Genomic DNA, 55396 nt, shown 5'->3' on the forward strand with positions numbered 1-55396 from the left:
ACCGGCTGCTCGCCCGCGTCCGGCAGGGGCGGGGGGAGAGCCCGGGGCGGGCCGGGCCCCGGGGCGCGGGCGCGCGCGGCCCGCGCGGCCGGCTCGCCGCGGAGCTGACGGCCGCCGCCGCCCGGGCCCGGGCGGCGGGCGACCCGGCGTTCGCCTGCGCCCTCGCCGAACGCGCCGCCGCGCTGTCCACCGACCCGCGCGAACGGTCCCGGCTGCTCGGCCACGCGGCGGCCGACGCCTGGCTCGCCGGGGAGGGCGACCGGTCCCGCGCCCTGGCCGCCCGCACGGACGCCGACGCCGTCACCGGCGTCCTCGCCCTGCGCACGGGCCACGCGGGGGAGGCGTTCGACGCGCTCCTGGCCGGCGCCGCCCGAGCGGCGACCCCCCGCACCACGCCCGCCCGAGCGGCGACCCCCCGCACCGCCCGGGCCACCCTCGCCCCCGCCGCTGGGCCCCGGCCCACGAGCGAGGTCGTGTCCTCGGCCGGCGACGGGGCCGGCGCGCCGTCCGAGTGCGCCGGCCCGGCGGCGGACGGGTTCGGGCCTCGCGTCGGTCGTGGCGCCGGAGTCGGCAGCGGCGAGCCCGCAGGCCCCGGAAGCGCGTCGCGGGTCCCGGGCGGGACCGCTGCGGACGCCGGGACGCAGGCCCGCGTCGGTGCTTCCGCCGCAGTGGCGGCCTCCGCCTCGACCGAGGCCGCCGGCCACCTTCTCGCGCGAGCCGCCGAAGCCGCCGTCTACACCGGTGATCTGCGACGATGCCATGAAGCGGTGCTGGCGGCACGGGAGGCGGGGATCGATCCGCCCGGTGTGCTCGGCGGGCTCGCCGCAGCCGTCGACGGGAGGTACGAGGACGCCCGCGACCTGCTGGAGGCGACCGCCGGACGGTGCGGGCCGGGCGGCGACCCCACCCTGCTGATCCACTCGGGCATCGCCGCCCTGATGCTCGGGGACCACACGCGGGCCGCCACCGCCGCCGTCCGGGCGGCCGCCGCCGCCCGCGCCCGGGGCGTCACCGTCCTCGTGTCCCAGGCCATGGAGTTCCGCGCCTACGCCGACTTCTGGACCGGCCGCCCGCACGCCGCCGAGGCCGCCGCCCTGGACGCCCTGCGGCAGGCGTACGCCACCGGACAGGACAACGGCGCGTGTCATCTGCAGGCGGCCCTCGCGATGTTCGCCGCCCTCACCGGCGACGGCGAGCTGTGCCGGGAACGGGCCGCGACCGCCCGCTCGTACGCCCTCGCCCACGGGCTGGGCCTGCCCGCCGCCCTGGCGCAGTGGGCGCTCGCCTTCCTCGACCTCGGCAACGGCCGCTACGACGCCGCCGCGACGAAACTGCGCGCCCTCGCCGCTTCCGGCCCCGGCCACGGCCACCGGGCCGTCCGCCACCTCGCCACCCCGCACTACGTGGAGGCGGCCGTGCGCACCGGCTACACCCGCGTCGCCCACACCGCGCACGCCGACTACGACCGCTGGGCCCGTGCCGTGGGCAGCCCCGACGACCTCGCCCTCAGCGCCCGGTGCCGGGCCCTGCTGACCCCGGGCGCCGAGGCCCTCCAGCACTACGGCGCCGCCCTCGACCTCCACGCGGACGGCGACCGCGCCTTCGAACGGGCCCGCACGGAACTGCTGTTCGGCAGCGCTCTGCGCAGACTGCGCCGCCGCGCGGAGGCCCGCGACCGGCTGCACAGCGCCCTGCAGGCCTTCGAGTCCTTCGGCGCCCCGCACTGCGCGCAGGGGGCCCGCGCCGAACTGCGCGCGCTCGGCGCCCCGGGCGCGTCGACGCGCGGAGGCGAACGCCCGACGACCCACCTGACCGCGCAGCAACTGCTCATCGCCAGGATGGCCGCCGACGGCGCCACCAACCGCGAGATCGCCGCCCGCCTGGCCCTGAGCCCGCGCACCATCGACCATCACCTGCGAGGCGTGTTCACCCGGCTGGGCATCCGCTCCCGCATCGACCTGGTGCGCCTGCTGGCGGACGGGGAGCAGCCGTGACGGCCCGCTCCCGCCCGCCGACGCCCCCCGCCGACGCCGCCCGCCGCTCCCGCCCGCCGACGCCCCCCGCCGATGCCGCCCGCGGCGCGGATCCTAGCCGCCCGAGCCCGTCCGCTCGCGGAACGCCTCCGCCTCCCACGTCCCGTCCAGCCGCGGCGCGAGCCAGGTCCTGGCCGCGACGCGGAAGTCGGCCGGGGACAGCGCGCCGGACCCGGCGGGCAGCGCCCCCAGCAGCGGGGCCCCGGCCACCTCGGGCAGATCCGTGACGTTGCAACGGGACGCCAGGTCGGGGGAGTCGGGCCAGCTGCCGATGACCACGCCCAGCAACTCCAGCCCCCGGGACCGCAGTTCACGGGCCGTCAGTTCGGTCGTGTTCAGCGTGCCCAGTCCGGCCGAGGCCACGACCAGCACCGGCGCCCGCAGCGACTGCGCCGCGTCGGCCAGCGTGCCGCCCGCCTCGTCGAACCGCACGAGCAGGCCGCCCGCCCCCTCGACCAGCACCAGGTCGTGCTCGGCGGCCAGCTTCTGCGCCGCCTCCGCCACGTCCTGCGGCCGCACCGGCGGCAGGCCCGCCCGCCGCGCCGCGGTCCCCGGAGCCAACGGCTCGGGGTAGCGCGCGAGTTCGGCCGTGGTGAGCGGTCCGGCGAGCCGTGCGACCTCGTCGGCGTCCCCGCGCTCGTCCGGCCGTACGCCCGTCTGGGCGGCCTTCAGCACGGCCACGGACCGGCCCGCGACCAGCGCGGAGGCGGCCACCGCGGCGGTCGTGACGGTCTTGCCGACCTCCGTGCCCGTCCCCGTGATCACCAGGATCGGCATGCTCATCCCTCCCGCGCCGCGGCGCACACCGCGCGCGCGATCCGTGCCACGTCCACGTCACCGGTGACGTAGGGGGGCATCGTGTAGACCAGGTCGCGGAACGGCCGCAGCCAGACGCCCTCGCGCACGGCGGCGTCCGTGGCGGCCTTCATGTCCACGGCGTGGTCGAGCTGGACGACGCCGATGGCGCCGAGGACGCGTACGTCCCGCACCCCCGGCAGCTCCCGCGCCGGGGCCAGCCCGTCGCGCAGTCCGGTCTCGATCCGCTTGACCTCCGCGAGCCAGTCCTGGCCGAGCAACAGCTCGATCGAGGCGCAGGCGACGGCCGCGGCGAGCGGGTTGCCCATGAACGTCGGCCCGTGCGCCAGCACCGGCACCTCGCCCCGGGAGATCCCCTCGGCCACCCCGGACGTGCACAGGGCCGCCGCCATGGTCAGATAGCCCCCGGTCAGCGCCTTGCCGACGCACATCACGTCCGGCGTGACGGAGGCGTGCTCCGCGGCGAACAGCGCGCCCGTGCGGCCGAAGCCGGTCGCGATCTCGTCGAACACCAGCAGCACGCCGTACGCGTCGCACGCCTCGCGCAGGACCCGCAGATATCCCGGGGAGTGGAACCGCATCCCGCCCGCGCCCTGCACGACCGGCTCCACGATCACCGCCGCGAGTTCGTCGGCGTGCCGCTCGATCGCCGTGCGCAGCGTCTGGGCGTAGGCCTCGTCGAACTCGGCCGGCGGCGCGTCGACGAACACCTGGCGGGGGAGGACGCCGGTCCACAGGTCGTGCATCCCGCCGTCGGGATCGCACACGGACATCGGCTGCCAGGTGTCGCCGTGATAGCCGCCGCGCCAGGTCAGCAGCCGCTGCTTGCCCGGACGGCCCAGCGAACGCCAGTACTGCAGGCACATCTTCACCGCGACTTCGACCGACACCGATCCGGAGTCGGCGAGGAAGACGTGCTCGAGCCCGTCGGGCGACATGTCGACGAGGAGCTTCGCCAGCCGCACGGCGGGCTCATGGGTGAGCCCGCCGAACATCACATGGCTCATCCGCCCCAGCTGCTCGCGCACGGCCTCGTTGAGCACCGGGTGGTTGTAGCCGTGGATCGCCGACCACCAGGACGCCATGCCGTCGACCAGCTCGCCGGAACCGTCCGCCGTCCGCAGCCGGACCCCGCTCGCCGACTCCACGACGATCGGATCCACCCGACCGGGCATCGGACCGTACGGATGCCACACGTGTCGGCGGTCGAGGTCCAGCAGCTCGGGCACGCCGAGCGGCGCCGGCTCAGGCATTGGGCGCGAGATCGGTACCGGCGCCACGGCGGCGCACGGCGACCAGATCGGTGCGTACCTCGCCCGCGGCCGCCGACGCGGCGACCGCCTGCGCGGGAGCGGGCCCGGCCGCCGGGGCCGATCCACAGACGCCGCCGCCCTCGTGCGCGTCGCAGCCCGAGCCCTCGTGCGAGCCGCACCCGGCGGACTCCGGCGAGCCGCAGCCGGCGCCCTGGTGGGATCCGCAGCCCGCGCCCGCCGTCGCCGCCCGGTGCTCGGGGAGCGTGACCTGCTCCGCGCCCTCCACCTCGAACCCGGCGTCCGCGATCATCTCGAGGTCGGCCTTGCCGGCCTGGCCCTCGGTGGTGAGGTAGTCGCCGAGGAAGATCGAGTTGGCCAGGTGCAGGGCGAGCGGCTGCAGGGTGCGCAGATGCACCTCGCGGCCGCCCGCGACGCGCACCTCGACGTCCGGGCACACGAACCGGACCATGGCCAGGATCCGCAGGCAGCGCTGCGGGGTCAGGTTCCACTCCTTGGCCAGCGGGGTGCCCTCGACCGGGATGAGGAAGTTGACCGGGACCGAGTCCGGGTCCAGCTCGCGCAGCGAGTAGACGACGTCCACCAGGTCCTCGTCGGACTCGCCCATGCCGGCGATCAGGCCCGAGCAGGCCGACAGGCCCGCCGCGTGCGCCTTGGCGACCGTGTCCACCCGGTCGGCGTAGGTGTGGGTGGTCGTGATGTCCCCGTACGTCGACTCGGACGTGTTGAGGTTGTGGTTGTAGGCGTCGGCGCCCGCCTCGCGCAGCCGCTCGGCCTGTCCGTCGGAGAGCAGGCCCAGACAGGCGCACACCTCGACGCCCTCGTTCTGCTCCTTGATGGCCTTGATGGTGCCGGCCACCCGGTCGACGTCCCGGTCCGTGGGGCCGCGTCCGGACGCCACCAGGCAGACGCGCTTGGCGCCACCCGCGAGGCCGGCCGCCGCGGCCCGGGAGGCCTCGTCGGGCTTGAGCCACGTGTACTTCAGGATCCCGGCCGTGGAGCCGAGCCGCTGGGAGCAGTAGGAGCAGTCCTCGGGGCACAGCCCCGACTTCAGGTTCACCAGGTAGTTGAGCTTCACCCGGCGCCCGAACCAGTGCCGGCGCACCTTCCCGGCCGCGGCCACCACGTCCAGCATGTCGTCGTCGGAGGTGGCCAGGACGGCCAGAGCTTCCTCGCGGGTCGGCAGCTCGCGCCGAAGCCCCTTGTCCACCAGCGTGTTCAGCAGGTCCATGAGAGCCGATCCTGTCCTACGGACCCGCTCCGGGCCAAGGTAGGGATCGCACAACACACCCGCTTCGACGTGTGGGTATCGCCACACCGAAGGCAGCGATCGCTGCCGCTAGTGTCTGTCCGCTACCTACAAAAGCCCCGGAGGACCCATGGCGTTCGGCTGGATCGACGAACAGGCGGAACTGCGCCGCCGGGCCGGACTCGTGCGGACGCTGCGGCCCCGTCCGGCCGATTCGCCGCTGCTGGATCTCGCGAGCAACGACTACCTGGGTCTGGCCCGTCATCCCGAGGTGGTGGAGGGGGCCGCGGCGGCCGCCCGGACCTGGGGCGGCGGCGCGACCGGCTCCCGGCTCGTCACCGGCACCACCGAGCTGCACGCCGAGCTGGAGCGGGAACTCGCCGAGCACTGCGGGTTCGAGGCGGCCCTCGTCTTCTCCTCCGGGTACGCGGCCAACCTCGCCGCGGTGACCGCGCTGGCCCCGCACGGCTCGCTGATCGTCTCCGACGCGGGCAACCACGCCTCGCTCATCGACGGGTGCCGGCTGGCCCGGGGCGCCGTCCAGGTCGTCGCGCACGCCGACCCGGACGCCGTCCGCAAGGCGCTGGGCACCCACGGCGGACCGGCTGTGGCCGTCTCCGACACGGTCTTCTCGGTCGACGGCGACGCCGCGCCGCTGGCCCCCCTCGCGGCCGCCTGCCGGGAGCACGGCGCGGGCCTGGTGGTGGACGACGCCCACGGGCTCGGCGTGCTCGGGGAGGGCGGGCAGGGCGCGCCGTACGCGGCGGGCCTGGCGGGCGCGGACGACGTGGTCGTCACGGTCACGCTGTCCAAGTCCCTCGGCAGCCAGGGCGGCGCGGTGCTGGGTTCCGCGCGCGTGATCGACCACCTGGTGAACGCGGCGCGCACGTTCATCTTCGACACCGGCCTGGCGCCGGCCGCGGCCGGCGCGGCGCTGGCCGCCCTGCGCCTGCTGCGGCGCGAGCCGGAGCGCGCGGCGGCCGCGCGCGCGGTGGCCGGCGAGCTGTACGCCCGTCTGACGGCCGCGGGTCTGGAGGCGGTACGCCCCGACGCCGCGGTCGTCTCCGTGCGGGCGCCGTCCCCGGAGGAGGCCGTGCGATGGGCGGCGGACTGCCGGTCGGCAGGTCTGGCCGTGGGGTGCTTCCGTCCTCCCTCCGTGCCCGACGGCATCTCACGGCTCAGACTGACCGCCCGGGCCGACCTCACGGGGACGGAGCTGGAACGCGCTGTTCGGGTGATCGGCGGGACACGCCCATGAGTCGGCGTGACACGGCCGTGGACGGCTGCTGACGGGAAGGGGACGGCTGCGTCGCCGCGCTCAGCGCAACGCGGCCGTGAAGCCCGTCCAGCTCTCGGCGGAGAAGAGCAGGGCGGGACCGGAGGGGTTCTTGGAGTCGCGCACGGCGAGCAGGCCGGCCCAGGGGCCGGAGGCCGGGCGGGCGGTCTCGACGCAGTTGTTCGCTCCCGTGCTGTAGCTGCTGCGCAGCCACCGCACCTGTGGGAGACGGGCGGAATCGGTACTGGAAGGTACGTTCCGCGATACTGCGGACATGGTGCCTCCTTACGCGCCGTCGGCTATCGCGGCGATGTATTCCGATGAGTCCCCGGGGGAAAGGGCGTGCGCCCGGAGGGCGTTGAAGGCCTCGGTATAGGCCCGGAGGTCTTCTTTCCGTTCGAGATAGAGGCTACTCGTCAAGTGGTCGATAACAACCACGTCCAGATCAGAAGTGCGCGCAAATGAGAAGATAACGAAAGGGCCGGTTACCCCGATATGCGCCCCGGCCGCGAAGGGCAGAACCTGCAGTCGCACCTGGGGCAGCCGGGCGGCCTCCACCAGCCGGCCGAGCTGGCGCGTCATCACCTCCGGCCCGCCGACCTCCCGCCGCAGCACGGCCTCGTCCAGCACCGCGTTCAGCTCCAGAGGCGGCTGTGCGCGCAGCACGTCCTGCCGGGCCAGCCGCACCTCGACCAGCGTGTCGAGCTGCTCGTCCTCGACTCCCCCCACGGCCGCGCTGGTCACCGCACGCGCGTACTCGGGCGTCTGCAACAGGCCCGGCACCACGCTCGTCTCCAACGTGCGCATCGCGCTCGCCTGCGCCTCGAGGCTGATGAAGTCCCGGTACGCGGGCGGCAGCACCCCGCGATAGGCGTGCCACCAGTGGTCCCGGCCGCCGCCGTCGGCGCCCGCCAGTGCCAGCATCAGCTCCCGCAGCCGCTCATCGGTCACCCCGTAGGCGTCGAGCAGTAACCGCACATCGGCCGGTTTCGATCCACTGGTGCCGGTCTCGATGCGGCTCACCTTGGACTGGTGCCAGCCCACGCGCCGGGCCACCTCACCACTGGTGAGACCCGCCCGAGCGCGTAAACCGCGCAGTTCCGCGCCCAGTTTCCGGCGGCGCACCACGGGTCCGTGCTGCACGGGCTCCTCCACTCCTGACGTGTCGGCCACCTACGCTCCGCCAGGGCAGAGTTCACCGCATCGAGCGACAGATATATGCAGAACTCGGTGGATCGCCACCCGTGACCGACGCGGTAATGGCAGTCTGGCGAAGAAGCACCAGTCCGGGACCGTACTCGAACCACACGCACCGTGTCGGACCCCGGTCCCGTGGGAAAGGGACGACCTCGCCATGGCGGATCACCTGGAAGCATCCATCACTCTGCCGAGCGAGCCCGCCTCGGTCTCCACGGCCCGCGGATTCGTCGTCGACACCCTCGGCGAATGGGGCCTGCCGGCGGAGACGGAGGCGGCCGAAACCGTCCGGCTGATCGTCTCGGAACTCGCCACCAACGCCGTACAGCACACCTTCGGGCAGTCACCCGCCTTCACGGTGGACCTCGTCCTCGACCGTGACGAACACCTGCGCGTCGGTGTCACCGACAGTCACCCGCGCTTCCCCAGACGGCTGCCGGCCGCCGTCCAGCAGGACAACGGCCGAGGCATGGTGATCATTCGCTGGCTGACCGCGGAGCGCGGCGGCAGGCTCCGGGTGCGGCCCACCCGGGAGGGCGGCAAGACGGTCACCGTCGAGCTGCCGTGGGCCGTACCGGCGGTGGAGCCGGTGGCCGGAGCGCTGACGGCTCCGGCGGACGGCGAGACCCCGGGGCGATGACGGCGCGTCAGGACGCCGTGCGCCGCCCCGGGAGGCTCAGGGGGCCGATGGCTCAGCGCACCCGGCCGTACCAGACGCTCTTGGTCCAGATCTTCTGCAGCTTCACCACGTCGCCGGTCTTCGGCGAGTGCCAGATCTTGCCCTTGCCCGCGTAGATCCCCACGTGGTAGACGCTCGATCCCGAGTGGAAGAAGACCAGGTCGCCCGCCTTGCGGCTGGACGCCGAGACGTGCTTGGTCTTGTTGTACTGCTGGGCCGCCGTCCTCGGCAGGCTCTTGCCGGCCTTCTTGTACGAGTACAGCGTGAGCCCCGAGCAGTCGAACCTCTTCGGTCCGGTGGCCCCGTACCGGTACGGGGCTCCCTTCTTGGAGGCCGCGATCTGCAGTGCCTTCGTCGCCGGTGTGGCGGCCGCGGCGTCCGAGGCGAGCCCCGGGACCACGACCGAGCCGCCCACGGCGGCGATGGCGAAGGCCGAGGCCGTACCGGCCCGGACCATGAGCGACGGGACACGATTGAGCGCAGTCATGCGCAACCCTTCGTCAGCCGCCTGTGAAGGATGACCTGTCGGATTCGGGCTGGCGAAGTTGCCCGGCCGCGGTTGCGGCTTCACCCCAAGGGCTGCTCGACCCGGCGACTCCTCGCGGAGCCGATCGTGCCGGCGACCCGTCGTGCTTGGGTCCTCCACTCCTGCCGATGCACTTCTGTCGACCGGTCATCCGGGCGGCGGCAGGACTCGGCGTCCGCCCGGACCGCCCCGCCTCTGTGGCGGGGGCTTGTCGTCAGTCAGGGATCTTGGCTCACCGATGTCCGAAAATCCCAACGGAACCGGGGATTTGTGGGGTTACTCACCACTCACCTGTTCGGGTGAACACTCTGATGGATGATCAGATGCGGGGGTGCCGCAGGGGCTCTCACCAGCGGTGACGCCGGCCGATTCGCTCGATGGACACTCTTTTGCGCAACTTGTGGGTGTCTGTGGGAACAGTAGACGTTCTGCCGAACGGGGGTACGCCTTCTGGGTCGTTTCGACTCCGGTCCGGTCGTCGCGTCCCAGCCGCGCATCGTCCGGACCGGAGGTGGATCGGATCGGATCGGGTCGGATCCTGTCGGGTCGGGTCAACTGTCGGAGAGCGGGGGCAGTGTGACGCGCGCCGTGCGGCGCTCTCCGTCCAGAACGCGCAGCGCCCGCGCGAGCGTCGGCGCGTGCAGCTCGTTTTCACCCCGTTGGTGCATCAGCGTCAGCGCGTCTCGCAGGGCCGTCGCCTTGGCCACCAGCGCCTGCGCGGCGCGCAGGCCCCGGTAGGTGTCCCCGTGGTGGGCGGGGTTGATGCGGCCGAGCAGGTCGACCACGTCCAGGTAGCCGTCGATCAACTCGGCCTCGGCGCGCGTCAGGGCGGGCAGCGGCGGCAGCTCGGGCACCATCGGCGGCTCACCCCCGGCCCGGGGAGCCGGCCGAGGCCTTGCGGCTGGGGATGATCCCGTCCACCAGGCCGTACGCGACGGCGTCCTGGGCGGACAGGAACAGATCCCGCTCGATGTCCGCGGTGACCTGCTCCGGCGTCCGACCGGTGTGCCGGACCAGCATGTCCTCCAAGGCGGCCCGGGTGCGCGCCAGCTCGTCGGCCTGGATCGCGAGGTCGCTCGCCCGGCCCTCGACGGGCTCGGGCAGCGCCGGCTGGCGGGTCGTCATCCGTGCGCCCGGCAGTGCGAACCGCTTGCCCGGCGCGCCCGCCGCCAGCAGGACCGCGGCGGACGAGTCCGCCCGTCCCAGGCAGGTCGTCGACACGTCGCAGGTGACGAACCGGATCGTGTCGTAGAGCGCCGTCATCGCGCTGAACGAGCCGCCGGGGGAATTGATGTACAGCGCGATGTCCCGGTCCGGGTCCTTGTGCTCCAGGTACATGAACTGGGCCGTCACGTCGTGCGCCGAGATGTCGTCCACCGGCGCGCCCAGGAAGACGATCCGCTCCTCCAGCAGCTTCGCGTACGGATCCATCGTCCGGCGCCCGGAGCTGGTGCGTTCGGTGAACTCGGGGAGGACGTGACGGGCGGACGGTCGCGGTCGGTGCATGGTGCCCCTCCTTGTGCGTCTGGCGCGGCTGGCGCATCTGTAAAAAATGTACAGGACGTACGTGACGTTAGAATGGTGCCATGGCCTACGAGATTCCGGTGACGCAAGCCAGGGCTGAACTCGCCGACCTGATCAACCGCGTCGTGTACGGCGGTGAGCGCGTCGTCGTGACCCGGCACGGCAAACCCCTCGTCGCCCTCGTCTCCGCCGCCGACCTGGAGCGACTCGACGAACTCGACCGGCCCGCGGAGCAGCCGGTGATCAGCTCGGTCGCCGCCGTGCGCGAGGTCGCCTCCGCTCCCCGCGAACAGCACCGGTTCGGCGTCGCGGCGGAGTACCGGGGCCCGAACCCCTCGTGACCGCGCCGCCCGGCTGAGCATGGCGGCCACCGGCCGCGCGCCGGCTCGCCGCCGCCGCCGGCGAGGGCGGCCGAGGCGGCGCCCGCCGCTCCTGCGGGCGCGCCGTATACGGGGCACGGTCTCGACGGCGGCGGCGGGCCGGTCTCGTAGCGGAGGCGGGCCCCGGCGGGGAGTCTCGGGCCGGGCTCGGTGGCGGGGTCGAGGAGCGGGGTGAGCGGGGTGGCGGCGGGCGGACCCCGGCGCGGGCCGGGGAGCGTGTCGGCGTCGGCGGCGGGCCGCCGAACGATCACAGCTGGGTTAACTTGCTCGAAATGCGGTCCAACTAGCCTGCCGATCCATGCCACCAGGGGCTTTCCCCGTTGGCCGCGACAACCGGGCCCCGCACGGCCCGGAGCGAGGATGTGAGGTGGGACGTGCAACTGACCCCGCACGAGCAGGAGAGGCTGCTGATCCACGTGGCGGCCGACGTCGCCGAGAAGCGCCGCGCCCGCGGTCTGCGGCTCAACCACCCCGAGGCGGTGGCCCTGATCACGTCGCACATCCTGGAGGGCGCGCGGGACGGCCGCACCGTCGCCGAGCTCATGTCCTCCGGTCGCAAGCTGCTGACCCGCGACGACGTCATGGAGGGCATCCCCGAGATGATCCACGACGTCCAGGTCGAGGCCACGTTCCCCGACGGCACCAAGCTCGTCACCGTCCACGACCCGATCGTCTGACGGGGGAGGCCGCCGTGATTCCCGGAGAGATCCTCTTCGCCGAGGACGCGATCGTCTACAACGAGGGCCGCGAGGTCACCCGGCTCACCGTGCTCAACGCCGCCGACCGGCCGGTCCAGGTCGGCTCCCACTACCACTTCGCCGAGGCCAACCCCGGCCTGCGGTTCGACCGCGCGGCCGCCCGCGGCAAGCGGCTGAACGTCGCCGCGGGCACCGCGGTCCGCTTCGAGCCCGGCATCCCCGTCGACGTCGAACTCGTCCCCCTCGCCGGGGCCCGTGTCGTGCCCGGGCTGCGCGGCGAGACCGGAGGTGCCCTCGATGCCTGAGATCTCGCGTCCCGCGTACGCCGACCTGTTCGGCCCCACGACCGGCGACCGCATCCGGCTCGCCGACACCGACCTGCTGATCGAGATCGAGGAGGATCGCTGCGGCGGCCCCGGGCTCGCCGGCGAGGAGGCGGTGTTCGGCGGCGGCAAGGTCGTCCGCGAGTCGATGGGCCAGTCGCGGGCCACCCGGGCCGACGGCACGCCCGACACGGTCGTCACCGGCGCCGTGGTCGTCGACCACTGGGGCGTGGTGAAGGCCGACGTCGGCATCCGCGACGGTCGGATCACCGGCATCGGCAAGGCCGGCAACCCCGACACCATGGACGGCGTCCACCCGGACCTGGTGATCGGCCCCGAGACCGAGATCATCGCCGGCAACGGGCGGATCCTGACGGCCGGCGCGGTCGACGCGCACGTCCACTTCATCTGTCCCCAGATCGCCGACGAGGCTCTGGCCTCGGGCGTCACCACCCTGGTCGGCGGGGGCACCGGTCCCGCCGAGGGCTCGAAGGCGACCACCGTGACGCCCGGCCCCTGGCACCTCGCCCGGATGCTGGAGGCGATGGAGCAGTACCCGCTGAACATCGGCTTCCTCGGCAAGGGCAACACCGTCTCGCAGGACGCGATGCTGTCGCAGATCCGGGGCGGGGCGCTGGGCCTGAAGCTGCACGAGGACTGGGGGTCGACCCCGGCCGTCATCGACGCCTCGCTGACCGTCGCCGACCGGACCGGCATCCAGGTCGCCATTCACACGGACACCCTCAACGAGGCGGGGTTCGTCGGCGACACGCTCGCCGCGATCGCCGGACGGGGTATCCACGCCTACCACACCGAGGGCGCGGGGGGCGGGCACGCGCCCGACATCATGACCGTCGTCTCCGAGTCCCATGTGCTGCCCAGCTCGACGAACCCGACCCGCCCCTACACGGTGAACACCGCCGAGGAACACCTCGACATGCTGATGGTGTGCCACCACCTCAACGCGGCGGTCCCGGAGGACCTGGCGTTCGCCGAGTCCCGGATCCGGCCGTCGACGATCGGGGCCGAGGACGTCCTGCACGACCTCGGGGCCATCTCGATCATCTCCTCCGACGCGCAGGCCATGGGGCGGGTCGGGGAGGTGATCCTGCGGACCTGGCAGACGGCGCACGTGATGAAGCGGCGCCGGGGCTCCCTGCCGGGCGACGGCCGGGCGGACAACCAGCGGGTACGCCGCTACATCGCCAAGTACACGATCAACCCGGCGCTCGCCCAGGGCCTGGCCCGCGAGATCGGCTCGGTGGAGAGCGGCAAGCTCGCCGACCTGGTGCTGTGGGAGCCGGCGTTCTTCGGCGTGAAGCCGCACCTCGTGATCAAGGGCGGGCAGATCGCGTACGCGCAGATGGGCGACGCCAACGCCTCCATCCCGACCCCGCAGCCGATCCTGCCGCGCCCGATGTACGGCGCGATCGGCCGGGCTCCGGCGTCGAACTCGTTCAACTTCGTGGCGCCGTTGGCGATCGAGGACGGGCTGCCGGAACGTCTGCAGCTCGGCAAGAGGTTCGTCGCCATCGACTCCACGCGCGGGGTGACCAAGGCGGACATGCGCGAGAACGACGCCCGGCCGCGCGTCCAGGTCGACCCGGACAGTTTCGCCGTGCACATCGACGGCGAGCTCGTCGAGGCGACGCCGGCGGCCGAACTGCCCATGGCCCAGCGCTACTTCCTGTTCTGACTCCGGATGCCGAGGACATCGACGTGACAAGGGCAGCACTTCTCGTCCTGGCGGACGGCCGCTTCCCCGCCGGAGGGCACGCGCACTCCGGCGGGGCGGAGGCGGCGGTGAAGGCGGGCCGGATCACCGGCGCGGCGAGCCTGGAGGCCTTCTGCCGGGGGCGGTTGCACACGGCGGGACTGGTGGCCGCGGCGCTGGCCGCGGCGGCCGCCGCCGGGGCCGACCCGGCCGGGCTCGACGCGGCGGCGGACGCCCGGACGCCGTCCCCCGCGCTGCGGGCCACCGCCCGCAAACTGGGCCGGCAGCTGATGCGGGCCGCCCGCGCCACCTGGCCGAGCGAGGAACTGGACGCCGTGGCACGGCAGTTCCCCAAGGGCGCCCATCAGCCGGTGGTGCTGGGACTGGCGGCGCGGGCGGCCGGTCTGGGGCCGACGGACGCGGCCTGCTGCGCGGCCTACGAGAGCGTGAGCGGACCGGCCACCGCCGTGGTGCGGTTGCTCAGCCTCGACCCGTTCGAGGCGACAGCGGCGCTGGCCCGGCTGGCGCCCGAGCTGGACCGAGTGGTCGACCGGGCCGTGGCGTCCGGGACGGCGGCGCCGACGGAGGGCGTCGACGTGCTGCCCGCGGCGTCCGCGCCGCTGCTGGAGATCGGGGCGGAGGTGCATGCCGCCTGGCCGGTGCGCCTGTTCGCCTCCTGAGCGTCCCCGCCCTCGTCCCCATCCCCGCCCCCGCCCTCGCCCCCGCCGCCCCTCCCTTCCCTCCCTCCCGGTCTCCCGGAAGGAGACCCCCGACGGGCTGAGTCCAACCGGTCCGGCCGAACAGGAGCCGTTGTGCATCTCGACACCTCTTCCCACGGTCCCGCCGCCGTCGGCGCCGACGCCCGTCGGCCCGACGGCTCGCGCCGCGCCCTGCGCATCGGGCTCGGCGGTCCCGTCGGCTCCGGCAAGACGGCCACCGTCGCCGCACTGTGCCGGGCCCTGCGCGACGAACTGTCCCTCGCCGTCGTCACCAACGACATCTACACCCGCGAGGACGCCGAGTTCCTGCTCCGCGAAGCCGTGCTGCCGCCCGAGCGGATCACGGCCGTCGAGACGGGCGCCTGCCCGCACACCGCCATCCGCGACGACATCTCCGCCAACCTCGAGGCCGTGGAGGATCTGGAGGACGAGGTGGGGCCGCTGGACCTGATCCTCGTCGAGTCCGGCGGGGACAACCTGACCGCCACGTTCTCCAAGGGGCTCGTGGACGCCCAGGTCTTCGTCATCGACGTCGCCGGCGGGGACGACATCCCGCGCAAGGGGGGCCCCGGCGTCACCACCGCGGACCTGCTGGTCGTCAACAAGACCGACCTCGCGCCGTACGTGGGCTCCGACCTCGCCCGGATGGCGGCCGACGCGAAGGCTCAGCGGGGCGAACTGCCCGTCGTCTTCCAGTCGTTGAGGAGCGAGAGCGGGGTAGCGGACGTCGCCGCCTGGGTGCGGGCACGGCTCGCCGCCTGGACGGCGTGACATGGGCGGTGTGCACGCCACCGCCCGGATCGAGGCGCGCGCCGACGGGCGCGGGGGAACCTCCCTGCCGGTCCTCCAGAGCGACGGACCGCTCGCCCTGCGGCGCACCCGGGGGGCCGGCGCCGAGGCGCGCGTCATGATCGTGGGGGCGATGAGCGGCCCCCTGGGCGGAGACCGGTTCGCCGTCGAGGCGGACGTGGGCGGCGGCGCCCGGCTGCGGGTGGGCTCGGCCGCAGCCACCATCGCGCTCCCCGGCCAGGCGAAGGGGGACGCCCGCTACGAGGTGCACCTCACCGTCGCCGGCGAGGGCGAACTGCACTGGCTGCCCGAGCCGTTGATCTCGGCGAAGGGCAGCGATCTGTCCGTCGTCACCAGGGTCGGCCTCGACGCCGGGGCGCGGCTGGTGCTGCGCGAGGAACAGGTGCTCGGACGGGCGGGGGAGGAGCCCGGCCGGCTCGGCAGCCGGTTGGTCGTGCGGGTCGCCGGCCGGGTCGTCCTGGACCAGGAACTGGCCTGCGGACCGGGCGCGCCCGGCGGCTGGGACGGCCCGGCCGTGCTCGCGGGACACCGGGCGGTCGGACAACTGCTGCTCGTGCGACCGGAGTTCGCGGAGCGTCCGGTGGAGGCCAGGATCCTCGCCGAACACGCCTGTGTCATGCCGCTGGCCGGGCCCGCCGCCCTGGTCACCGCCGTCGCGCCCGACGGTCTGCGCCTGCGGCGCGTGCTGGACCGGGCGCTTGCCGAACTGGACATCCGGTGAGCGGTACTTCTCTTCCCGGTTATCGGATTGGCAAAGAAGGTCAACGACACCTTTTCTCAGGCGCCTCACAGCCGCAAGGATCCCTGTGCCGCCATAAACAGGGGAGTTTGCACTTGAAGGACATACGACCGAACAAGCGCATCGCAGCGCTGAGCTCGGCGGGCGTGCTCGTCACCGCGACTCTCGTCGCCGGTGCCGTCGCGGCGCCCACGGCCGGCGCGGCCAGCGGCCGTCCGGGCCAGGACCGCGAGGCCCGGGGCGCCGCGATCGCCGCCGAGCGGGCCGCCAAGGCCGGCATCGACTGGCAGGCGTGCCCGGCCGACTGGGGCCTGGAGAAGCCGATCCAGTGCGGCTGGGTCACCGTTCCGCTCGACTACGCCAAGCCGAACGGCAAGAAGATCAAGCTCGCCGTGGACCGCATCGGCAACACGGGCACCGCGAAGGAGCGCCAGGGCGCGCTCGTGTACAACCCCGGCGGGCCCGGCGGCTCCGGTCTGCGCTTCCCGCGCCGCGTCACCACCAAGGCGCCCGTGTGGACCAACGTGGCCAAGGCCTACGACTTCGTGGGCTTCGACCCGCGCGGCGTCGGCCACTCCGCCCCCATCTCCTGCATCGACCCGCAGGAGTTCGTCAAGGCGCCCAAGGCCGACCCGGTGCCGGGCAGCGAGGCCGACAAGCTCGCCCAGATCAAGCTGGCTCGCGAGTACGCCGACGGCTGCTACGAGCGCAGCGGCGAGATGCTGCCGCACATGACCACGCCGAACACCGTGCGCGACCTGGACGTCATCCGGGCCGCCCTCGGCGAGAAGAAGCTCAACTACCTGGGCGTCTCCTACGGCACCTACATCGGCGCCGTCTACGGCACCCTCTTCCCGGGGCACGTGCGCCGGATGGTCGTCGACAGCGTCGTCAACCCGTCCCGCGAGAAGATCTGGTACGAGGCCAACCTCGACCAGGACGTCGCCTTCGAGGGCCGCTGGAAGGACTGGGAGGACTGGGTCGCCCAGAACGACGCCACCTTCCACCTCGGCGCCACCCGCGCCGCCGTCCAGACCAAGTGGCTCGAACTGCGCGCCGCCGCGAAGAAGAACCCCATCGGCGGCGTCGTCGGTCCGGCGGAGCTGATCTCCTTCTTCCAGAGCGCCCCGTACTACGACTCCTCGTGGGTCCCGGTCGCCACCGTCTTCAGCAAGTACTTCGCGGGGGACACCCAGGCGCTCGTCGACGCGGCCGCACCGGACCTGACCGACACGGCCGGCAACATCGCCTCGGAGAACAGCAACGCCGTCTACACGGCCGTGGAGTGCACCGACGCCAAGTGGCCCACCAGCTGGCGGAAGTGGAACAGCGACAACACGCGGCTCAACAAGGACTACCCGTTCATGACCTGGGCCAACGCGTGGATGAACCTGCCGTGCGCCTACTGGCCGGTCAAGCAGCAGTCCCCGGTGAACGTCACCACCCACAAGGGGCTGCCGCCGGTGATGATCGTGCAGTCCACCGATGACGCCGCCACCCCGTACGACGGCGCCGTCAGCCTGCACCAGCGTTTCAAGGGCTCGCGCCTGATCACCGAGAAGGACGCCGGCTCCCACGGCGTGACCGGGCTGGTCAACTCCTGCATCAACCCCCGGGTGGACGCCTACCTCCTCACCGGGAAGCTGGACCGCGCGGACGTGACCTGCGCACCGCACGCCACGCCCAAGCCGTAAGCACCGCCGGCAGGCAGTGAGGGGCGGCCGGATCGATCCGGCCGCCCCTCTGGCGTTCCCGTGACGGCCGGTGACCCGTCGTCAGTCCCGCGCGGAGCGCCGGAACGTGCGGCCCTTCTCCGGCTTCTCCGACTTGCGCGTCCTCGCCTCGGCCTCCTCCGCCTTGGCGACGGCCGCGTACTGGTCCACGTACTCCTGCTGCGACAGCGTCAGGATCGCGTACATGATCTCGTCGGTGATCGCCCGCAGCACCGCCTTCTCGTTCTCCATCCCGAGGTAGCGGGAGAACTCCAGCGGCTCGCCGAAGCGGATCACCACGGGGTGCAGGGTCGGGATCTTCTTGCCGGGCGGCTGCGCCTCGAAGGTGCCGATCATCGCGCAGGGGACGACGGGCGCGCGGGACTTCAGCGCCATCACCGCGACGCCGACCTTGCCCTTGTAGAGCCGGCCGTCGTGCGAGCGGGTGCCCTCGGGGTAGATGCCGAGCAGCTCGTCCTTGCCGAGCACCCCCAGGCCCTCGCGGATCGCCGCCTGGCCGGCCTCCTTGCCGGAGCGGTCGACCGGGATCTGGCCGGCGCTGCGGAAGAAGGCGGCGGTCAGCCGTCCCTTGAGGCCGGGACCCGTGAAGTACTCGGCCTTGGCGAGGAAGGTGATGCGGCGCTTGAGGATCGCGGGCATCAGGAAATGGTCCGAGAACGACAGGTGGTTGCCCGCGATGATGGCGGCTCCCGAGTCCGGCACATGCTCCAGGCCCTCTATTCGGGGCCGGAAGAGCAGTCTCAGCAGCGGCCCCAACACCACGTATTTCAGCAGGTAGTAGAACAAAGGGAGTCGCTCCTCGTGTCCGGCGGATCGGCTCGCCGCCGTGTTCCAGCAGGTCAACCGGCATGGCGTGGGGTGTCAGTGTAGGGGCAGGCGGCGACGGCCGGAACCGGGCCGATCCGGACCGGGCCGGACTCCCGCCGTCACGGCCGGACGACGACCAGGGCCGTGTCGTCGGTCGCGCCTCCGGCCGGCAGGAGTTCCCACAGGACCGCGTCGGCAAGGGCTTCGGGGTCCGCGGGCGCGGTCCCGGGGTCAGCCGCCGGGGTCCGTGAGCGACTGCTCCGCCCAGATGACCTTGCCCTCCGGAAGGAAGCGGGTGCCCCACCGCCGGCTCACCTGGGAGACCAGCAGCAGGCCGCGGCCGCCCTCGTCGGTGGCTCGCGGGTGGCGCAGATGGGGGGCGGTGGCGCCGCCGTCGAAGACCTCGCAGACCAGGGTGCGCTCGCGGATCAGCCGCAGCCGGATCGGTCCGGTGGCGTACCGGATCGCGTTGGTGACCAGCTCGCTGACGACCAGCTCCATGGTGAACGACAGCTCCTCGAGCCCCCACTCCGCCAGCCGGCGGCTCGCCGTCCTGCGGGCCTCGGCGACCGCCGCCGGGTCGGCGGGCAGCTCCCAGTCCGCGACCCGGTCCGCGCTCAGCCGGCGGGTGCGGGCCATGAGCAGGGCGACGTCGTCGTAGGGACGGGCCGGCACGAGGGCGTCGATCACCGCCCGGCAGCGCAGGTCGAGGGCGCCCGCGGACTGCTCCAGCGCCTGCCGCAGCCGTTCCCGGTCGGTGTCCAGCGCCCACCGCTCGCCGCGGGCCAGCAACCCGTCCGTGTGCAGGGCCAGGGTGCTGCCCTCCGGCAGGATCAGCTCGGTCGACTCGAACGGCGGCCCGCCCGCGCCGAGCGGCGGCCCCTGGGGCAGCTCGACGAACGTGACGGCGCCGTCGGGCCCGACGACGGCCGGGGCGGGATGTCCCGCCGCGGCCATCACGCACCGCCCGTCGACGGGGTCGTACACGACGTACACGCACGCCGACCCCACCGCCTGGCTGCCCTCGGCTCCCGGCCGGGCCCCTGCCGTCCCGTCCTGCTCGTGGTCCATGCGGGCCACCTGGTCGTCGAGGTGGGCGAGGATCTCGTCGGGCCGCAGGTCCAGTGCGGCGAGGGTGCGTACGGCGGTGCGCACCCTGCCCATCGCCGCCGCCGCGTCGATGCCGTGGCCGGGCACCTCGCCGACGACGAGGGCGACCCGGGCCCCGGACAGCGGGATCAGGTCGTACCAGTCGCCGCCGAGGCCGGTCAGCTCGTCGGCCGGCCGGTAGCAGGCGGCCACCTCGACCGCCTCCTGCTCGGGCAGCCGTCGGGGAAGCAGATTGCGCTGGAGCACCAGGGCCGCGTCGCGCTCCCGGGAGTAGCGGCGGGCGTTGTCGACGCAGACGGCCGCCCGCGAGACGAGGTCCTCGGCGAGGGCCAGATCGTCCTCGTCGAAGGGCTCGCGCGGCTGGTCCCGCACGAAGGTGGTGACGCCGAGGGTCGTGCCGCGGGCCCGGACCGGCACGATCAGGGCGCTGGGCTGCCCCGGCCCGGCGGGCGGACCGGGCAGCCACTCCTCGGCGGCCCGCTCCAGCCGGTCGGCCCGCCAGGGCCGACCCGTGACCAGGGACCGCACCGGGGGCGAGTCCCCGCGGTGGACGACCCAGGGAGGTCCGCCCTCGTCCCCGCCGCTGCCCTCCCTCCCGTCCCTCCCGTCCCTCCCGTCCCTCCCGTCACTCCCGTCGTCCCCGTCGTCCGCGCCGTCCGCGGGGTCGCCGGCCGTCCGCCGGCCCACCCTGCGCAGGCGCACGCGGTCGGGTGCCTCGCCCGCCGTCGGGCCCACCGCGGGCTCGGCGCCCGCCAGCACCTGCTCCAGCAGATCGACGGTGACGACGTCCGCGAAGCTCGGCACCGCCACGTCGGCGAGCTCCTGGGCGGTGCGGGCGATGTCCAGGCTGCTGCCGATGCGCCGGCCGGCGCTGTCGAGCAGTGCGAGCCGCTGCCGGGCGCGATGGCGGTCGGTGATGTCGACGACCGTGTAGTAGACGCCCACCGGACGGCCGTGGTCGTCGTTCAGCCGGGTGAACGACAGCATGTGCGCGGTCTCCCGGTGCGGCGCGGACCGGACGTGGCCCAGATGCTCGTAGCCGACGACCGGCTCCCCGCTCTCCAGCACCCGCCGCATCTGCGCCTCGACGGCCTCGGAGTCGAGGCCGGGCTGGACGTCGGCCATCCGCAGCCCCAGCCGCTGCTCGGGCGGGCCGCCGCCGAACCGGGCGAGAGCCGCGTTGGACCACACGTAGCGCAGGTCGGTGTCCACGATCGCGATGCCGATGGGGGCGCCGCCGACCATCTGCTCCAGGACCGAGCGGCTCATGCTCCAGCCGTGCGCGTCGGCCATCTCGTTCAGCAGCACCAGCCAGCGCGCCCGGCCGCCGGGCTCGTGCGCCGAGGTGATCCGGGCCATGACCGGCACCGGCCGGCCGTCCTTGCGCAGGGCGGACAGCAGCCCGGCCCACCCGCCCTCCAGGCGGCACCGCTCCAGGACGTCGGGGACCCGCCCGGCGTCCCCGTGCGCGAGCAGCCCGGCCATGTCCTTGCCGACCGCCTCGGCGGCCGGGTAGCCCAGCAGGCGCTCGGCGTCCCTGGTCCAGCTCGTCACCACTCCCCGCCTGTCCAGGAGCAGGGGAGCGGTGTCCGCCACGTCGAACCGCCGACGGGCAACGTCGTCCTCGTCGTGTGTGCCCACGGTCGACCTCTCTGTCGCTGTGAGTGGTCTACCACCTCCTGCTCAATCCTCACCCTGCCCGTACGACGGAGGCCGGGCCACCCGAGCGCCGGCCGCGCCGCACGGCTCCTCAGCTCCCCTGCGCCAGCACCTTCTCCAACGAGGCCAGCGCCGAGGCCAGTTCCTCGGCCGTGACGGTCAGCGGCGGCGCCAACCGGATGGTCGAGCCGTGGGTGTCCTTGACCAGCACGCCCTCCCGCATGAGGCGCTCGCTGACCTCACGGCCGGTGCCGAGGGCCGGGTCGACGTCGACGCCCGCCCACAGCCCCCTGGCCCGGAAGCCGACGACGCCCTTGCCGACCAGCCCGGTCAGCCCGTCCCGCAGGACGACTCCCAGCTCGGCCGCCCGGCGCTGGAACTCGCCCGTCTCCAGAAGTTCCACCACCGCCGTGCCGACGGCCGCGGCCAGCGGGTTGCCGCCGAAGGTCGAGCCGTGCTCCCCGGGCCGCAGCACCGACAGCACCTCCCGCCGCGCCACCACCGCCGACACCGGCACGATGCCGCCGCCCAGCGCCTTGCCGAGGAGGAGCACGTCGGGCGTCACCCCCTCGTGCTCCACGGCCAGCGTCCGGCCGGTACGTCCGAGGCCGGACTGGATCTCGTCCGCGACGAAGAGGCAGTTCGTCCGCCTGGTCAGCTCCCGCACACCGGCGAGATAGCCGTCGTCGGGGATGACCACGCCCGCCTCGCCCTGGATGGGCTCGATCAGCACCGCGGCCGTCGTCTCGTCGATCGCCGCCTCCAGCGCGGCCAGGTCGTTGTAGGGGACGACGCGGAAGCCCGGCGTGAACGGCCCGAAGCCCGCCCGGGCCGTCTCGTCCGTCGAGAAGCTCACGATGGTCGTGGTGCGGCCGTGGAAGTTGTCCGCCGCGACCACGATCGTCGCCCGGTCGGCGGGGACGCCCTTCACGTCGTAGGCCCACTTGCGCACGACCTTGACGGCGCTCTCGACCGCCTCGGCGCCGGTGTTCATCGGCAGGACCATGTCCAGGCCGGTCAACCCCGCGAGCCGCTCGGCGAATCCGGCCAGGCGGTCGTTGTGGAAGGCGCGGGAAGTGAGCGTGAGCCGGTCCAGCTGACGGTGGGCGGCCTCGATGAGCGTCGGATGACGGTGGCCGAAGTTGAGGGCCGAGTAGCCGGCCAGCATGTCCAGGTAGCGGCGGCCCTCGACGTCCTCCACCCACGCGCCCTCGGCGCTCGCGACGACCACGGGCAGCGGATGGTAGTTGTGCGCGAGCACGGGCTCCTCGGCGCGGATCAGATCGGCGGAGGAACGGGTGGGGACGACGGGTGCGGTCATGAACGGATCTCCTGGGTGCAGCACTTGATGCCGCCGCCGGCCTTCTGGAACTCCGATAGGTCGACGGGGACGGGGACATAGCCGCGCTCGCCGAGCCGTGCGGCGAGGGCCTCGGCCCGGGGCGCGATGAAGACGTGACGACCGTCGGAGACCGAGTTCAGACCGAACGCCATGGCGTCGTCGCGGGTGGCGAGCACCGCGTCCGGGTACAGCCGGGCGAGCACCGCGCGGCTGCCGGCGGAGAACGCCTGCGGGTAGTACGCGATGTTGTCGTCGTCCAGCACGAACAGGGCGGTGTCCAGGTGGTAGAAGTGCGGGTCCACCAGGGTCAGGCTGATCACCGGGTGGCCGAAGAACTCCTGCACCTCGCGGTGCGCGTCACGCGTGGTGCGGAACCCGGTGCCGGCCAGCACGTAGCGGCCCGTCCACACCAGGTCGCCCTCGCCCTCGCAGACCGACTCGGGGCGGTGGACGTCGTACCCAGCCGTCCGGAACCAGGTCTCGTAGTGGACGGACTCGGGCCGCCGCTCGGGAGCGTGGAAGAGGGAGCCGAAGACCCGCCCCGCCACCACGACCGCCGAGTTGGCGGCGAAGACCATGTCGGGCAGACCGGGGGCCGGCTCCACGGCGTCCACGGCGTGGCCGTGCTCGCGGTAGGCGCGGATCAGCGTCCGCCACTGCTCCTGGGCGAGATCGACGTCGACGGGGGTGTCGGGATGCATCCAGGGGTTGATCGCGTACTGCACCGCGAAGTGTCTGGGTTCGCAGACGAGGAAGCGCCGGGGGCGCCGCACACGGCTTTCGGACACAGAGGGATTCCTCCGTTTCCCTGCGGGTGTCGACTGAGGGTTGACACCACGGTAGGAACTGACAGCGACGCACGACAAGGAAGGAGCGTTGCGTGTTCGCGCAGTAATGCTGCGTGATGATCCGATCGAACGCAGGCTTGCTGCGTGCGTGCGGGTTTATTCGGGTGCGGGCTGGGTCGCGCCCGCCTCCGGGCTGTCCGGCAGCAGGTGGGACAGCACCATCACGCTGATCGTCTTGCGGATGAACGGCTCGGCCCGGATCCGCTCCAGCACGTTCTCGAAGTGCTCCACGTCCCGCGCCCGCACGTGCAGCAGGGCGTCCGCCCCGCCCGTCACCGTCATCGCCGCGGTGATCTCGGGATGGTTGCGGACCACCTCCGCCAGCCGCCGGGGCGGGGCTGCGCCCTCGCAGTACACCTCCACATACGCCTCCGTGCGCCAGCCCAGCGCCGACGGTTGCACGGTGGCCGTGAACCCGGTGATCACCCCGGTGTCCCGCAGCCGGTCCACCCGCCGCTTGACGGCCGTCGAGGACAGGCCGATCGCCGTGCCGATCTCGGCGAAGCTCGTCCTGGCGTTCGCCATCAGGGCAGTGATGATCTTCCGGTCGAGGTCGTCGAAGGAGGCGGGCGCGCTGTTCATGCGGGCACTGTAGGACAGCGTGTGCGCCGGCACTCCCGTACGTGTCCGGCGACGCGGATCGCCCCTACACTCCAGCCTCATGCTGCGCGCCCTCGCCGTCGACGACGAACGCCCCTCACTGGAAGAGCTGCTCTACCTGCTCACCGCGGACCCCCGCGTCGGCAGCGTCGAGGGAGCCGGCGACGCGACCGAGGCGCTGCGCCGCATCAACCGCGCCCTGGAGTCCGGGCCGCAGGGCCCCGAGGCCGTCGACGTGGTCTTCCTCGACATCCAGATGCCCGGCCTCGACGGCCTCGACCTCGCCCGCCTCCTCACCGGCTTCGCGCGCCCGCCCCTGGTCGTCTTCGTCACCGCCCACGAGGACTTCGCCGTCCAGGCCTTCGACCTCAAGGCCGTCGACTACGTCCTCAAGCCCGTGCGCAAGGAACGCCTGGCCGAGGCGGTCCGTCGCGTCGTCGAGCTCAGAGCGGCCGAACCGCGCGGCGCCGCCCCGACCGTCCCCGTGCACGAGCCCGACCCCGATCACATACCCGTCGAGCTCGGCGGCGTGACCCGCTTCGTCGTCGTCGACGACATCACCCACGTCGAGGCCCAGGGCGACTACGCCCGTCTGCACACCGACCGCGGCAGCCACCTCGTCCGGATCCCGCTGTCCACCCTGGAGGAGCGCTGGCGCGCCCGCGGCTTCGTCCGCATCCACCGCCGCCACCTCGTCGCCCTGCGCCACATAGGCGAACTGCGCCTGGACGCGGGCACGGTGAGCGTCCTGGTCGGCGGCGAGGAACTCCAGGTCAGCCGCCGCCACTCCCGCGAACTGCGCGACCTGCTGATGAGGAGGCCCTAGCCGTGCCCAGCCAGGACCCCGCGGAACGCCGCGTCGTCGTCACCGGTCCCGCCCGCCGCCCCCTCCCGCACGCCCGGCTGCGCTCGCGCGGCCGGTACCCGCACGTCTCCGGCTACTACCGCCCGCGCACCGAGATCGACGAGCAGACCACCCTCGGCCACACCTACGTCCGCTCCCTCATGCGCTCCCAACTGCGCGCGGCCCTCGCGGTGTTCGCCGTCCTCGCGCTCCTCGTCGGCCCGCTGCCCCTGCTGTTCGCGGCGCTGCCCGACGCCCACCGCCTCGAATGGGCGGTCCTCGGCTTCGGCCTCTACGCCCCGCTCGTCCTGCTCGCCCGCTGGTACGTGCGCCGCGCCGAGCGCAACGAGCGGGACTTCGTGCGGCTGGTCGAGGACCGGTGAACCCGGCCTTCGCCGTTCCGGCCGTCGCCCTCGTCGTCGTCGCGACCGTGCTCATCGGCGCCTTCGGCCTGCGCGTCTCCCGCACCACCTCCGACTTCTACGTCGCCTCCCGCACCGTCGGCCCGCGCCTCAACGCGGCCGCCATCAGCGGCGAGTACCTCTCCGCCGCCTCCTTCCTCGGGATCGCCGGGCTGGTCCTCGTCCAGGGGGCGGACATGCTCTGGTACCCGGTCGGCTACGCCGCCGGATATCTGGTCCTGCTGCTGTTCGTCGCCGCCCCGCTGCGCCGCTCGGGCGCCTACACCCTCCCCGACTTCGCCGAGGCCCGCCTCGCCTCGCAGGCGGTCAGACGGCTCGCCGGCGCCTTCGTCGTCGGCGTGGGCTGGCTCTACCTCATTCCCCAACTCCAGGGCGCAGGACTGACGTTGACCGTACTCACGGGTGCGCCCGACTCGCTCGGCGGGCTGATCGTCGCCGTGGTCGTCACGGCGACCGTAGCGGCCGGCGGCATGCGCAGCATCACCTTCGTGCAGGCCTTCCAGTACTGGCTCAAGCTCACCGCGCTCCTCGTCCCCGCCCTGTTCCTGGCCCTCGCCTGGCAGGGCGACGGCGCCCCCCGCGACGCCTTCACGGAACCGCCCGCCTTCCGCGACCAGCGGGTCGTGCGGATCGACGACACCCTCGACCTCGAACTGGACCGCCCGCTGACCGTGACGGTGGACGGCACGGTCGACGGCCGCCGGCACCAGGGCGACGTCCTGCGCCTGGCCGCCGGCGCCCACCACATCGAGCGGGGCGCCCGTCTCACCTTCGCCGAGGGCGCCGCCGTCCCCACCGCCGGGCGCGGCGGCAACAGCGGCATGTCCACCTCCCTGGCCGCCGGCCGCGAGGAGCGCCCCCTGTACGCCACCTACGGGCTGATCCTCGCCACCTTCCTCGGCACCATGGGCCTGCCCCATGTGGTCGTCCGCTTCTACACCAGCCCGCACGGGGTGGCCGCCCGCCGCACCACGGTCGCCGTCCTCGCGCTGATCGGCGCCTTCTACCTGCTGCCGCCCCTGTACGGCGCCCTCGGCCGCCTCTACACCCCCGAACTCGCCCTCAGCGGCGACGCCGACGCCGCCGTCCTGCTGCTGCCCGACCGGATGATCGGCGGCCTCGGCGGCGACCTGCTGGGCGCGCTGGTCGCCGGGGGCGCGTTCGCCGCGTTCCTGTCCACGGCGTCCGGGCTGACGATGGCCGTGGCGGGCGTGCTCGCCCAGGACGTGCTGCCGGCCCGGGGCGTACGGCACTTCCGCCTCGGCACCGGGCTCGCCATGGCCGCGCCCCTCGCGGTGAGTTTCCTGGTGGGCGGACTGCCGGTGGCCGACGCGGTCGGGCTGGCGTTCGCGGTGTCGGCGTCCTCCTTCTGCCCGCTGCTGGTCCTCGGCATCTGGTGGCGCCGGCTGACCCCGCCCGGCGCGGCCGCCGGGATGCTGGTGGGCGGCGGGTCGGCGTTCGCCGCCGTCGCCGCGACCATGGCGGGTCTGCCGGGCACGGGCGCCGCGCACGCCCTGCTCGCCTGGCCCGCGCTGTGGTCCGTGCCGCTCGGCTTCCTCACCATGGTCCTGGTGTCCCTGGCCACCCCGGCGCGCGTCCCGGCCGGCACGGCGGCGATCCTGGCCCGCTTCCACCTGCCGGAGGAACTGCGCACGGAGGAACTGCGGACCGCGCAGGCGCGGACGTGAGCGATTTCCTCGCGGGCGTCTGCATCGCGATCCTGCCGTTCCTGGCCGCAGGCTTCTGGCTGGGCCGCCGCACCGCCCGCCCGCAGAGCCTGGGCGGCCTGGGCACCCCCGTCGAGCACGCCACCTTCCAGACCCTGCACACCGCCTCCCTCGCCACGCCCCCGCTGCGGGCGGGCCTCACGGAGGAGACGGCCCGCAGGTCCGCCCGCAGACTGCGCACCCTGCTCGGCACGGACGCCCTCTGCCTCACCGACCGCGACGAGGTGCTGGCCTGGGACGGGGTGGGGTCGCATCACCGCACCGAGATCATGGAGCGACTGGCCGCCCCTCTGGAGAGCGGCCGGGGCGAGGCCTTCCGCCTCGTCTGCGCGCACGCCGACTGCCCGGTGCGCTGGGCCGTGGTCGCCCCGCTCACGGTCGACGACCGGGTGCACGGGGCCCTCGTCGCCTGTGCGCCCCGCGAGTCCGCCGTCCTGGTCCGGGCCGCCGGGGAGGTGGCCCGCTGGGTGAGCGTCCAACTGGAACTGGCCGACCTCGACCAGTCCCGCACCAAGCTCATCGAGGCGGAGATCAAGGCCCTGCGCGCCCAGATCTCCCCGCACTTCGTCTTCAACTCGCTCGCGGTGATCGCCTCGTTCGTGCGCACCGACCCCGAGCGCGCCCGGGAACTGCTCCTGGAGTTCGCCGACTTCACCCGCTACTCGTTCCGGCGGCACGGCGACTTCACCACCCTCGCCGACGAACTGCACGCCATCGACCACTATCTGGCCCTGGTCCGCGCCCGCTTCGGCGACCGCCTCGCCGTCACGCTCCAGATCGCCCCCGAGGTCCTGCCGGTGGCCCTGCCCTTCCTCTGCCTGCAGCCGCTCGTGGAGAACGCCGTCAAGCACGGGCTGGAGGGCAAGGCCGGCACCTGCCACATCCAGATCACCGCGCGGGACGCCGGCGCCGAGGCCCTCGTCGTCATCGAGGACGACGGCGCCGGCATGGACCCGGACGTCCTGCGCCGCATCCTGGGCGGCGAGGTCAGCCCGTCCGGCGGCATCGGCCTGTCCAACGTGGACGACCGGCTCCGCCAGGTGTACGGCGACGACCACGGCCTCGTCATCGAGACGGCCCCCGGCGCGGGCATGAAGATCACCGCCCGGCTGCCGAAGTACCAGCCGGGCGTGCACTCGGCGGGCCGCCTCGCCCCCGGCTGATCAGCCGGTTCTCATCACCACCAGCGCGAGCGTGATCAGACCGAGCACCACCCAGCCGAACCACAGCCAGCCGTTGCTGCCGAGCGCCACCGTGTAGGCGGTCACCATGACCAGCGCGCCGACGGTGAGCACCCCCATGGTCTTCGTGGAACCGTCCGTGGTACCGGCCATCGCGACACCCTCCTCAGGGCCGCCCCGCGCAGGGCGTGTCCCCCTCCATGGTGCCCCGGGTTCAGCGCCCGCGTGCGTGGAGCGACGCAAGATAGGCGTTGTACGCCTCCAGCTCCTGGTCGCCGTCCCGGTCGGCGGCCCGGTCCTTGCGCCTGGCCTGCCGCTGTTCGGAGCCGTGCCACTGGAACAGCAGCGCTATCAGCACCAGCACCGACGGGATCTCGCTGAACGCCCAGGCGATCCCGCCGGCCGCGTTCTGGTCGGTGAGCGCGTCGATGCCGAGCGAGGCGGGCGGGTTCTCGAACGTCGTCACCATCGGCTGTGAGGCCATCATCAGCGCGATGCCGAAGAAGGCGTGGAACGGCATGCCCGCGAACAGCTCCAGCATCCGCATCAGGTAGCCCGGCCGGTTCGGACCCGGATCCACCCCGATGATCGGCCAGAAGAACACCACGCCTACGGCCAGGAAGTGCACCATCATCGCGAGGTGACCCGCCCTGGAGCCCATCAGGGAGTCGAACAGCGGGGTGAAGTACAGCGCGTACAGACTCGCGATGAACAGGGGGATGGTGAACGCGGGGTGGGTGACGATCCGCATGTACCGGCTGTGCAGCAGCATCAGCAGCAGCTCACGCGGCCCCTTGCGGCCCCGGCCGGCGGCCGGCAGCGCGCGCAGCGCCAGCGTCATGGGCGCGCCGAGCAGGATCAGGATGGGCGAGAGCATGCTGATCACCATGTGCTGCACCATGTGCACGCTGAACATGACCATGCCGTAGTCGTTCAGCCGGGTGCACATCACCAGCGCGATGGTCAGCACGCCGACGACGAACGACGCCGTCCGCCCGGCCGACCACGCGTCGCCGCGCCGCCGCAGCCGCAGCACGCCCCAGCCGTACAGCCCGAGTCCCACCATGCAGGCGACGAGGAAGAACGGGTCCGCCGACCAGTGAAGACCGCGTCCCAGCGTGAACGGCGGCAGATCCATGGTCATGCCGTGCCCGCCGTGATCCATTGCGCCGGCTCCTGATTCGTGGGGGGATGTACGTTTCCTGCCGACCCAAGAGTAGAACCGCCCCCGGCGACCGATGTCACCGGGGGCGGCTCGCGCGGGGGTTCTCCCATGCCTCTGCTACAGGACGGTCTCCGCCTCCTCGTACCGCTGCGCGGGGACCGTCTTCAGCGTCTCGACGGCCTCCGCCAGCGGCACCATCACGATGTCCGTGCCGCGCAGGGCCGTCATGTGACCGAACTCGCCCCGGTGCACGGCCTCCACCGCGTGCCAGCCGAACCGGGTGGCCAGCACCCGGTCGTAGGCGGTCGGCGTGCCGCCGCGCTGCACATGTCCCAGGATGACCGGCCGGGCCTCCTTGCCGAGCCGGGACTCCAGCTCGATGGAGAGCTGCCGGGCGATCCCGGCGAACCGCTCGTGCCCGTAGATGTCCTTGGCGCCCTCGTCGAAGGCCATGCCGCCGGGCGCGGGCTTGGCGCCCTCCGCCGCGACGACGATCGCGAACCGCTTGCCCGCCTCGAACCGCTCGCCGACCCGGCGGGCCAGCTCCTCGATGTCGAAGGGCCGCTCGGGCACGACGATGGCGTGGGCGCCGGCCGCCATGCCCGAGTGCAGCGCTATCCAGCCTGTGTGCCGTCCCATGACCTCGACGACCAGCACCCGCTGGTGCGACTCGGCGGTGGTCTTGAGCCGGTCGAGCGCCTCGGTCGCGACGCCGACGGCCGTGTCGAAACCGAAGGTGACGTCGGTGACCGCGATGTCGTTGTCGATGGTCTTCGGCACGCCCACGACGGGCAGCCCGCTGTCGGACATCAGCCGGGCGGCCTTGAGCGTGCCCTCACCGCCGATCGGGATGATCGCGTCGAGGCCGAGCTCCTCGACATGGCCCCGGGCACGCTCCACGCCGTCCCGCAGATGCGAGGGCTGGACCCGGGAGGAACCGAGGATCGTGCCGCCGCGGGCGAGGATGCCGCCCACCGCGTCGAGGTCGAGCTTGAGGTAGTCGCATTCCAGGAGGCCCTTCCAGCCGTCCCGGAAGCCGATGACCTCGTCGCCGTGGTCGACGACGGCACGGTGCACGACGGACCGGATGACGGCGTTCAGGCCGGGGCAGTCGCCGCCGGACGTGAGGACACCAATGCGCATAGCCCGAAACAACCTTCTTCACGAGGGCCGGTCCGGACCACGCTGTCCGGCTCGAATCCCCGCCACCCTAGCGTCAGGAGGGGGCGGGGCCGAAGCGCACGTCCGCCTGCTGGACGTGCCTGCTCACCTGTGCGGACGCAGCGTCATACGGGCTGCTGACGGCGTCCTGAAAATCCGGTGAACACACAGGTCACGCAGGCTGCTGGGCGGCCGAGATGCGCTCGTTGCGCAGCGCCTCGTACCAGTGGTCGTCGATCGGCGGCAGGGCGTTCACGTCGAGGGCCAGCTTGAGCAGCAGATCCGCGATCAGCGGGTTGCGCGCCAGCACCGGACCGTGCATGTACGTGCCGAACACGGTGTCGTTGTACGCGCCCTCGGTGCCGTCGCCGGTGCCGTTGCCCCGGCCGAGCGAGACGCGGGCGAGCGGGCGGGCGGTCGGGCCGAGGTGGGTGATGCCCTGGTGGTTCTCGAAGCCGGTCAGCGGGGGCAGACCGAGCCGCGGGTCGATGTCCCCGAGGACGTCGCCGACGCACCGCTCGCCCTCGCCGCGCGTCGTCGTCACGTCCAGCAGGCCGAGCCCCGGCTCGCGCTGGCCGAGGTCGTTGACGAACTCGTGGCCCAGGATCTGGTAGCCGGCGCAGACCGCGAAGACGATCGCGCCGTTGTTCACGGCCTGGTACAGGTGGGCGTCCCGGCGCAGCCGCTCCGCCGCGAGCCGCTGCGGCCGGTCCTCGCCGCCGCCGATCAGGTAGATGTCGCCGGAGGTCGGGATCGGCTGGTCGCTGCGCACGTCGAGCCGGGCCACGTCCAGCCCGCGCTGCCGGGCGCGCCGCTCGACGACGAGGGCGTTGCCCTGGTCGCCGTAGGTGCTCAGCAGGTCCGGGTAGATCCACACCAGCCGCAGTTGGTTGTCGCTCATGGGCACGTCCTTCGGGGTCAGTTGCCGACGCGGCGGCGGAGGTCCTGGAACGCGGTGTAGTTCGCGATGACCTCGATCCGGCCCGGCGGCGCCTGCTGCACGGCCTGGTCGAGGTTCTCGCACACCTGGAAGTGCTGGTTGGCGACCTCCAGGCGCACCGCCAGGTCCAGCTTGCGGTCGCCGACGACGAAGATCGGGTGGCCGGTCAGCCGCGTGTAGTCGACGTCCCACAGCCAGGAGGTGTCGGTGCCGTCGGCGCCGCGCGCGTTCACGGAGAGGATCACCGGGGTGGGCGGCGGATCGATCAGACTGAACGTCTCCAGCCAGCCCGCGGGGTTCTTCGCCAGCAGCAGCCTGAGGTCGCGACCTTGGAACTGGACGACGTCGTAGCGTCCGGCGACGGCCTGTACCGCGTACATCCGCTCCAGCGCCACCTGCGGCGGCACCCCGAAGACGGCGGCCACGGCGGCGGAGGAGGCGGCGTTGGCCTTGTTGGCGCGGCCCGGCAGCTGCAGGTGGATGGGCCAGGCGGAACCGTGCGGGTCCAGGACGTGGTCGCCGCTGAGCGCCCAGCTGGGCGTGGGCCGTCGGAAGCCGCACTCGCCGCAGAACCAGTCGTCCCCGGGCCGCTGCATGACGCCGCCGCAGGACGGGCACGACCAGGCGTCGTCCTTCCACATCTGCCCGGCGGCGACCCACACGACGTTGGGGGAGGAGGAGGCCGCCCACACCACCAGCGGGTCGTCGGCGTTGGCGACGACGACCGCCTTGGAACCGGCGAGCCCCTCGCGCCAGTTCTCCGCCAGCATGCGGGTCTCGGCGGCGCGGTCCAGCTGGTCGCGGGAGAGGTTGAGCAGCGCGATGCACTTGGGGGCGGTGTCCCGGGCCACGCCCGCGAGGTACTTCTCGTCGACCTCGATCACGCCGTAGCGGGCCTCGGAGCCGCCCGCCAGGGCCGAGGTGATGCCGGCGGGCATGTTGGCGCCGAGCGCGTTGGACACGACCGGCCCGGCGGCCCGCAGGGCCTCGGCGATCAGCCGGGTGGTGGTGGTCTTGCCGTTGGTCGCCGAGACGAGGACGACGTCCAGGTTCTGGGCGAGCCGGGCGAGGAGGTCGGGGTCGAGTTTGAGCGCCACCCGGCCGCCGATCACCGAACCGCTGCCGCGCCCCGCTGCGCGCGACGCCGCCGCGACCGCCTTGCCGGCGGTCACGGCGATCTTGGCCCGCGGCGTGAGCGGGTCCGAGTTGCCTGCCATCAGTTCTCGATCCTCCTTGCGTACGCGCCGCGCCTCTGCCGTACGGCAACGTGGTAGGTGGTCAGCCTATCGAGATCCCCTCGCACTCCCGAATCCCGGGACCGACTCCCCACGTGCACGGCATGCGCGTGTCACGGAGGACCGTACCCTTGCCGCCATGCGACACCGTTCCATCCCGGGCGCCCGCGGGCGCGTCCGGCCCCTCACCCTGCTCGGCGACCCCGTCCTGCACGCCCGTTGCGAGGACGTCACCGACTTCGGCCCCGAACTCGCCCGTCTCGTCGAGGACATGTTCGCCACGATGTACGCGGCCCGGGGGGTCGGCCTGGCCGCCAACCAGGTCGGCGAGCCCGTGCGGGTGTTCGTCTACGACTGTCCGGACGACGACGACGTCCGCCACCTGGGCCATGTGGTGAACCCCAGGGTGGTCGAGACGGGCGGCATCGTGATGCGCGGCCCGGAGGGCTGTCTGTCCCTGCCGGGTCTGGAGGCGGGGACGGAGCGTCACGACGAGGCGGTGGTCGAGGGCTTCACGACGGCGGGGGAGCCGATCACCGTGCGCGGGTCCGGATTCTTTGCCAGATGCTTGCAGCACGAGGCCGACCATCTGGACGGCCGGGTGTACGCGGACCGGGTGACGGGCCTGCGGGCGCGCAGACTGGCCCGCCAGGTGCGCAGGGCCGCGTGGAGCGGCTGAGCGCACCCGGCCCTGGGCGCGCGGCACCGTCCTCTCGGAAGCCGGGACCGCCGACCGCCTCAGAAGCCGGGACCGCCGACCTTGTCGCCGGCGGCCGCGAGGCGGCCCCACAGCAGGTCGGCGAGGCTGCGCACCAGCTCCGCCCGGGAACAGGGCCGTTCGCCCAGCCACCAGTCGCCCGCCGCGTGCATCATCCCGACGATCCCGTGTCCCCACACCCGCGCGAGCTGCTGGCTGCCCGGCCCGAGGTCCAGGCGCTCCTCGATGACCTGGGCGAGTTCCTCGCCCATCCGGCGCAGCAGAGGGGCGGAATGCTTGCCGACGTCGAAGCCCTGCTCGCCGGGCGACCCGTCGGAGGGGTGCATGAGGAACCGGTACACCTGGGGCCGGGCCTCGATGGCGGCGAGATAGGTGTCGAGGGTCGCCTCGACCCGCTCCCGCCGTTCCGCCGGCGCGTCCAGCGCGGCGCGCAGCGAGTCGAGCAGCGCGTCGGTGTGCCGTTTGGCGAGGGCGGCGTAGAGTCCGCCCTTGTCGCCGAAGTGGCGGTAGAGGATGGGTTTGGTGATGCCGGCCTCCGCCGCGATGGCGTTCATCGAGGCCTGTGGGCCGTCGCGCAGCACCACCCGGTCGGCGGCCTCCAGCAGCTCGCGCCTTCGGCGGTCGGCGGACCGCTGTTGCTCGGTCCGCTGCGTGGTGTCCATGTGCTCTCCCCACCCGTGCTTGTTCGGTGACGCCTGCGCAAACTAACACCTGACGGCAGCCTGACATCGAACGGGCCGCAGGGCCCCCGGGCCGTCATCAGGAGTTGACTTTTCCTACCGACCGGTAACAGACTCTCGAGTTACCGCTAGTAACACACGTTCCGCCGCTGGAGGGGACATGGCCGAGTTCACCATGGAGCTCAACGACGAACAGAAGGAGGTCCGGGACTGGCTGCACGGCTTCGCCGCCGACGTCATCCGCCCCGCGGCCGCCGAATGGGACGAGCGTGAGGAGACTCCCTGGCCGGTCATCCAGGAGGCCGCGAAGGTCGGCATCTACTCCCTCGACTTCTACGCGCAGCAGTACTTCGACCCCACCGGGCTCGGCATCCCGATGGCCATGGAGGAGCTCTTCTGGGGCGACGCGGGCATCGCCCTGTCCATTGTGGGCACGGGACTGGCCGCCGTGGGCGTTCTCGCCAACGGAACCGAGGAACAGATCGGCACCTGGATCCCCCAGATGTACGGCGACGCGGCCGACGTCAAGGTGGCCGCCTTCTGCTCCTCCGAGCCCGACGCCGGCTCCGACGTGGCCTCCCTGCGCACGCGTGCCGTGTACGACGAGGCCAAGGACGAGTGGGTGCTCAACGGCACCAAGACCTGGGCCACCAACGGCGGCATCGCCAACGTCCACGTCGTCGTCGCGGCCGTGGACCCCGAGCTGGGCTCCAAGGGGCACGCCTCCTTCATCGTCCCGCCGGGCACCGAGGGCCTGACCCAGGGGCAGAAGTTCAAGAAGCACGGCATCCGCGCCTCGCACACCGCCGAGGTCGTCCTCGACAACGTGCGCGTCCCCGGCTCCTGCCTCCTCGGCGGCAAGGAGAAGCTGGACGAGCGGCTGGCGCGGGCCCGGGAGCGGGCGAAGTCGGGCGGCGAGCGAAGCGAGACCGGAGGCTTGGAGAGGGTGAAGAACGCGGCCATGGCCACGTTCGAGGCGTCGCGCCCCGCCGTCGGCGCGATGGCCGTCGGCACGGCCCGCGCCGCCTACGAGGTGGCCCTCGACTACGCGAAGACCCGCGAGCAGTTCGGCCGCCCGATCGTCGACAACCAGGGCGTCGCCTTCCAGCTCGCGGACATGCGCACGCAGATCGACGCCGCGCGGCTGCTGGTCTGGCGCGCCTCGTGGATGGCGGTCAACGGCAAGCCCTTCACGGCGGCCGAGGGCTCGATGTCCAAGCTCTACGCCAGCGAGACCGCGAAGAAGGTCACCGCGCAGGCCATCCAGATCCTCGGCGGCAACGGCTACACCCGGGAGTACCCGGTGGAGCGCATGCACCGCGACGCAGCCATCTACACGATTTTCGAGGGCACGAGCGAGATCCAGCGCCTGGTCATCGCCAGGACGCTGTCGGGGATGCCGATCCGGTAGCGCCGTCCGGGGAGCCGGGCGGCGCGGGCCGCCGTACGGTCGTGACCGGTCGCGCGGTTCCCCGCGCCCCCGGGCCGGACCGGTCGTCGTCGGTCAGGACCTCCCGCCGCTGCTGTGGGCGATGCACGCCACGTCGATGCGGTCGGCCAGTTTGGCCAGTTCGATGGTCAGGGCGGCCACCGTGTCCTCGTCGAGTCCGTCGGCGCCGGCCTCGACGAGGTGCAGCCACCGCCCTCCCAGCGTGCGGAGCAGCTTGCTCACGTCGGCCGCGGCCACCTGCAGGGTCCCGCGGTCGTCGACGATCAGAGGCAGAGTCACTTCGCGGTTCACACCGGGATCGTAGCCGCGCGGCGCTCACGCACCGTGCCAAACCGTGGTGATGTTGCAGAACTCCCGGATTCCGTGCCCCGACAGCTCACGGCCGTATCCGGACCGCTTCACCCCGCCGAACGGGAAGGCCGGATGGGACGCGGTCATCCCGTTGACGAACACCCCGCCGGCCTCCAGATCCCGGACGAAACGGTCGACCTCGGCCTCGTCGCGCGTCCATACGTTGGAACTCAGGCCGAACGGCGAGTCGTTGGCGATGAGGACCGCCTCGTCCAGGTCGGCCGCCCGGTACAGCGTCGCGACCGGTCCGAACGCCTCCTCCCGGTGGATGCGCATCGCGCGCGTGACACCGGCGAGGACGGTCGGCGGGTAGTACCAGCCGGGTCCGTCGGGGCGCTCGCCTCCGCACAGCACGGCGGCGCCGCCGCGCCTCGCGTCGTCCACCAGCTCCTCCAGGTCCGCACGGCCCTGCTCGCTGGCCAGCGGCCCGATCTCGGTCTCCTCGGCCAGCGGGTCGCCGACCTTCAGGGCTGCCATGCCCGCCACGAACCGCTCGGCGAACGCGTCGTACACGTCCGTGTGAACGATGAACCGCTTGGCCGCGATGCACGACTGACCGTTGTTCTGCACCCGCGCGGTCACCGCGACCTGTGCGGCCCGGTCGACGTCCGCCGAGGGCATGACCACGTACGGGTCGCTGCCGCCCAGCTCCAGCACCGTCTTCTTGATCATCTCGCCGGCGGTGGAGGCGACCGCCCGGCCGGCCGGCTCGCTGCCGGTCAGGGTCGCCGCCCTGACCCGCTCGTCGCGCAGGATGTCGTCGATCGCGCCCGAGCCGACCAGCAGCGTCTGGAAGCAGCCCTCGGTGAACCCCGCCCGGTGAAACAGGTCCTCCAGGTACAGGGCCGTCTGCGGGACGTTCGAGGCGTGCTTGAGCAGGCCCACGTTGCCCGCCATCAGCGCCGGCGCGGCGAACCGGACCACCTGCCAGAGCGGGAAGTTCCACGGCATCACCGCGAGCACCGGCCCGAGCGGCCGGTAGCGGACGAGGGCGCGCGAGCCGCCGGAGTCCTTCACGTCGGCGGCGGCCGGCTCCTCGTCGGCGAGCACCTCCTGCGCGTGCTCGGCGTACCAGCGCATCGCCCTGGCGCACTTCGCGGCCTCCGCGCGCGCCTGCTTCAGCGGCTTGCCCATCTCGGTCGTCATGATCCGGCCGATGTCGTCCTGGTCCTCGTCGAGCAGGTCGGCGGCCCGGTTCAGCAGCCGGGCGCGTTCGGCGAACGTGGTCGTCCGGTACGTGCGGAACGTGGCCTCGGCGAGCTGGAGCCGGCGTTCCAGCTCCTGCTCGTCCATGGCCTCGTACGTCTTGAGCGTCTCGCCGTTCGCCGGGTTCACCGTCGCGATGGGCATGACCGACCTCCTGAAGAGCTGGCTGTGCTTCGACCTTCCCGCGCCGGGCCCGGGGCCGCAACGCGTGCGCGTCCGCTCAGACCGAGTGCTCCGCCAGCCGGTCGAGAAACGCGGCCTGTGCCGTGACGACCACCTCGCGCGCCTGGTCGAACCCGAACCAGGCCACCCGGTCCAGTTCGGGGAACTCCTGGACACGCCCCGATCTCGGCGGCCACTCCATGGCGAAGGTGCCGGGAACGACGGACGCCGGGTCGAGATCCGCCTCGATCGCCCACACGGTGACGATCTTGCCGCCGCTCTGCCGGACCTCGCCGAGATCGATGGCCTCGCCCTCGGGCGGCGGCAGCCCCAGCTCCTCGCGGAACTCGCGGCGGGCCGCCTCCCAGGCGGGCTCGTCCGGCTGGTACTCGCCCTTCGGGACGGTCCAGGCCCCGGCGTCCTTCCTGGCGAAGTACGGACCGCCCATATGGCCCAGCAACACCTGCGGACCCGTGTCGCTGTGCCGGAACAACAGCAGTCCGGCGCTGCGTCGAGGAGTCGCCGGCGTCACGGGCGCACCTGCGGGTGGGCGGCGAGCAGGGTCTCCACCGTGTCGGCCTCCTCGGGCCGCTTGTCCTCGCGGTAGCGCAGGACGCGGGCGAAGCGCAGGGTGACGCCGGCCGGATACCGGGTGGAGCGCTGCAGGCCGTCGTAGGCGATCTCGACGACGAGTTCGGGCCGCACGGTCACCACCTGGGCGTTCTCGTTCACGGCCAGCTCGCGCAGACGGTCCGTCTGCCAGGCGAGCATCGCGTCGGTCATGCCCTTGAACGTCTTGCCGAGCATGACGAAGCCGCCGTCGGCGCCGCGCGCGCCGAGGTGCAGGTTGGAGAGCCTGCCGGAGCGCCTCCCGTGGCCCCACTCGGCGGCCAGCACCACCAGGTCGAGGGTGTGCACGGGCTTGACCTTCAGCCACGACGCGCCCCGCCGCCCCGCGCTGTAGGGCGCGTCCAGGGCCTTGACCACCACTCCCTCGTGCCCGCGCAGCAAGGTCTCCCCGGCGAACTCCTCCGCCGCCTCGACGTCGTCGGGGCCGGCCACGAGCGCGCGGCGCACCCGCATCGGCTCGGGCGTCAGCCGGGCCAGCTCCGCGTGCCGTTCGGCGAAGGGCAGATCGAGCAGGTCGCGGCCGTCCACGGACAGCGCGTCGAAGAAGACGGGGGAGACGGGCATCGCCCGGGCGGCCGCCGCCACGTCCACCCGGGAGCCGACGCGGCCGGCGGTCTCCTGGAAGGAGCGCGGGCGTCCCGTCTCGTCGAAGGCGATGACCTCCCCGTCCAGGACGAAGCGCGTGCCCGCCAACTGCCTGGCCGCCTCGGTGACCTCCGGCAGCCGGTCGGTGATGTCGTCCAGGGTGCGGGTGTAGAGCCGGACGTCGTCTCCGTCGCGGTGCACCTGGACGCGGATGCCGTCCAGCTTCTCCTCCACCGCGCAGACCCCGAGCTTGCCGACCGCCTCGGCGACGGACGACGCGGTGTGCGCGAGCATCGGCAGCACCGGACGGCCGACGGTGAGCCGGAAGGCCTCCAGCGCCGCCGGCCCCTCGCCGAGCAGCGCCCGGGCCACCGTCTGCAGCGACCCGGCCAGCATCACCGCCCGCCGCACGTCCGGCGCGGGCGCGCCGGTGGCCTGGGCCAGGCCCTCCACGGCGACGGCGTCCAGCGCGCCCTGGCGGACCTCGCCGGTGAGCAGGCCGAGCAGGAAGCGCTGCTCGTCGGCGGTGGCCGCGCCCATCAGCCGCTCGACCAGCCGCACCCGTTCGGCCTGGGAACCGGGGCCGGCCACCGCGCCGAGCTCGCCGAGGAGGGCGTCCACCTCGCGCACCGTGAGGGCCGGGGCCCCGGCCGGGGCGACCGGACGGCCCAGCACCTTCCAGCCGACGCCCAGACGGCCCTGGGGCAGCCGTCCGGCCAGGTACGGGATCACCAGGGGCACGTCGTCCGCCTCCGTCTCCCGGAAGAGTTCGGCGAGCAGGGCGATCTTGCGGGAGCGCGCCGAGGTGGCGGCGACCTCCCGGGACACGTCGGCGAGCCGGGTCAGCAACATGCAGCCATGGTGCAACGCCCCACCGACAACGACACCCGCACACGCTCCCGCGAAGCTCACGAGATCCACGAGACGTGCGGATTCGCGGCCGGGCGCGGTCGTCGGGCCCGTTCGCCGACCGGCGGGTACGCGCCCGAAGGGCGCCTCGCTCCTCCGGGCGCCTCCGCCGCCACCGTCGCCTCCGCCGCCACCGTCGCCACCGTCGCCACCGTCGCCGGGGAGAGGCGGGATTGACAAACGCCTTTGCCGGTTCCGCAAAATGGGGGCATGACTGCAGATGACGTGCTCGCCGAGGTCGGACCGAGGCTCCGGCGGCTCCGGAAGCAGCGGGAGGTGACGCTCGCGGCGCTGTCGGAGGCGACCGGCATCTCCGTCAGCACCCTGTCCCGGCTGGAGTCCGGGCTGCGCAAGCCCAGCCTGGAGCTTCTGCTGCCGATCGCCCAGGCGCATCAGGTCCCGCTGGACGAGCTGGTCGGGGCGCCGCCGGTGGGCGATCCGCGGGTGCGGGCCGAGCCGATGGTGCGCCACGGGCGCACCTTCTGGCCGCTGTCCCGGCAGCCGGGCGGACTGCAGGCCTTCAAGGTGCTGGTGCCGCAGCGCGAGGAGGAGCCGGACCCGCGCACCCACGAGGGCTACGAGTGGCTGTACGTGATGTCCGGCCGGCTGCGGGTGGTGCTGGCCGAGCACGACTTGGTGATGACGGCGGGAGAGGCCGCCGAGTTCGACACGCGCGTGCCGCACTGGTTCGGGTCGACGGGGGAGGGGCCGGCCGAGTTCCTCAGCCTCTTCGGTCCGCAGGGCGAGCGGATGCACGTGCGGGCGCGGCCGTCGAGGAGGTGACGCGCACCACGGTTCCCCCGAGGGCAAGCGACCGCTTAGTATGCACTCGACCCGGTCAGACGACGCAGTCCCGTGGAGGCTCCGCATGCAGGCATGGCAGGTGCACGAGAACGGCGAGCCGAGCGAGGTGATGCGGCTGCGGGAACTGGAGCGGCCCACTCCCGGCGACGGCCAGGTCCTGCTCAGGGTGCGCGCCGCGAACGTCAACTTCCCGGACGCCCTGATGGTCCGGGGCCACTACCAGGTACGGCCCCCGCTGCCGTTCACCCCGGGCGTGGAGATCTGCGGGGAGACCGAGGACGGCCGCCGGGTGATCGCCAACCCCGCCCTCCCGCACGGCGGTTTCGCCGAGTACGCCGTCGCGGACGCAGCGGCCCTGCTCCCCGCCCCCGACTCGCTGGACGACGCCGAGGCCGCCGCGCTGCACATCGGCTACCAGACCGGCTGGTTCGGGCTGCACCGCAGGGCGCGCCTGGAGGCCGGCGAGACGCTCCTCGTGCACGCCGCCGCGGGAGGGGTCGGCAGCGCGGCCGTCCAGCTCGGCAAGGCGGCGGGCGCGACCGTGATCGGCGTCGTGGGCGGCGCAGAGAAGGCCGCCGTCGCCCGCGAGCTGGGCTGCGACGTGGTGATCGACCGGCGGTCCGAGGACGTCGTCGGCGCGGTGAAGGAGGCCACCGGCGGCCGGGGCGCCGATGTGATCTACGACCCCGTCGGCGGCGAGGCCTACACACAGTCGGCCAAGACCGTCGCGTTCGAGGGCCGCATCGTGGTCGTCGGCTTCGCGAGCGGAACCATCCCGAGCCCCGCGCTGAACCACGCCCTCGTCAAGAACTACGCGATCCTCGGCCTGCACTGGGGCCTGTACAACACCAAGAACCCGAAGCTGGTCCTGCACTGCCACGAACAGCTCACCGAGCTGGCCGCCCGCGGCGCGATCCGGCCGCTGGTCAGCGAGCGCGTGCCGCTCGGCGAGGCCGCGGCCGCCGTGCAGCGGGTCGCCGACGGCGTCACCACCGGCCGGATCGCCGTCGTACCGCAGAACGGAGCCGCCGCATGACCGACGCAGCCGAACTCAAGCGCCGAACCGCGCAGTTGCTGGCCGCCCACCCGCCCGCCACGACCGACCGGTCGACCTTCCTGCGGGCCCGCTTCGACGCGGGACTGGCCTGGGTGCACTACCCGGAGGGCCTCGGTGGCCTCGGCGCGCCCCGCTCCCTGCAGGCCGTCGTGGACGCCGAACTGGAGGCCGCGGGCGCCCCGGACAACGACCCCCGGCGCATCGGCATCGGCCTCGGCATGGCCGCGCCGACCATCCTGAAGTACGGCACCGAGGAGCAGAAGCGGCGCTTCCTGCGGCCCCTGTGGACGGGCGAGGAGGTCTGGTGCCAGCTGTTCAGTGAGCCCGGCGCCGGCTCCGACCTGGCCGCCCTCGGCACCCGCGCCGTCCGCGAGGAGGGCGGCGACTGGGTCGTCAACGGACAGAAGGTGTGGACGTCCAGCGCCCATGTGGCCCGCTGGGCCATCCTCATCGCCCGCACCGACCCGGACCTGCCCAAGCACGCGGGCATCACCTACTTCCTGTGCGACATGAGCGACCCCGGCGTCGAGGTCCGGCCGCTGCGCCAGATCACCGGCGAGGCCGAGTTCAACGAGGTCTTCCTCACCGACGTCCGCATCCCCGACGCGCGCCGGCTGGGCGAGGTCGGCGACGGCTGGCGGGTCGCGCAGACCACGCTGAACAACGAGCGCGTCGCCATCGGCGGCATGCGGCTGCCCCGCGAGGGCGGCATGATCGGTCCCGTCGCGAAGACCTGGCGCGAGCGGCCCGACCTGCGCACCCACGACCTGCACCAGCGCCTGCTGAAGCTGTGGGTCGAGGCCGAGGTCGCCCGGCTCACCGGCGAACGCCTGCGCCAGCAGCTCGCCCAGGGCCAGCCCGGCCCCGAGGGCGCCGGCATGAAGCTCGCCTTCGCCCGCCTCAACCAGGAGATCAGCGGCCTGGAGGTGGAACTGCGCGGCGAGGAGGGCCTGTTGTACGACGACTGGACGATGCGCCGCCCGGAGCTGGTGGACTTCACCGGCCGGGACGCCGGGTACCGCTACCTGCGATCCAAGGGCAACAGCATCGAGGGCGGGACCAGCGAGGTCCTGCTGAACATCGTCGCCGAGCGCGTCCTGGGCCTGCCCTCCGAGCCGCGCACCGACAAGGACGTCGCATGGAAGGACCTGGCCCGGTGAACACACAGCCCGATCTGCTGTACTCGGAGGAGGAAGAGGCGCTGCGCGCCGCCGTCCGGGACCTGCTCGCCGACCACTGCGACGCCCCCGGCGTCATCGCCCGCACCGAGTCCGGCGCCCCGCACGACCTGTCGGCCTGGAAGGCGCTCGCCGACGGCATGGGCCTCGCCGGTCTGCTGGTGCCCGAGGCGCAGGGCGGCCAGGGCGCCACCCATCGCGAAGCCGCCGTCGTGCTGGAGGAGCTGGGACGGGCGGTCGCCCCGGTGCCCTACCTCACCAGTGCCGTGGTCGCCACCGAGGCGCTGCTGGCCTGCGGGGACGAGGAACTGCTGGGTCGGCTGGCGTCGGGGCGGACGATCGGCGCGCTGGCCGTCGGCCTGCACGTCGCACCGGGCGCCGCCCACCGGAGCGCGCACGTCGACAACGGCGTCCTGCGCGGGGAGCTGACCGGCGTCGCGGACGCGGCCGTGGCCGATGTGCTGCTCGTGCCCGGCGACGACGGCGGACTGTACGCCGTGCCCGCGGATGCCGTCACCGTCACCCCGCAGACCTCCTTCGACCTCACCCGGCCCCTCGCCACGGTCACCCTGGCCGACGCGCCCGGCCGCCGGATCGGCGACGCCGAGCCCGCCGTGCGCCGTGCGCTGCGGGCCGGTGCGGGACTGCTCGCCTCCGAACAACTCGGCCTCGCGGACTGGGCGTTGACCGAGACCGTGCGCTACCTGAAGGAGCGCAAGCAGTTCAACCGGCCGGTCGGCGGCTTCCAGGCGCTCAAGCACCGGCTGGCCCAGCTGTGGCTGGACGTCGTCAACCTGCGCGCCGCCGCCCGGAGCGCTGCCGACGCGCTCGCCTCCGGGGAGTCCTCCGACGAGGTGTCCGTGTCGGTCGCCGTGGCCCAGGCCTACGCGGCGTCCGTGGCCGTGCGGGCCGCCGAGGAGGCCCTGCAACTGCACGGCGGCCTCGGCATGACGTGGGAGCACCCGGTCCACCTCAACCTCAAGCGGGCCAAGGCCGACTCCATCGCCTACGGCACGGCGGGCGCCCATCGCACCGCCCTGGCCGAACTGGTCGACCTGCGCGCACCCTGACGTCCGGCGCGAACGGCCGCGGAACCCGCGGCGAAGTCCGTCCCGCCTGGGGCGGGCTTCGTCGTGCGCGCGCCGCGACACGGTGAACGGGCGGCGGCGGTCCGGCCGATACGGGCGGCCTGGCCGGCCTGGAGCTGACCTCGACGTCCGTCGTGCGGTGGGCGCCCGTCGGACACCACTCGTTCGGCGGACGCGTCCACGACACGAACGAAGCCTCCTTTACGCCACACTTACGCCCGAACGCCGCGAAACGGACGTGGCGGAGGAGGTTGACGGTGGCCATTTCGATTTCCTTGGTGCTGTTGCTGGCGGTCCTGGCGGTGATCTTCACGCGCAACGCCGGCCTGAAGGTCTCCCACGCGCTGGTCTGCCTGCTGCTCGGATTCCTGCTGGCCGGCACCAGCATGGCGCCCACCATCCACAGCGGTCTCATGGCGACGGCCGACATCGTCGGCGGCCTCCGACCGTGAGGCCCGGCGGGGACGCCGGCGTCACCTGGTGAAGACCCCGATGCCGTTCGGCACGGGACGCTCCGACCCGTCGGACGGATGATTGCGCACGGTGACCCGGGTCGCGCCCGGCGGGCGGGCCACCAGGGTCGACGAGCCGCCGCCGTCCAGACCGAAGCCCTCGGTGGCGCCGAGGCGCCTCAACTCGGCGGCGACCTCGGCCACGGTCAGTCCCCTGCGGTACGCCAGGGCCCCGTCCAGCGCCAGCAGGAACACCCTCTTCCCGGCGGCGGCGATGCCGACCGCGGTGCGCACGGCCGACACCGACGAGTTCAGACCGGACAGCGGCGCACCGCCCGACAGGACCGGAAAGCCGCCGACGGCGAAGCCGTAGCCGGACCCCGACGCGGACATCAGCCCGTAACGGACCGTCACCCGTTGGCCTCTGGCGAGTCTCTTCAGGCGTCGCGCGCCCGCCTCCCGCCCGACGAGGACCGTCGTGCCGGCCGCGACGCTTCCGCTGCCGGGCGTGTTCGACGCGGAGACGACCCTGCCCCTCCTCAGGGTCACCTCGTAGGCGCCCGCGCCGCAGGGCGCGGCCCGTTCGGCGTCGGCGCCGCAGACGGCCCGTCTGCGCGAGACGCTGCCCCAGTCCGGGGTGTACGCGCCGACGGAGTTCTCCGGCAGCGCGTACTGGTTGACGCCGCCCAACGGCAGCCGCCGGCCCCCGGCGGTGTACCACCCGTCCAGGGACAGGCTGTCCAGCCGGGCCCTGCCGTCCGTTCCGACGCCGATCACGGCCCTGGTGTTCGTGCCCGGCGGCAGCTCGGGTCCGAACCGCTGCCCGTCGGGGACCGCGCCCTTGAGCGCCCGGCCGTTCGCGACGGCCGGGCCCACGCTCGACCCGGTCGCCGCGACGCCCGGGTGCTGCGCCTCGGAGATGTCGAAGAAATCGCCGTTGACGCCGGCGACGGCCCGCTGCCGGTCGGCCAGCGCGGAGAGCGCCGCACGGGACGCGACCGCCCCCGGGTACAACAGCCCCAGGCGCACATGGGGGTTGGCGAGATCGACGTCCAGCACGTGCGCGCGTGCCGTCCCGGCGGCCGCCCGCAGGTCGTACTGCCGGTAGGCCACGCCCGCCGCCACGGTGGTCCAGGTCGCGGCGCCGGCCGAGGCGGTTCCCGCGAGCGTCGCACCGGCCGTGCTGCCCAGCGCGACCAGCAGGATCAGAGCCCTTCTGCCCGCCCCGGACCGTTGCTGACGCCGTGTCATGGATCCCCCTGGCTAGATCGGGGCGCAACTCTCTCATGACCTGCGGGAACGACCGCCGGACAGTCGGCGGGAAGACATCGGATCGGGTGAGGAAACACACGATTGCGAGTGGCTTGGCCCGCCGTTCGGCCGCGCCGCGGGCCAGGGCGTGCTATCCCGTCCGCGTGCGGGACGGGCCACGCCCGCGACGGGCGGCCTCAGTCAGCGGCCGACGAGCCCGGGGACGGCGCCGCGAAGCAGTTCACGAGCACGTCGCGCGCCGGTCCCCACCGCTGGACGACGGTACCGAGGCCGCGCCAGCCCAGTCGCTCGTAGAACGCCGCGGCCGGGTCCGCGGCGACCACGTCCAGCACCGGATGCAGGCCGCGGGTCCGCGCCGCCCGCACGGCCCGGTCCAGCAGCGCCGCGCCGAGGCCGTGACCGCGGGCGGCGGGGGAGACGTACAGCCGGCTGATCACCGCGGGCGCCGGCCGGCCCGGACGGCTGCGCCACAGCGCCGCCGCCGCGTCCCCCTCCCCGGGGGCGCACAGCCCGACGTGCCCCACGACCTGCCCGTCCAGCTCGGCCGTCCAGGCCGTGAGCAGCGCGGCCGGAGTCAGCCAGGCGGCGGGGTCCACGGGCCAGTCGACCGGATAACCGCTGTGCGTGTGGACCAGGGCCAGCGCGGCCACGCACCCGTCGAGGTCGGCCGGACGGCGGGGGCGGACGACGGCGGGCGGGGACCCGCCGGGGTCAGTCGTCATCGCCGCCCGGCCCGGCGGCGAGAGGAGGGACCGGAGCGAAGGAGGCAAAGGGAGCGAAACGGGCCGGGGCGTGGTCGATCGGCAGGTCGGGACGCCAGGCGGTGAGGGACTGGGCGCTGCACACGAACAGCGACGGCGGCAGCCGGTCCAGCGGGTACCAGCGCCAGTCGCCGACGCTCTCGCCGGGCTGGTCGGCCGGCTCGCCCACCCAGTCCGTGACGACGGCGCCGACCGTCATCCGCACGACGCCGTCCACCGCGTCGAGGAGCGTGCCCAGCAGGCGTACGTCGTCGGGGGCCGCTCGCAGCCCGGTCTCCTCCCGCAGTTCGCGCACCACCGTCTCCTGCAAGGACTCCCCGGGTTCCACGGCGCCGCCCGGCAGTTCCCAGGTGCCCCCGCGGTGACGGCCCAGGAGCAGTCCGCGGGGGCCGTGCAGGATGGCGCCGACGCCGAGCGTCGCGTGCGCGGCCGGCGGACGGCCGGCGCGGGGGCGGGCGCTCACACGCACCGGCCGCCGCGCCCGGAACACGCGGTAGGCGGCGGGGTTCCCGGGGTCGGGCGACGTCACCGTCACCACGTCCTCGACCCGCAGCCCGTGGTCGGCGAGCAACGCCTCCCACACCTCGGGGGCGGGCGCCCACAGGTGGACCGTCGTCTCGCCGCCGCCCGCGAACCGCAGGGTCTCCGGCCGCGCCACCGGCTCCGGACCCGTGCCCTCGCCGCCAGAGTCGGTGTGCAGCGCGGAGAAGCAGAGGGTGCCGCCGGGGACGAGCGCGGCCGCCAGGGCGGGGAACAGCCGACGCGGGTCGACGAAGGGCACGGCGTTCACGGAGTAGATCACGTCGTACGGCTGCGCCTCCCGCAGGTGCGCCACGGCGTCGGCGTGGATCAACCGCAGCCCGGGCAGGGAACCGTACCGGGCCCGGGCCCGCTCGATCTGGCCTGCCGCCGAGTCGACGGCGTCCACGACGGCGCCGTGTGCGCGCACGAGCCGGGCGGCGTGCCGGGCCGTGCCGCACCCCAGGTCCAGGACGCGCCGGCCCCTCAACTCGCCGAGGAACGCCTCGTCCGGCCCGGTGCCCGGGAACTCCCAGTCGATCCGCTCCGCCTCCGCCAGGACGGTGCCGCGCCGCAGGTGGTGCGTGGCGTACGCCTGCCATGCCTCGGCGTTGGCGGACTCGGGTCCGTCGGGGGTGACGGGTCGGGACATGGGCGGGGCCTCCAACAGGGCGGACACGGCGGGGTCGACACGGCGGGGTTGGACACGGCGGGGTTGGACACGGCGGGGCGGACGCGTGCGGGCGGACGGCCCGGACGGTGCTCGTCGGGCGTCGGCGCCTCGCACCGGCCACGGACGATTCCTACCGGACCGGACGCGCCCCCGTCGGCTCAGCGCACGGGATGCCCGCTGAGGATGGACACCCGGTTGAAGGCGTTGATGGTGACGGCCACCCAGATCACGGCGGAGATCTGGTCCTCGGTCAGCACCTGCCGGGCGTCGGCGTACGCGGTCTCCTGCGTGGCCGCGTCGCAGGGCACGGTGGTCGCCTCGGCCAGCGCCAGCGCCGCCCGCTCCAGCGGGGAGAACAGCTCGGTGTCCCGCCACGCCGCGAGGACGCCCAGCCTGCGGGTGTCCTCACCGGCGTGCAGGGCCGCCCCGGTGTGCACGTCGAGACAGAACGCGCAGCCGTTGAGCTGCGAGACACGCAGGTTGACCAGTTCCACGACGGTGCGCTCGAGCCCGGCGTCGGCGGCGGTCGCCCGCACGGCCTCGGACGTCTGGACCAGCGCGTGGTAGGCCTTGGGGCTCTGCTTGTCCATGAAGATCCGTCGCGTCATGGGTGGACATCCAACCAGAGGCCCGGTCGGGGCGGACGCGGCGGGCAGGTCACCTGCCGAGTCAGAGGTCCGGACCGAACACCTCGTCGTGGACGGCGGCGGGGCTCAGCCCCCGGGCGAGCAGGTCGCCGCGAACGGCCCGCATGAACGGCAGGGGGCCGCACAGGTAGGCGGTGGTGTCCGGGGGCAGGGCCGGACCGGTGACGTCGTCCGGTCCCTCGCGCACCCGCGCGCGCGGCCGTCGTCCGGGCTGTCCCAGGCCGCACCGGGCCCGCGCGTGCCCATGCCTGCCGCCGCGCCCGGTAAGCGCAGGTGGGGCGACCGTTGGTAGCGTCCGACTGTGCGGTGCCGACCGGCACGGTGCGCCGCTCGAACGAGAGAGACACGATGTCCCCGACGATCCGCAGGGCCGTGATTCCCGCCGCCGGGCTCGGCTCCCGTCTGCTGCCCCTGACGAAGGCGACGCCGAAGGAGATGCTCCCGGTCGGCGACAAGCCGGTCGTCGAGCACACCGTGCGCGAACTGGTGGACTCCGGCATCACGGACATCACCATCGTCGTCTCCGGCGGCAAGTCCCTGATCCAGGACCACTTCCGCCCCAACCCGGCCCTGGTCGAGCAATTGCGCGCCGGCGGCAAGACGCACTACGCGGACGCGGTGGAGGAGGTCGCCGAACTGGCCCGCCGGGGCCACATCACCTACCTCGACCAGTACGGCCCCTACGGCAACGGCACTCCGGTGCTGAACGCGGCCCGAGTCTTCGGCGACGAACCGGTGCTGGTGCTGTGGCCCGACGACGTCTTCGTGGCCGAGGTCCCGCGGGCCCAGCAGCTGATCCGCGCCTATGAGCAGACCGGCTGCCCCGTGCTGGCCCTGCTGCCGATGGACCCCGCCGAGTCCGGGCGCTACGGCGTGCCCATCGTCAAGGAGGACCTCGGCGGCGGCCAGTTGCGCATCACCGGTCTGGTGGAGAAACCCGAGCCCGCCGCGGCCCCGTCGGCGTACGCGGCCATCGGCGGCTATGTCGTCACCCCGGGCATCATCGACGAACTGCGGGAGCAGACCCGCCGCTGGTACGAGCACCGGACCGGCGAGATCTATCTGACCGACGCCATCAACGCCTACGCCGCCACCCGCGCGGTGTACGGGCAGGTCATCCAGGGGCGCTGGTACGACACCGGCAACCCGGCCGACTACCTGGTCGCCCAGATGGCGTTCGCCCTCTCCCATCCCGAGTACGGCCCGGTGCTGCGCGGCCTGGTCGCCGAACTCGACGACGGCCCCGCCGCCCGTGCGGAGGAGAGCGGCGGCTGAGCCGAGGCCGCCGTACTCCTCAAGCCCTCCCCGCCGCCCTGCTGCTGCCTCCTCCTCTCCTCCTCCCCGCTCGTGAACAGGGGGAGGGCGTGGGGAGAGCGGGAGATCAGGGCGACGGCCGGTCAGCCGCGCGGGCCGAGTCCTCGCGCGGCCGGCCGGCGGCGGGTCCAGTCCCACAGCAGCACCGACCACACGGCGGCGAACGCGCACCAGGTCGAGACGAACTCCAGCCGCAACAGCGTGAAACAGGCCGCCGCACCCGCCGCGACCACCGCCCCCAGCACCAGCAGGCGCCGGTCGCCGGAGACCAGCAGCGAGCCCACGGTGGCCAGGAGATAGCCCGCCACGAGCACCGGCGGATGCGTCAGGTCGAGGCGGTAGCCGACGGTGTGGCCGCGGATCTCGGCCGTCACGGGACCGGTGGCGATCCCGTACGCGAGCACCGCGGCGGTGGCCAGTCCGACCGCGAGCGCCCATCCCGGCCCGCGCCGGGCGGACGGCTCGGCGGCCGACCACACGCCCGCGGGCACCCACACCGCCAGCAGCGGCAGTGCGATGACCACCCACGCGACGGTGGCGGCCCCGTCGCCCCCGCCCGCGTCCCACACCGCCGCCTCCACGATCTGGTGCGCGCCGAGCAGCAACGGCAGCGCGGCCAGGAGGAGGTCCCGCGGGTCGCGCACCCGCGTCACACAGGCCACCCCGACGGCGGTCACGCCCGCGCCCGCCACCAGATCGGCCGTCGCACTCCAACACATCACGTCACCCTGGGTTCGACGTCGTCGGCGCCCGGGCGTCGTCGACATGGTCACTGCCGGCAGCGTCGGCATCCGTGTCGCCGGGACGCGGCCGTCCCGCCGTGCGGATCACGCTACTTCGCGCACCGGTCGCCCACCCGGCGCGGACGCGAACGCCGCCCGGAGCCGGAGAAGGTCGAACGGAGTCGAACGCAGTCCTCGGACAGGGCGGCAGCGGCGCCGTGGGCCGCGTTAGGCTGCCCGGGGGCGGGCAGCGGCCGTCCAGGGGTCTGGGCCCCTGGACGCGGCGGGTGACCCGCGGACACGAAGGAGGACGCGGGTGGTGGACGCCGCGGAGGCAGTCGACGGACCGGGGCCGGCGCGCGGCGGGGCCGCCCTGGAGGTGGGCCCCTTGCCCGGTCGACCCGGCATTCGCGCCAGGGGTGAGATCAGCGAGGTCACCCGGTCGCCGTGGGAAGCCGCTCTGGCGGGCCTGGCCCGGCAGCACGCCGACGTGTCCTACGTGGAGCTGTCGGAAGTGGGTTTCGTCGACGTGGCCGGAGTCGCGGCGCTCGCCGTCACCGCGTTGGGCCTGCCCGCCGGCCGCATGGTGGTCGAGCATCCGCCCCCGCAGGTGCCCCGGGTCCTGGGCCTGTTCTGGCCGGGCCTGCACCGGATCGAGGTGGCGCCGCGATGAACACGGTGGCGACCCATGAGGCGTTCGAGCATCCCGCGCTGTTCTACCGCGGCGAGCAGGAGTACGTGGACCAGACGGTGTCGTTCGTCCAGGAGGGCCTGGACCTCGGCGAACCGGTGGCGGTGGCGGTGCCCGGACCCAACCTGGAGCTGATCAGGACCGCGCTGGGCGCCGACGCCGAGGGCGTCCTGCTGCTGGACATGACGCAGGCCGGCCGCAATCCGGGCCGGATCATCCCCGGAGTGCTCCGCTCGTTCGCCGACGCTCACCCGCGGGAACGGGCGCGGATCATCGGCGAGCCGATCTGGGCCGGCCGCAGCGCGGTGGAGTACCCGGCGTGCGCGCAGCACGAGGCGCTGATCAACGCGGCCTTCGAGGGCCGCGCGGCGACCATCCTGTGCCCCTACGACGAGGCGAACCTGGACGAGGCGGTCCTGGCCGACGCCAGGATCACCCACCCGACCCTCGTGTCCCGCGACCGGCGCCAGGTCAGCGACGTCTACGACTGGCCCTCCGTCGTGGCGCGCTACAACGAGGCGCTGACGCCCGCCCCGGACGCCGCCGTGTTCTCCTTCGACGCCGGCAACCTGTTCATGGCCCGCTCCTTCACCGTGGAGCAGGCCCACCGGCTCGGCCTCGCGGGCCGGATGCTGCAGGACGCCGAGCTGGCGGTGGCCGAGCTGACGACGAACAGCGTGGTGCACGGCGGTGGACGCGGAACGCTCGCGGTGTGGGCCGAGGCGCGCCAGCTCGTGTGCGAGGTGCGCGACGCCGGCCGGCTGGCCGATCCGCTGGCCGGCCGCAGACCGCCCGCCCGGGGTCAGATCGGCGGCCGCGGTCTGATGCTCGTGCACTACGTGGCCGACCTGGTGCGCCTGCACACCGGTGACGAGGGCACGACGGTCCGCTTCTACCTGAGCTGCTGAGCGCCGGGGCCGCTGCGGAGGGCGGCCCCGGCCGTCAGCTCTCCGCCCGGAGCGCCGCCCAGGTGGCCTTGTTCACGACGCCGTTGGCCTTCAGCCCCTTGTCGCCCTGGAAGCCGCGGACCGCCGTCTCCGTGTCCGTGCCGAAGGCGCCGTTGACGCCGGCGGCGCCCACGCCGTAGCCGCGTGCGCTGAGCATGCACTGCGCCTGCCGCACCCGCTTTCCGGTGTCGCCGAGGCTCGTGCGGCCGCTGCCGGCGTAGTACGCGCAGTCGCTGATCCAGGGCGGCGCGGCGGGCTCGACCGGGGTGCTCTCGGCGGAGGGGCTCGCAGCGGCGGAGGCGGAGACGTCGTCGGCGGGTGCGGTGGGCGTGCTCCCCGTGCCGTCGGCCGCGGAGGGCGAGGCCGGGGGCCGGGACGGCGACGCGTCCTGCCGGGCCGCCACGTCGGCGCGTCTGCTGGACGAGCCCGCGGCGGAGGCCCGGTCCGGGACGCCGGACGGAGCCGCCCCGCCGCCGCCGGAGCCGGGCACGCCGCCCGGCTCGCTCCCGTACGCCGACGCGGACGCCCTCGGCGAAGCGGTCGCCGGGCCTTCCTCGTGCCGGAGGGACAGGGCGCCCGCGGCGACCGTGCCCAGCAGGGCGACGGCGGCGACGACCGCCATCCGCTTGCGCCGTGCCGGCGGCCGGGCCGCAGGCCTGGGCCCCGACGCCGACGATGACGCCGGCGCCGCCTGCGCCGGGTTCTCTTCGCGGGAAGCGTGGGCGGGCGGGGTCGCCGGGCTGCTCTCCCGGGGTAAGCGCCCGGACGGGGCCGCCGCCACCCGGTCCGCCCGGCCGTCCGAGGGCCGCAGCCGGGCCGCCCGTTCGACGGGGAGGCGGCGCAGCGTCTCGTACGCGCGCTGCCGGGCCAGCACCGCGCTGCGCATCGGCTCCGGCCAGCCGGTCGCCCGGGCTCGCGCGCCGACCGTGTCGATCAGCTCGCTCGGGACGGGACGCCGCTCGGGTTCCTTGGCCAGGCACGCCGTCAGCAGTGCGCCCAGCTCCGGGTCGGCCGCCGAGACCACGGCCGTCACCTCCGGGTTCGGCTCCTCGAACGCCACCCGGTGCATCACGTCGACGCCCGTGCCGTCGCCGAACGGGGCGCGCCCGGTGGCCGCGTACAGCAGGGTTCCGGCCAGCGAGAACACGTCGGAGGCCGTGTCGCAGTGACCCGTCCTCAGATACTCCGGGGACATGTAGGCCGCGGTGCCCACCCGGTTGCCCGTGCCGGTGATCGCACTGGCGTCCAGGGCCTTGGAGATCCCGAAGTCGATCACATACGCGCCCTGCGGCGACACCAGCACGTTGGACGGCTTCAGATCCCGGTGCACCACCTCCACCGCGGCGAGCGCGGTGAGCGCCCGCGCCAGCTCGGCGGTCAGCCGCCACACGGCGGCCGTGGGCAGGGGGCCGCCCCCGCGCACCGCGTCGGCCAGGTCCAGGCCGGGGATGTACTCGGTGGCCATCCAGAGCAGCCGGTCGTCCCAGCCCGTTCCGCGTAACCCCGGGGTGTGCGGCGGACCGAGCCGGGCGTGCACCGCGGCCTCGCGTTCGAAGCGGCGCTGGAACCGGACGTCCTCGGCGTACTCCGGCCGGATCACCTTCACGGCGAACAGCCCGGGCGTGTCGTCGGCGGCCCGCGCCAGGTAGACGCGTCCCATCCCGCCGCTGCCGAGCAAGGCCACCGGGACGAAGGGCCCGACGCGCTCCGGGTCGCCGATCCGCAGGGGTGAGGCTCCGGTCTGCCGGAGCGCGGCGGCCTCTTCCGCCGCGGAGTTCGGTGGGGGCGGCAGCTGGTCGGACACGGAACTCCCGAAGTGATGTTCGTCGTAACTCAGTTCCCACACGGTGGGAGATCGAGGCTAGCCGAGCCGCGGCCCGAGCTCAGCGTTTCGCGCGGTTCCGTCCGGTCGCCGCGACCGCCGACCGCCCGCGGGCGCCGCGACGCAGGCGGGTGAAGCCTGAGGAGCCGTCAGCTTCACGGGGCATGCATGAGGATCTCCGCCGTATCCGGCCGGGTCGGCGGAATCGACGCGCTGGAGGCGAGAGTGATGCACGAACGAGAAGAACGGACCGGCCCCCACACCCTCAGGGTCCCGGTCCTCATCGTCGGCGGGTCCCTGGTCGGCCTGGCGACCTCGTTGTTCCTGGGCAGGCTCGGGGTGCCCCACCTGCTGGTGGAGCGCCACGCCGGCACCTCCATCCACCCCCGCGGCCGCGGGAACAACGTCCGCACGATGGAGCTGTTCCGGGTGTCCGGCGTCGAGCGGGCCATCCAGGACGCGGCGGCCACCCTCGCCGACAACCACGGCATCCTGCAGACCCCCACCCTGGTCGGGGACGCGGGCGAGTGGCTGTTCCGCGACATCGACCCGGGCGGCGGCCTGGCCCGCTTCAGCCCCAGCTCCTGGTGCCTGTGCAGCCAGAACGACCTGGAGCCGGTCCTGCTCGACCACGCGCGACGGCTCGGCGGCGACCTGCGGTTCTCCACCGAACTGATGTCGTTCGAGACCGACTCCGACGGCGTCACGGCCGTGGCCAAGAGCCGTGAGACCGGTGAGCACATCGCCGTCCGCGCGGACTACCTCGTCGCCGCCGACGGCCCGCGCAGCCCCGTCCGCGAGCAGCTCGGCATCGGCCAGAGCGGCCCAGGCGACCTGTTCCACAACGTCAGCCTGACCTTCCGGTCCCGGCGCCTCGCCGACGTCGTGGGCGACCGCCACTTCATCGTCTGCTACCTGACGAACCCCGACGCCGACGGAGCGCTGCTGCCGGTCGACAACCGCGAGAACTGGGTCTTCCACGCCCCCTGGCACCCCGAACGCGGGGAAACCCTGGAGGAGTTCACCGAGGAGCGGTGCGTCGAGCACATCCGGCGGGCGGTCGGCGTCGCCGACCTCGACGTGGAGATCACCGGCAAGGCGCCCTGGCACGCCGCCCAGCGGGTCGCCCGCAGCTACCGGTCCGGCCGGGTGTTCCTGGCCGGCGACTCGGCCCACGAGATGTCCCCGACCGGTGCCTTCGGCTCCAACACCGGCATCCAGGACGCCCACAACCTCGCATGGAAGCTCGCCGCGGTGCTCGACGGCTGGGCGGGGGAGGGCCTGCTGGACACCTACGACGCCGAGCGCCGGCCCGTCGCGGAGGCCACCAGCGCCCGCGCCGCCGCCCGGTCCGCCGAGCACAGCCACCCGGGATTCGCCCCGCCGGCCGGCACCGGCGGCGGCCCGCAGCGAGGCATCCTCAACGTGGCCCTCGGCTACCGCTACCCGCAGGGCGCCGTCGTCGGCGCCGACCCCGCGGTCCCGGTCGTCCCCGAGGGCCTCGACCTGAGCGGCGGCCCCGGCAGCCGGGCGCCCCACCTGTGGGTGCGGCGCGCAGACGAACGGATCTCCACCCTCGACCTCTACGAGCGGTCCCTGGTCCTGCTCAGCGACGCCGGTGAGCCGGGCGGCTGGCACGAGGCCGCCGGACGCCTCGCCGCGGAGCTCGCCCTTCCGCTCAGGTCGTACCGGGTGGGATCCGGTCCCGACGCCGACCTGGTGCCGGAGGACGGCGCCGACTGGGCGGAGCGCCACGGCACGAGCCGCGGCGGCGCCGTGCTCGTCCGTCCCGACGGGTTCGTCGCCTGGCGGTCGCCGGGCCCGGACCGGGCGCCCGAGTCGACGCTGCGTCAGGTCCTGAACACCGGTCTGTCGCTGTCCTGACGCCGGTGCGCTTCACCCGTGTGAACGCCCCGGGTGGTGCCGCCGCGACCGGTGACTGACGGTGGATCACGTCCCGAACGGGTGCGTCAGTCTGACGAGGTGTCGGCTGCCCGGTCGTGACGGAAGGACCATCAGATGCGTTCTGC

At 73.6% G+C, this 55396-nt stretch carries 56 protein-coding genes, 1 pseudogene and 1 riboswitch; of the genes and pseudogenes, 27 read left to right on the forward strand and 30 right to left on the reverse strand.

From position 1 onward, the window contains the following. On the forward strand, positions 1–1994 hold a 1994-nt coding region (locus tag ACFVYK_RS24750), incomplete at its 5' end, for a LuxR C-terminal-related transcriptional regulator (RefSeq protein WP_389777759.1). Positions 1995–2087: 93 nt separating this feature from the next. Here the strand turns inward: ACFVYK_RS24750 and bioD are convergent. The 3 genes from bioD to bioB are packed head-to-tail and all read right to left on the reverse strand — an operon-like array spanning position 2088 to position 5351. Then, entirely contained in the window at positions 2088–2810 is a 723-nt protein-coding gene (gene bioD / locus ACFVYK_RS24755; protein WP_389777845.1) for a dethiobiotin synthase, read from the reverse strand. 2 nt (positions 2811–2812) lie between these two features. Then, a complete protein-coding gene (locus ACFVYK_RS24760; protein ID WP_389777760.1) occupies positions 2813–4102 on the reverse strand; it encodes an adenosylmethionine--8-amino-7-oxononanoate transaminase in 1290 nt (429 codons plus the stop codon). Next, positions 4095–5351: a biotin synthase BioB gene (gene bioB / locus ACFVYK_RS24765; protein ID WP_389777762.1), complete on the reverse strand. Its 1257-nt coding sequence runs from the start codon at positions 5349–5351 to the stop codon at positions 4095–4097. Before bioB ends, ACFVYK_RS24760 begins: the two co-directional genes overlap by 8 nt. Before the next feature lie 148 nt (positions 5352–5499). On the opposite strand from bioB, the gene ACFVYK_RS24770 reads away from it, so the two are divergent. Continuing rightward, positions 5500–6627, forward strand: a complete 1128-nt coding sequence (locus tag ACFVYK_RS24770) for an 8-amino-7-oxononanoate synthase (protein ID WP_389777763.1) — start codon at positions 5500–5502, stop codon at positions 6625–6627. 60 nt (positions 6628–6687) lie between these two features. On the opposite strand, the gene ACFVYK_RS24775 is transcribed toward ACFVYK_RS24770, so the two are convergent. Next, positions 6688–6921: a DUF397 domain-containing protein gene (locus ACFVYK_RS24775; RefSeq protein ID WP_389777764.1), complete on the reverse strand. Its 234-nt coding sequence runs from the start codon at positions 6919–6921 to the stop codon at positions 6688–6690. A gap of 9 nt (positions 6922–6930) precedes the next feature. Continuing rightward, the gene (locus tag ACFVYK_RS24780; RefSeq protein ID WP_389777765.1) at positions 6931–7788 is read right to left on the reverse strand and encodes a helix-turn-helix domain-containing protein; all 858 of its coding nucleotides are present in this window, start codon (positions 7786–7788) and stop codon (positions 6931–6933) included. Positions 7789–7999: 211 nt separating this feature from the next. Here ACFVYK_RS24780 and ACFVYK_RS24785 point away from each other — a divergent pair, with 211 nt between their 5' ends. Then, a complete protein-coding gene (locus ACFVYK_RS24785; protein WP_389777767.1) occupies positions 8000–8482 on the forward strand; it encodes an ATP-binding protein in 483 nt (160 codons plus the stop codon). Positions 8483–8534: 52 nt separating this feature from the next. On the opposite strand, the gene ACFVYK_RS24790 is transcribed toward ACFVYK_RS24785, so the two are convergent. From ACFVYK_RS24790 to ACFVYK_RS24800, 3 genes are all read right to left on the reverse strand, one after another. Then, positions 8535–9008 (reverse strand): C40 family peptidase, encoded by a 474-nt coding sequence (locus ACFVYK_RS24790; protein WP_389777768.1) that lies wholly within the window; start codon positions 9006–9008, stop codon positions 8535–8537. Between the two features lie 3 nt (positions 9009–9011). Continuing rightward, a riboswitch (cyclic di-AMP (ydaO/yuaA leader) is annotated at positions 9012–9190 on the reverse strand. A 408-nt stretch (positions 9191–9598) separates the two neighbouring features. Continuing rightward, entirely contained in the window at positions 9599–9904 is a 306-nt protein-coding gene (locus tag ACFVYK_RS24795; RefSeq protein ID WP_389777769.1) for a hypothetical protein, read from the reverse strand. Between the two features lie 7 nt (positions 9905–9911). Next, entirely contained in the window at positions 9912–10553 is a 642-nt protein-coding gene (locus ACFVYK_RS24800) for an ATP-dependent Clp protease proteolytic subunit (protein WP_389777771.1), read from the reverse strand. Positions 10554–10633: 80 nt separating this feature from the next. Between ACFVYK_RS24800 and ACFVYK_RS24805 the strand changes: the two genes are divergently transcribed. The 8 genes from ACFVYK_RS24805 to ACFVYK_RS24840 all read left to right on the forward strand — a co-directional run bounded on the left by ACFVYK_RS24805 (position 10634) and on the right by ACFVYK_RS24840 (position 17648). Then, on the forward strand, positions 10634–10912 hold the full coding sequence (locus ACFVYK_RS24805) for a type II toxin-antitoxin system Phd/YefM family antitoxin (protein WP_389777772.1): 279 nt from the start codon (positions 10634–10636) through the stop codon (positions 10910–10912). A 413-nt stretch (positions 10913–11325) separates the two neighbouring features. Beyond that, positions 11326–11628 carry an urease subunit gamma gene (locus ACFVYK_RS24810; RefSeq protein WP_028808600.1) on the forward strand — a complete coding sequence of 101 codons (303 nt, stop codon included), beginning with the start codon at positions 11326–11328 and terminating at the stop codon, positions 11626–11628. Positions 11629–11642: 14 nt separating this feature from the next. Beyond that, the gene (locus ACFVYK_RS24815) at positions 11643–11954 is read left to right on the forward strand and encodes an urease subunit beta (protein WP_389777774.1); all 312 of its coding nucleotides are present in this window, start codon (positions 11643–11645) and stop codon (positions 11952–11954) included. Then, positions 11947–13668 carry an urease subunit alpha gene (locus ACFVYK_RS24820; protein ID WP_389777776.1) on the forward strand — a complete coding sequence of 574 codons (1722 nt, stop codon included), beginning with the start codon at positions 11947–11949 and terminating at the stop codon, positions 13666–13668. The genes ACFVYK_RS24815 and ACFVYK_RS24820 overlap by 8 nt, the downstream gene beginning before the upstream one ends. Before the next feature lie 23 nt (positions 13669–13691). Then, positions 13692–14366, forward strand: a complete 675-nt coding sequence (locus tag ACFVYK_RS24825) for an urease accessory protein UreF (protein ID WP_389777777.1) — start codon at positions 13692–13694, stop codon at positions 14364–14366. A 132-nt stretch (positions 14367–14498) separates the two neighbouring features. Then, the gene (ureG, locus tag ACFVYK_RS24830; RefSeq protein WP_389777779.1) at positions 14499–15176 is read left to right on the forward strand and encodes an urease accessory protein UreG; all 678 of its coding nucleotides are present in this window, start codon (positions 14499–14501) and stop codon (positions 15174–15176) included. 1 nt (position 15177) lies between these two features. Further along, positions 15178–15936: an urease accessory protein UreD gene (locus ACFVYK_RS24835; RefSeq protein ID WP_389777780.1), complete on the forward strand. Its 759-nt coding sequence runs from the start codon at positions 15178–15180 to the stop codon at positions 15934–15936. A gap of 113 nt (positions 15937–16049) precedes the next feature. Next, the gene (locus ACFVYK_RS24840) at positions 16050–17648 is read left to right on the forward strand and encodes an alpha/beta hydrolase (protein ID WP_389777782.1); all 1599 of its coding nucleotides are present in this window, start codon (positions 16050–16052) and stop codon (positions 17646–17648) included. Positions 17649–17729: 81 nt separating this feature from the next. Here the strand turns inward: ACFVYK_RS24840 and ACFVYK_RS24845 are convergent, their stop codons facing one another. The 5 genes from ACFVYK_RS24845 to ACFVYK_RS24865 all read right to left on the reverse strand — a co-directional run bounded on the left by ACFVYK_RS24845 (position 17730) and on the right by ACFVYK_RS24865 (position 24035). After that, on the reverse strand, positions 17730–18473 hold the full coding sequence (locus ACFVYK_RS24845) for a lysophospholipid acyltransferase family protein (RefSeq protein ID WP_389777783.1): 744 nt from the start codon (positions 18471–18473) through the stop codon (positions 17730–17732). A 252-nt stretch (positions 18474–18725) separates the two neighbouring features. Next, entirely contained in the window at positions 18726–21245 is a 2520-nt protein-coding gene (locus tag ACFVYK_RS24850) for a SpoIIE family protein phosphatase (protein WP_389777785.1), read from the reverse strand. Between the two features lie 109 nt (positions 21246–21354). After that, positions 21355–22584, reverse strand: a complete 1230-nt coding sequence (gene rocD / locus ACFVYK_RS24855) for an ornithine--oxo-acid transaminase (protein WP_389777787.1) — start codon at positions 22582–22584, stop codon at positions 21355–21357. Continuing rightward, positions 22581–23393, reverse strand: coding sequence for a dimethylargininase (gene ddaH, locus ACFVYK_RS24860; RefSeq protein ID WP_389777788.1), 813 nt, complete (start codon positions 23391–23393; stop codon positions 22581–22583). Before ddaH ends, rocD begins: the two co-directional genes overlap by 4 nt. A gap of 156 nt (positions 23394–23549) precedes the next feature. After that, on the reverse strand, positions 23550–24035 hold the full coding sequence (locus ACFVYK_RS24865; RefSeq protein ID WP_389777790.1) for an Lrp/AsnC family transcriptional regulator: 486 nt from the start codon (positions 24033–24035) through the stop codon (positions 23550–23552). A gap of 79 nt (positions 24036–24114) precedes the next feature. Here ACFVYK_RS24865 and ACFVYK_RS24870 point away from each other — a divergent pair, with 79 nt between their 5' ends. From ACFVYK_RS24870 to ACFVYK_RS24885, 4 genes are read left to right on the forward strand one after another with little or no spacing between them, the layout of a single operon-like run. Further along, on the forward strand, positions 24115–24879 hold the full coding sequence (locus ACFVYK_RS24870; protein ID WP_389777792.1) for a LytR/AlgR family response regulator transcription factor: 765 nt from the start codon (positions 24115–24117) through the stop codon (positions 24877–24879). 2 nt (positions 24880–24881) lie between these two features. Then, the gene (locus ACFVYK_RS24875) at positions 24882–25280 is read left to right on the forward strand and encodes a hypothetical protein (RefSeq protein WP_389777794.1); all 399 of its coding nucleotides are present in this window, start codon (positions 24882–24884) and stop codon (positions 25278–25280) included. Next, the gene (locus ACFVYK_RS24880; protein WP_389777795.1) at positions 25277–27007 is read left to right on the forward strand and encodes a cation acetate symporter; all 1731 of its coding nucleotides are present in this window, start codon (positions 25277–25279) and stop codon (positions 27005–27007) included. Before ACFVYK_RS24875 ends, ACFVYK_RS24880 begins: the two co-directional genes overlap by 4 nt. After that, complete coding sequence (locus ACFVYK_RS24885) at positions 27004–28209, forward strand: sensor histidine kinase (protein ID WP_389777797.1); 1206 nt, start codon at positions 27004–27006, stop codon at positions 28207–28209. The genes ACFVYK_RS24880 and ACFVYK_RS24885 overlap by 4 nt, the downstream gene beginning before the upstream one ends. On the opposite strand, the gene ACFVYK_RS24890 is transcribed toward ACFVYK_RS24885, so the two are convergent. The 5 genes from ACFVYK_RS24890 to ACFVYK_RS24910 form a co-directional block, all read right to left on the reverse strand. Beyond that, positions 28210–28380 carry a hypothetical protein gene (locus ACFVYK_RS24890; RefSeq protein ID WP_389777798.1) on the reverse strand — a complete coding sequence of 57 codons (171 nt, stop codon included), beginning with the start codon at positions 28378–28380 and terminating at the stop codon, positions 28210–28212. Between the two features lie 61 nt (positions 28381–28441). Then, positions 28442–29392, reverse strand: coding sequence for a cytochrome c oxidase assembly protein (locus tag ACFVYK_RS24895; protein ID WP_389777800.1), 951 nt, complete (start codon positions 29390–29392; stop codon positions 28442–28444). 117 nt (positions 29393–29509) lie between these two features. Beyond that, complete coding sequence (locus ACFVYK_RS24900) at positions 29510–30535, reverse strand: 6-phosphofructokinase (protein WP_389777802.1); 1026 nt, start codon at positions 30533–30535, stop codon at positions 29510–29512. Positions 30536–30725: 190 nt separating this feature from the next. After that, the gene (locus ACFVYK_RS24905) at positions 30726–31454 is read right to left on the reverse strand and encodes a type 1 glutamine amidotransferase (protein WP_389777803.1); all 729 of its coding nucleotides are present in this window, start codon (positions 31452–31454) and stop codon (positions 30726–30728) included. A 17-nt stretch (positions 31455–31471) separates the two neighbouring features. Continuing rightward, positions 31472–32710 carry a MurT ligase domain-containing protein gene (locus ACFVYK_RS24910; protein ID WP_069772720.1) on the reverse strand — a complete coding sequence of 413 codons (1239 nt, stop codon included), beginning with the start codon at positions 32708–32710 and terminating at the stop codon, positions 31472–31474. Between the two features lie 157 nt (positions 32711–32867). Between ACFVYK_RS24910 and def the strand changes: the two genes are divergently transcribed. After that, positions 32868–33407 (forward strand): peptide deformylase, encoded by a 540-nt coding sequence (gene def, locus ACFVYK_RS24915; RefSeq protein ID WP_389777805.1) that lies wholly within the window; start codon positions 32868–32870, stop codon positions 33405–33407. A gap of 59 nt (positions 33408–33466) precedes the next feature. On the opposite strand, the gene ACFVYK_RS24920 is transcribed toward def, so the two are convergent. Further along, complete coding sequence (locus tag ACFVYK_RS24920; protein ID WP_389777807.1) at positions 33467–34108, reverse strand: TetR family transcriptional regulator; 642 nt, start codon at positions 34106–34108, stop codon at positions 33467–33469. A gap of 178 nt (positions 34109–34286) precedes the next feature. On the opposite strand from ACFVYK_RS24920, the gene ACFVYK_RS24925 reads away from it, so the two are divergent. Further along, positions 34287–35537, forward strand: a complete 1251-nt coding sequence (locus ACFVYK_RS24925) for an acyl-CoA dehydrogenase family protein (protein ID WP_389777808.1) — start codon at positions 34287–34289, stop codon at positions 35535–35537. 93 nt (positions 35538–35630) lie between these two features. Here the strand turns inward: ACFVYK_RS24925 and ACFVYK_RS24930 are convergent, their stop codons facing one another. The 4 genes from ACFVYK_RS24930 to ACFVYK_RS24945 all read right to left on the reverse strand — a co-directional run bounded on the left by ACFVYK_RS24930 (position 35631) and on the right by ACFVYK_RS24945 (position 39362). Next, on the reverse strand, positions 35631–35867 hold the full coding sequence (locus ACFVYK_RS24930; protein ID WP_389777810.1) for a DUF6213 family protein: 237 nt from the start codon (positions 35865–35867) through the stop codon (positions 35631–35633). A gap of 24 nt (positions 35868–35891) precedes the next feature. After that, on the reverse strand, positions 35892–37277 hold the full coding sequence (locus ACFVYK_RS24935; protein ID WP_389777812.1) for an NADP-dependent succinic semialdehyde dehydrogenase: 1386 nt from the start codon (positions 37275–37277) through the stop codon (positions 35892–35894). Between the two features lie 76 nt (positions 37278–37353). Continuing rightward, positions 37354–37827 carry an NUDIX domain-containing protein gene (locus tag ACFVYK_RS24940; protein WP_389777814.1) on the reverse strand — a complete coding sequence of 158 codons (474 nt, stop codon included), beginning with the start codon at positions 37825–37827 and terminating at the stop codon, positions 37354–37356. Then, positions 37824–39362 (reverse strand): ATP-dependent DNA ligase, encoded by a 1539-nt coding sequence (locus ACFVYK_RS24945; RefSeq protein ID WP_389777816.1) that lies wholly within the window; start codon positions 39360–39362, stop codon positions 37824–37826. Before ACFVYK_RS24945 ends, ACFVYK_RS24940 begins: the two co-directional genes overlap by 4 nt. Before the next feature lie 6 nt (positions 39363–39368). Here ACFVYK_RS24945 and ACFVYK_RS24950 point away from each other — a divergent pair, with 6 nt between their 5' ends. The 6 genes from ACFVYK_RS24950 to ACFVYK_RS24975 all read left to right on the forward strand — a co-directional run bounded on the left by ACFVYK_RS24950 (position 39369) and on the right by ACFVYK_RS24975 (position 43998). Beyond that, positions 39369–39596, forward strand: a complete 228-nt coding sequence (locus ACFVYK_RS24950; RefSeq protein WP_389777818.1) for a hypothetical protein — start codon at positions 39369–39371, stop codon at positions 39594–39596. Positions 39597–39629: 33 nt separating this feature from the next. Further along, entirely contained in the window at positions 39630–40202 is a 573-nt protein-coding gene (locus tag ACFVYK_RS24955; protein WP_389777820.1) for a helix-turn-helix domain-containing protein, read from the forward strand. A gap of 85 nt (positions 40203–40287) precedes the next feature. Next, the gene (locus ACFVYK_RS24960; RefSeq protein ID WP_389777822.1) at positions 40288–41259 is read left to right on the forward strand and encodes an NADPH:quinone oxidoreductase family protein; all 972 of its coding nucleotides are present in this window, start codon (positions 40288–40290) and stop codon (positions 41257–41259) included. After that, positions 41256–42440: an acyl-CoA dehydrogenase family protein gene (locus tag ACFVYK_RS24965; protein WP_389777824.1), complete on the forward strand. Its 1185-nt coding sequence runs from the start codon at positions 41256–41258 to the stop codon at positions 42438–42440. Before ACFVYK_RS24960 ends, ACFVYK_RS24965 begins: the two co-directional genes overlap by 4 nt. Continuing rightward, positions 42419–43528, forward strand: a complete 1110-nt coding sequence (locus ACFVYK_RS24970; RefSeq protein ID WP_389777826.1) for an acyl-CoA dehydrogenase family protein — start codon at positions 42419–42421, stop codon at positions 43526–43528. The genes ACFVYK_RS24965 and ACFVYK_RS24970 overlap by 22 nt, the downstream gene beginning before the upstream one ends. 275 nt (positions 43529–43803) lie before the next feature. Next, positions 43804–43998: a hypothetical protein gene (locus tag ACFVYK_RS24975; protein ID WP_389777828.1), complete on the forward strand. Its 195-nt coding sequence runs from the start codon at positions 43804–43806 to the stop codon at positions 43996–43998. Between the two features lie 21 nt (positions 43999–44019). On the opposite strand, the gene ACFVYK_RS24980 is transcribed toward ACFVYK_RS24975, so the two are convergent. The 5 genes and pseudogenes from ACFVYK_RS24980 to ACFVYK_RS25000 form a co-directional block, all read right to left on the reverse strand. Next, positions 44020–45249, reverse strand: a complete 1230-nt coding sequence (locus ACFVYK_RS24980; RefSeq protein WP_389777830.1) for a phosphodiester glycosidase family protein — start codon at positions 45247–45249, stop codon at positions 44020–44022. Between the two features lie 197 nt (positions 45250–45446). Next, positions 45447–45992 carry a GNAT family N-acetyltransferase gene (locus ACFVYK_RS24985; RefSeq protein WP_389777832.1) on the reverse strand — a complete coding sequence of 182 codons (546 nt, stop codon included), beginning with the start codon at positions 45990–45992 and terminating at the stop codon, positions 45447–45449. Continuing rightward, positions 45982–47202 carry an NUDIX domain-containing protein gene (locus ACFVYK_RS24990; protein ID WP_389777834.1) on the reverse strand — a complete coding sequence of 407 codons (1221 nt, stop codon included), beginning with the start codon at positions 47200–47202 and terminating at the stop codon, positions 45982–45984. The genes ACFVYK_RS24985 and ACFVYK_RS24990 overlap by 11 nt, the downstream gene beginning before the upstream one ends. 179 nt (positions 47203–47381) lie before the next feature. Continuing rightward, a complete protein-coding gene (locus tag ACFVYK_RS24995; RefSeq protein WP_389777836.1) occupies positions 47382–47831 on the reverse strand; it encodes a carboxymuconolactone decarboxylase family protein in 450 nt (149 codons plus the stop codon). A 61-nt stretch (positions 47832–47892) separates the two neighbouring features. Further along, positions 47893–48021: pseudogene (locus tag ACFVYK_RS25000) on the reverse strand (hemin transporter); the annotation flags it as partial. 197 nt (positions 48022–48218) lie between these two features. Between ACFVYK_RS25000 and ACFVYK_RS25005 the strand changes: the two are divergent. Further along, entirely contained in the window at positions 48219–49145 is a 927-nt protein-coding gene (locus tag ACFVYK_RS25005) for a UTP--glucose-1-phosphate uridylyltransferase (protein ID WP_389777837.1), read from the forward strand. Positions 49146–49267: 122 nt separating this feature from the next. Here the strand turns inward: ACFVYK_RS25005 and ACFVYK_RS25010 are convergent, their stop codons facing one another. Beyond that, on the reverse strand, positions 49268–49903 hold the full coding sequence (locus tag ACFVYK_RS25010; RefSeq protein WP_389777839.1) for a DUF6629 family protein: 636 nt from the start codon (positions 49901–49903) through the stop codon (positions 49268–49270). A 322-nt stretch (positions 49904–50225) separates the two neighbouring features. Between ACFVYK_RS25010 and ACFVYK_RS25015 the strand changes: the two genes are divergently transcribed. Then, entirely contained in the window at positions 50226–50579 is a 354-nt protein-coding gene (locus tag ACFVYK_RS25015; protein ID WP_389777847.1) for an STAS domain-containing protein, read from the forward strand. Further along, a complete protein-coding gene (locus ACFVYK_RS25020) occupies positions 50576–51505 on the forward strand; it encodes an anti-sigma factor RsbA family regulatory protein (protein WP_389777841.1) in 930 nt (309 codons plus the stop codon). The genes ACFVYK_RS25015 and ACFVYK_RS25020 overlap by 4 nt, the downstream gene beginning before the upstream one ends. 34 nt (positions 51506–51539) lie before the next feature. Here ACFVYK_RS25020 and ACFVYK_RS25025 read toward each other — a convergent pair whose 3' ends face one another. Then, positions 51540–53348: a protein kinase gene (locus tag ACFVYK_RS25025; RefSeq protein ID WP_389777843.1), complete on the reverse strand. Its 1809-nt coding sequence runs from the start codon at positions 53346–53348 to the stop codon at positions 51540–51542. A 246-nt stretch (positions 53349–53594) separates the two neighbouring features. Between ACFVYK_RS25025 and ACFVYK_RS25030 the strand changes: the two genes are divergently transcribed. Continuing rightward, positions 53595–55250, forward strand: coding sequence for an FAD-dependent oxidoreductase (locus tag ACFVYK_RS25030; RefSeq protein WP_389777849.1), 1656 nt, complete (start codon positions 53595–53597; stop codon positions 55248–55250). Positions 55251–55396 lie beyond the last annotated feature (146 nt).

It is taken from the genome of Streptomyces sp. NPDC058291, assembly GCF_042880855.1.
GTDB lineage: Bacteria > Actinomycetota > Actinomycetes > Streptomycetales > Streptomycetaceae > Streptomyces.

Coding starts and splice junctions, on each gene's coding strand:
- bioD (WP_389777845.1), bottom strand. CDS start 2,810: ATGCCGATCCTGGTGATCACGGGGACGGGCACGGAGGTCGGCAAGACC.
- ACFVYK_RS24760 (WP_389777760.1), bottom strand. CDS start 4,102: ATGCCTGAGCCGGCGCCGCTCGGCGTGCCCGAGCTGCTGGACCTCGAC.
- bioB (WP_389777762.1), bottom strand. CDS start 5,351: ATGGACCTGCTGAACACGCTGGTGGACAAGGGGCTTCGGCGCGAGCTG.
- ACFVYK_RS24770 (WP_389777763.1), top strand. CDS start 5,500: ATGGCGTTCGGCTGGATCGACGAACAGGCGGAACTGCGCCGCCGGGCC.
- ACFVYK_RS24775 (WP_389777764.1), bottom strand. CDS start 6,921: ATGTCCGCAGTATCGCGGAACGTACCTTCCAGTACCGATTCCGCCCGT.
- ACFVYK_RS24785 (WP_389777767.1), top strand. CDS start 8,000: ATGGCGGATCACCTGGAAGCATCCATCACTCTGCCGAGCGAGCCCGCC.
- ACFVYK_RS24790 (WP_389777768.1), bottom strand. CDS start 9,008: ATGACTGCGCTCAATCGTGTCCCGTCGCTCATGGTCCGGGCCGGTACG.
- ACFVYK_RS24795 (WP_389777769.1), bottom strand. CDS start 9,904: ATGGTGCCCGAGCTGCCGCCGCTGCCCGCCCTGACGCGCGCCGAGGCC.
- ACFVYK_RS24800 (WP_389777771.1), bottom strand. CDS start 10,553: ATGCACCGACCGCGACCGTCCGCCCGTCACGTCCTCCCCGAGTTCACC.
- ACFVYK_RS24805 (WP_389777772.1), top strand. CDS start 10,634: ATGGCCTACGAGATTCCGGTGACGCAAGCCAGGGCTGAACTCGCCGAC.
- ACFVYK_RS24820 (WP_389777776.1), top strand. CDS start 11,947: ATGCCTGAGATCTCGCGTCCCGCGTACGCCGACCTGTTCGGCCCCACG.
- ACFVYK_RS24835 (WP_389777780.1), top strand. CDS start 15,178: ATGGGCGGTGTGCACGCCACCGCCCGGATCGAGGCGCGCGCCGACGGG.
- rocD (WP_389777787.1), bottom strand. CDS start 22,584: ATGACCGCACCCGTCGTCCCCACCCGTTCCTCCGCCGATCTGATCCGC.
- ACFVYK_RS24865 (WP_389777790.1), bottom strand. CDS start 24,035: ATGAACAGCGCGCCCGCCTCCTTCGACGACCTCGACCGGAAGATCATC.
- ACFVYK_RS24870 (WP_389777792.1), top strand. CDS start 24,115: ATGCTGCGCGCCCTCGCCGTCGACGACGAACGCCCCTCACTGGAAGAG.
- ACFVYK_RS24890 (WP_389777798.1), bottom strand. CDS start 28,380: ATGGCCGGTACCACGGACGGTTCCACGAAGACCATGGGGGTGCTCACC.
- ACFVYK_RS24895 (WP_389777800.1), bottom strand. CDS start 29,392: ATGGATCACGGCGGGCACGGCATGACCATGGATCTGCCGCCGTTCACG.
- ACFVYK_RS24900 (WP_389777802.1), bottom strand. CDS start 30,535: ATGCGCATTGGTGTCCTCACGTCCGGCGGCGACTGCCCCGGCCTGAAC.
- ACFVYK_RS24905 (WP_389777803.1), bottom strand. CDS start 31,454: ATGAGCGACAACCAACTGCGGCTGGTGTGGATCTACCCGGACCTGCTG.
- ACFVYK_RS24910 (WP_069772720.1), bottom strand. CDS start 32,710: ATGGCAGGCAACTCGGACCCGCTCACGCCGCGGGCCAAGATCGCCGTG.
- def (WP_389777805.1), top strand. CDS start 32,868: ATGCGACACCGTTCCATCCCGGGCGCCCGCGGGCGCGTCCGGCCCCTC.
- ACFVYK_RS24920 (WP_389777807.1), bottom strand. CDS start 34,108: ATGGACACCACGCAGCGGACCGAGCAACAGCGGTCCGCCGACCGCCGA.
- ACFVYK_RS24925 (WP_389777808.1), top strand. CDS start 34,287: ATGGCCGAGTTCACCATGGAGCTCAACGACGAACAGAAGGAGGTCCGG.
- ACFVYK_RS24935 (WP_389777812.1), bottom strand. CDS start 37,277: ATGCCCATCGCGACGGTGAACCCGGCGAACGGCGAGACGCTCAAGACG.
- ACFVYK_RS24945 (WP_389777816.1), bottom strand. CDS start 39,362: ATGTTGCTGACCCGGCTCGCCGACGTGTCCCGGGAGGTCGCCGCCACC.
- ACFVYK_RS24950 (WP_389777818.1), top strand. CDS start 39,369: ATGGTGCAACGCCCCACCGACAACGACACCCGCACACGCTCCCGCGAA.
- ACFVYK_RS24955 (WP_389777820.1), top strand. CDS start 39,630: ATGACTGCAGATGACGTGCTCGCCGAGGTCGGACCGAGGCTCCGGCGG.
- ACFVYK_RS24960 (WP_389777822.1), top strand. CDS start 40,288: ATGCAGGCATGGCAGGTGCACGAGAACGGCGAGCCGAGCGAGGTGATG.
- ACFVYK_RS24965 (WP_389777824.1), top strand. CDS start 41,256: ATGACCGACGCAGCCGAACTCAAGCGCCGAACCGCGCAGTTGCTGGCC.
- ACFVYK_RS24970 (WP_389777826.1), top strand. CDS start 42,419: ATGGAAGGACCTGGCCCGGTGAACACACAGCCCGATCTGCTGTACTCG.
- ACFVYK_RS24980 (WP_389777830.1), bottom strand. CDS start 45,249: ATGACACGGCGTCAGCAACGGTCCGGGGCGGGCAGAAGGGCTCTGATC.
- ACFVYK_RS24985 (WP_389777832.1), bottom strand. CDS start 45,992: ATGACGACTGACCCCGGCGGGTCCCCGCCCGCCGTCGTCCGCCCCCGC.
- ACFVYK_RS24990 (WP_389777834.1), bottom strand. CDS start 47,202: ATGTCCCGACCCGTCACCCCCGACGGACCCGAGTCCGCCAACGCCGAG.
- ACFVYK_RS24995 (WP_389777836.1), bottom strand. CDS start 47,831: ATGACGCGACGGATCTTCATGGACAAGCAGAGCCCCAAGGCCTACCAC.
- ACFVYK_RS25005 (WP_389777837.1), top strand. CDS start 48,219: ATGTCCCCGACGATCCGCAGGGCCGTGATTCCCGCCGCCGGGCTCGGC.
- ACFVYK_RS25010 (WP_389777839.1), bottom strand. CDS start 49,903: ATGTGTTGGAGTGCGACGGCCGATCTGGTGGCGGGCGCGGGCGTGACC.
- ACFVYK_RS25020 (WP_389777841.1), top strand. CDS start 50,576: ATGAACACGGTGGCGACCCATGAGGCGTTCGAGCATCCCGCGCTGTTC.
- ACFVYK_RS25030 (WP_389777849.1), top strand. CDS start 53,595: ATGCACGAACGAGAAGAACGGACCGGCCCCCACACCCTCAGGGTCCCG.